Here is a 57671-nt window from a genome sequence, read left to right as displayed (position 1 = left end):
CTCGGCGTGGTGCTGGCGAGCGGGCTGGTACGCTTCGAGCTTTCCGCCGCGGTGGCGCTCGCGCTCACCTCCGCCGCGCTGTGGGCGGCCGCCCTGCTGATGCTGCGCTCGATGGCGAGCGAGGAGAGCAGCCTCGTGCAGGTGACGGTGGTCAATGGCGTGTTCGTGCTGGCGGCGGCGGCGCAGCTGCCTTTCGCCGGCTGGCAGCTCTCGGCGGCCGACGCCTTCGGCATTGCGCTGATCGGCATCGTCGGCGGCGCCGGCCAGTTCACCCTCTATGAGGCGGCGCGGCGCATCCCGGCGCATCTCATCGCGGTGCTGGAATACGCGGCGCTGATTCCCGGCTTCGCGCTCGGCTACCTGATGTTCGGCGACGTGCCGACCGCGCTCGTCACCCTCGGCGCGGTGCTGGTGGTGATTTCCGGCGTGCAGGCGGTGTTGCTGGAGAGCCGCCGCGCCACCACCACCGCAGGCACTGCCGCCGCGGGAGAGCTGTCCCCCGGCGAGCTGGCGGCACTGCCCGCGCTTCCCTTCGCCCCCTTCCTTCCCCCTTCGCAACAGGAGACACGCATGTCGAAGGAAACCCACGACCTCGTGGTGAACTACATCGCCAAATACCGCTTCCCCTTTCCGGGCCAGACCACCTGGCCGGAAGGCTATGTCACCACCACCAACGTGCCGGAGGCCCAGGCGGCGATCCCGACCCCGGCCGGCGACCACTATCCGGACATCGTCATCACCGACAGGACCGGCCGCGTGCGCGAGCTCGGCGAGGTGGAGATGAATATCGGTCCGCAGGCGCTGCCCTATCTCAAGGCCGGCTCGGAGCTGACCGACAACGACACGCCAACCCATGTGAAGCACTTCTTCGTCTATGTGCCGGCCGGGCAGGAGGAGGTGGCGCAGAAGCTGCTCGAGGACAACGCCATCTCCTATGCCGGCGTGCGCGGATTCACGGTGAACGCCGACGGCACGGTGAAGGTGGTGCCCTCGGTGACCAAGGGCGACCCGTACGACCACCAGATCACCGATCCGGCGGCGGCCTGACGCAAGACGGCCGGGTCGCAAAGCTGATTTGCTCTGTGGCCCGGCCGTTTTTTCGTCCGCGCTGGAGCCTTCCACAGCGATATCGGCGGGATCAGGGTTCGAGCAGGTCCCACGGGTTGGGGAACGTCGTCACCGGCACCTCGATCAGCGTCGGGCCGGTCTCGGCCATCGCCCATTCCAGCGCCGCGGCGAAGGCTTCCGGGCCGTCGGCGCGGCGCGCCTTGGCGCCGAAGCTCTCGGCATAGCGCACGAAGTCCGGGTTGGTGAGGCCGGTTGCGACGACCTTGCCGCCATAGAGCTCTTCCTGCATGCGCCGGACATTGCCATAGGCGCCATCGACGAACACCACGCCGATGGCAGCAATGCCATACTGCACGGCGGTGGCGAGCTCGTTGCCGGTGAACAGGAAGCCGCCATCGCCGCACAGCGCCACTACCGGCATGTCCGGGTTGGCGGATTTGGCGCCGAGCGCGGTGGCATAGGCGAAGCCGAGCGTGCCCTGATAGCCCGGCGTGAGCAGTCGGCGCGGCGCCGCGACGCCGAAGGCGGCGGTGGAGACGTAGCCGATCTGGGTGTAGTCGGCGACGATACGGGCCTCGGCCGGCAGCACCGCGCGCAACGCCCGCACATAGGCCATCTGCGGCGCCAGGCGGGTGGCGAAGGCCTGGGCGATCTCCGCCTTCAGCGCGGCGATCGCCTCGGCGCGGCCGCTCTTCGCCGGGCCGGCGGCGACCGCCTCGGCGAGGGCGGCGAGGGTGAGCGGGGCGTCGGCCTCGATGGCGATCTCCGGCGGGGCGCCGCGGGAAAACTGCGCCGGGTCGGTATCGACGCGGATGACGCGCAGCCCGGCGCGTTCGCCCCAATTGCGCCGCGCCTCGTGGAAGCGGGTGCCGACGGCGAGCACCACATCGGCCTCGCCCCACAGGCGCTGGCCTTCGGCAAAGCCGACGGCGAGCGGATGGGTGCTCGGCAGCACGCCGCGTCCCTGCAGGTGTGCGACGACCGGGGCTTCCAGATGCTCGGCGAGGCGGGCCAGCGCCGCCTCGCCGCCATAGGCGCCGGAGCCGACGACGATCAGCGGCGCCTTGGCCTGCGCGAGCAGGGCGGCGGCGCGGGTGACGGCATGGGGGATGGGCGCGCGCGGCGCCGCGGCGACGGCGGGGCGGGCCGGCGGCAGCTCGGCCGCCGCCTTCAGCACGTCGGCCGGCAGCTCGATGGCGACCGGGGCGATGCCGGCCTTCAGCTTGGCGAAGGCGGTCTGCATCAACTCCGGGATTTCCTCCGGCGTGCGGGCGATGCCGCTCCAGCGCGTCAGCCCCTTCACGATGGCGGTCTGGTCCGGCAGCTCGTGCAGCTCGCCGCCGCCCACCCCGATGGCGGTGGAAGCGATCTGGCCGATCAGCGCCAGCACCGGCGCGCGCACCGCATAGGCGGTGGACAGCGCCGCGCTGGTGTTGAGGAAGCCGGGACCGGGCACGCAGACATAGACGCCCGGCTCGCCGGTCGACTGCGCATGGCCGAGCGCCATATAGGCGACGCCCTGCTCGTGGCGGGCATTGACGATGGTCAGCCAGTTCTGCGCGCCGTAGAGCGCGTTGAACAGGTGATCCAGCTGGATGCCGGGAATGGCGTAGAGGGTCTCGACGCCATTGGCCTTCAGGGCGTCGACGACGGCCTCGCCGCCGGTCATGCGCGTGGCCACGGGATCGCCTCCGGCACTCACGAACGGTAGTCCGGCTGTTCGCGGTCGAGCTTGCGGCGGAAGGCCTGCCAGGGCAGCCAGCCCTTGTTGGCCTCGCCGCCGAACTGCTTGGCGGTGCGTGCCACCACCTGGGTCGGCGGGATCGACAAAGGCGCGCCGGTCGACTGCGCCGCCACCTGGATGCGGCAGGACTGCTCGAGATAATACATCCAGTAGAACGCCTCGGCGACGGTGGCACCGATGGTGAGCAGGCCGTGATTGCGCAGGATCAGTGCGTGGCCGGTGCCGAGATCGCGCACCAGCCGCTCACGCTCGCTGAGATTGTCGTCGGCGGCGATGCCCTCATAATCGTGGATGCCGACCTCGTCGTAGAACTCGATGCTCATCTGGTTGAGCGGCAGCAGCCCGCCCTGCTGCGCCGCCACCGTCATGCCGGCCAGCGTGTGGGTGTGCATGACGCAGGCGGCGTCGTGCCGCTCGCGATGCACCGCCGAATGGATGACGAAGCCGGCCGGGTTCACCGGCCAGGCGGTCGCCTGTGCCGGCTCGCCATCGGCGTCGACCACCACCAGCGAGGAGGCGGTGATCTCCTCGAACAGCAGGCCGTAGGGGTTGACCAGGAAGCGGTGGCCATCGCCCGGCAGCCGCACCGACAAATGGGTGAATACCGTATCCGACATGCCGAAATGGGCGATCAGCCGGTAGGCGGCGGCGAGGTCCTCGCGCAGCTCCTGTTCGGTGGGCTGGTGGTCCGGGGCGGGCGGGACGGGCGGTTGGGCGGGGATCGGCATGGGCGGCTCCGAGGCAGGCGAGGGCGGGCGGGGTCAGCTTATGGCGAAGGAGGCGAGCGGGTCGTCGCGCTCTGTGCGGATAAAGTTCTCCGGGCGGTTCGGATCAGCATGGCCGATGGCGATGCCGCAGATGAGCATGAGGTCGGGCGGCGCGTCCAGAAACGCCGTCACCGTCGCCGCGTACATCGCCCAATCCGCCTGCGGGCAGGCATCGAGCCCGGCCTCGCACAGAAGCAGCAGCACGGTTTGCAGGTAGATGCCGAGGTCGATCCATTGATACGGCGTCGAATTGCGCTCGACGAACAGCAGCACGCCCACAGGGGCGCCGAAGAACTGGAAGTTTTCGTCGATCCACGCCTTGCGGGCGACCGGGTCGTGGCGGTCGATGCCAAGCGCGCCATAGAGGATCTCGCCATTGCGCTGGCGGCGGGCGAGATAGGCGGGCTTCAGCGCCGGGGGGTAGAAGCCGTGCGCCATCGGCTCGCCGTCCGGCAGCTCGGCGATGCGGGCGCGCATCCGCGTCTTCAGCGCGGCGATCTCCTCGCCCTCCACGAGGCGCGCCACCCAGGGCTGGAGATTGCCGCCGGAAGGCGCCCGCGCCGCCCGGCGCAGAATATCCTCGACAAAAGCGCGCGGCACCGGCCGATCGAGAAAGGCGCGCGCGGAGACGCGGCTGTCGACCGCCTGTGAAACGCTCATCCGGACGCTCATCCCCGTCGGCGGTCGCGTCATTAGGGCACGCTCCATTCCCGCCCGCGCGGGGTGTCGACATATTCCGGCCAGCGATAGTCAATGGGCGCCTCGAAATCGGCCGGCAGCAGCGGTGCCACCCATTTGGTGCCGCCGACCCCGCCGCCGGTGCGCTGGCGGAACTCGGCCTGGATCGCCGCCAAGGCCGCCGGATCGGTCATCAGCTCGAGGATGGTGGTGGCGATGACCGCGGCGGCCTTGCTCCACATCGGGTCGATGCAGGCCGGCACCCCGCCCATGGCGTTGCGGGTCCATTCCGGGTAGCGGTAGCCGGGCTTTGGCGGTTGCAGGGTCGGGCGGGCCACATAGAGCCGCACCGTCGGCGCGTGCCAGGTGTAGTCGACATAGTCGTCGGCGGCGTAGTTCAGCTGCCAGGCCGGCAACTGGGCGCGGAACGCCTCCTCCGCCTCCCAGGGCGGGGTGAGCTTTTCCATGCCGGCGAGGAACGGCTCGTCCATCGGCTCCAGCCCGAGCCCGGTTTGCAGCTGACGGGCGAAGTCCTTCGCCTCCTCGCTCCACACCGGCGCGCCGAGCTTTTCGAAGTTGCCGAAGGTCAGCTTCGCCATCGCGGTGTTGGGCAGGCCGGCACGGGTTTTGGTGATCCATGCCTTGGTGACGGTGCAATGGGTCATCGCCGCGATGTGGTCGGCGTTGCGGTCCAGCACCGTGAAGGCCGCCTCGCACATGGCGAGGTTCGGCGCGCGCATGGAGTACTGGATCTGGCCGATGCCGGGGGCGATATTGTCGGCCGTGGCCTGCCCGGCGATGGGGATGAACTCGTTGAGCGTCCACGAGCCGGAATGCGGCAGCATGGATTCCTTCATCATCTTAGAGTTGGTGTACATCAGGCACACCGCGTCGATGGCGCCGGGCGCGCGGGCGATGGCGTGCACGTGGGCGACGTTGCCGCCGGCGGCCTCGTTCTGCCACGTCTCCGGATTCTCGCACTCGAAAGTGTAGATGCGGCTCCAATAGGGGGCGCTGGTGGTCTCCCAGAAGCAGCCATTGGTCAATGCGGGGAAGCTGTGTGGATGGAAGCTGAAGGCGGCGTCCAGCCCGTCATAGAAGCCATGTGCCGCATGCACCGGCTTGGCGCCGCACATCTTCTCCGCCGGTTCGCCGAAATAGACCAGCGTGCCGCCGATGCCGTGCTGCTCCATCGCCCGCTTGGCAGCAAGAAAGCCGGCAAAGGATCCCATGCCAAGCGCCGAATGCGGGTCGGTATGGCCGGCGGCGCGCGGGCTCTCGCCGGAGCGTGGGGCGCGATACGGCACCGGCGCCTGGGTTTGGCCGGGTACCGCGTCGTACTCGGCATAGCCGGCGATTACCGGGCCGGGGCCGTTCGACCAGCGGGCGCGGAAGGCGGTCGGCATGCCCGCAGTGCCGCGTTCCACCGTGAAGCCTTCCGCCTCCAGCCGGTCCATGTACCAGGCGGAGGAACGGTACTCCCGCCAGGACGGCTCGTGCAGGTTCCAGATGGTCATGTGGTCGGCGGAGAAATCCGCCTGCTTCTCGCCGAGATAGGCGAGGGCGGCCGCCTGCGCCGCGCTCCAGCCGCCTGCGGCCGTGAGGTGGTCCGCCATGCTCACATCTCGTCGCGGATCAGCGGGGCAGTGGAGCAGTGCAGGCCGCCACCGCCGGAGATCACCTTGTCATAGGGCACGGTGACGACGTCGACGCCGTGCAAAGCGAGCTTGTCCATGGTGTAGCCGGACACGCCCTCCGGCATCAGCATGCGGTAGGGGGCGACGGCGAGCGAGTTGATGATGGCGCCGTCATCCTCGTGATGGATCTCGATCAGCCGGATGCCGAGCGCGTTCAGCCGCTCGATGAACCAGTAGGGCAGCAGGGTGAAATTGGCGATAGCGAGGTCGGGGCCGATCATCACGAACAGGCCGTCAATGTGCAGCCGGTAGCCGGTGAGCGGCACCTTGATCAGCTCGACGCCCTGCGAGCGCATTACCTCCTCGATCTGCCGGGCGCCCTCGTCATTGGTGCGCGAGGAGACGCCGGTGGCGGCGACCTTGGAGTTCAGCCAGCAGAAGCTGCCGCCCTCGGCGACGCCGGTGCCGGAAATGGTGCGCAGGATCGGGCAGCCGATCTTGGCCAGGGTGCGGGTGGCCGGCAGCTCCTCGCCGCGGCGGATGCGCGGGCCGAGCCGCATCACCATGGCACCGCCGCCGATGCCGACCACGGCGTCGCGGGTGTAGCAGGTCTTCATACGGCCAGGCGCCGGCGCGTCGATGAACACCACCTCGACGCCCTCTGCCCTGAGCGCCGCGACATAGGCATCATGCTGCGCCTGCATCGCCGGGAGGTCCGGCGGCTCGTCGCCGCGCCAGTACCAGCCGGCCTGGGTGTCGCCGAAGGCGTTGCTGTCGAGCCGCCTGGCGGTGTCGACGACGTTCACCTCCTCGCCGGGCCGGTGCATCAGCACCACCCGCAGCTTGCCGACATCGTTGGTGCAGCCCCATTTGCGGCCCCACCAGCGGGTCAGCTGCTCCTCGTCCTCGAAAGCCGGCTCAGGCTCGGAAGGGAACTGCTTGATCAACTGGTTGTAACGCCATTCGTTCTCGGTGATCGCACCCATGGCGGGCTCCCGGCATCGTCATGCTGTCACGCACCTCAGCGGTGCTCGGGAAGCGAGCCTAGGAGCGGGGCGATCGCGTTGCAACATATATTTGGAGTGGACTCCAAATTTACCAGAGGGCCTTACACGGGGGTGGCGGCGGGCTCGCGGAGGATCTGGCTGAGGATGAAGCGGATGTTGCGCGCGCCCTGTCCCAGCATTTCCTCCACCGTGCCGCTCGACCGGGCGACGAAATTGCCGAACTGGAACGTTGTGATGCCGACGATCAGCTCCGACAGCACGACGGGATCGACGGTGGGATCGAGCCGGCCGCGCTGCTGATAGGTGCGGATCAGGCGGATATAGTGGCGCTTGATCAGCGTGTTGAGCCGGGCGCCGGTGCGGCTGGCGCGGCCGTCCGGCTCCAGATACTGCGCCGACATGATCACTCGCCAGCATTCGCGCGAGAGGTGGCGCATCGCCTGCTCGGCCAGCAGCCGCTCGAAGGCGAGGATGCCCTCCACCGGGTCGTCCGGCAGGTTGCGGATGAAGCTGCGCCGCTCCGGCAGCGCGGCGTGCACATGGCGCAGCGCCAGCTCCATCAGCAGGTTCGGCTTGGTGGCGAAGTAGTTGTAGACGGTCGCCGGCGCCACCGAGGCCTTTTCGGCGATGGTCTCGATCCGCGTGGCCTCGTAGCCCTTCTGGCTGAACAGCCGCTCGGCCGCGTCCAAAACTTGTTCAGCCCTGCGCCGCTTGTGCTTTTCTCTTAGGCTGCCGCCGGCCATTTCCCTCGACCTTTCCCCAAACGTCGCTCTTTTTAGCCGAGCCGCACCGCCGTGGCGATATATATTCTGCTCTAAAAATAGAGTTGACGATAAAATTCCTAGACCGAATTATACGACGGGCCGGCCGGGTGGCCATGGGCTTCGTGTGACCACGGGTCCCGTCATCGCTGCCGGCGGCCGTTCGGTCGCAGCCGGCGTTTGGCGGGCACAGGTCGATCTCCCCCCTGCCAGCGCGCCCGGCGCGCCGTGATCTCGAGTGTGGTGCATGCTTCAGCTGATCGACAATCCTCCTCCCTGGCCGAACGGCGCCCGCTGCGCGGTGTGCTTCTCGTTCGACTTCGATGCCGAGAGCCTGCTGCATCTCTACTACCCGCAAGATTCCACCCGCCGGATCAGCCTGTCCTCCTCGCTGCGCTATGGCGCACGGGTGGCGGTGCCGCGTATCGCCCGGATCTGGAAGCATTTCGGCATGAAGCAGACGGTGTTCGTGCCCGGCTGGTGCATCGAGACCTATCCGGCCGCCATCGAGGCGCTGCTGGAGGACGGCCACGAACTCGGCCATCACGGCTGGCTGCACGAGCGGCCGAACCAGCTGGCGGCGGCGGACGAACGCAAAGTCCTGGAGCTGGGCATCGCCGCCATCGAGAAGGTCACCGGCAAGCCGCCGGTCGGCTATCGCTGCCCCTCGGGCGCGTTCTCCGAGCACACGCTCGACCTGCTGATCGAGCACGGCTTCGCCTATGACGCCTCGCTGCCCGGCGACGATGTGCCCTATCTCCTGGAAGGCGCGCGCGGGCGCCTGATCGAGCTGCCCTCCGACCATCCGCTCGACGACTGGCCGCAATATGTCAACCTCAAGGAATTCAACATGGGGATGACGATCCAGTCGCCGGCGCGGGCGATGGAGGTGTTCCGCGCCGAGTTCGACGCCGCCTGGAACCATGGCGGCCTGTGGGCGGCGATCTGGCACCCCTTCGTCTCCGGCCGCCTGGCGCGCGCCGAGGCGATGGTCGAGCTGATCGAGCACATGCAGGCCAAGGGCGGGGTGTGGTTCGCCACCCTCGCCGAGATGGCCGCGCACATTAACGGAGTGATCGCGCGCGGCGAGTGGGCGCCGAGCGTCGAGCGCCTGCCCTTCTGGCCCGAGCCCGTGCCGCAGGCGGTACGGCCGAGCCGCTGAGTGCCGAACCCTTCCTTCCGAACAAGGCCAAAGGCCACCTTCCAGACAACAGGGGACTTCGATGCTTAACAGGACCATCCTTACAGTGCTCGCGACGCTCGGTCTGGTCGGCCAGGTCGCCGTCGCCTCGACCGCCTCGGCACAGGCGTTGCCGCCCGAGATCGCCAAAAGCAAGGTGGTGCGCGTCGCCCTCGAAGCCGCCTACCCGCCGCTCGAGGTGCGCAACACCGCCGGTGAGTTCGAGGGCTTCGACATCGATCTCGCTGCCGCCATGGCCAAGGTACTTGGCGTCAAGATCGAGTATCAGGACGGCGCTTTCGAGCAGATGACGCCCTCGCTGCAGTCTGGCCGCGTCGACATGATCATGAGCGGCTTCTACGACACGCCCAAGCGCCGCGCGATGTTCGACTTCATCGACTATCTCAAGGCCGGCGCGCAGTTCTACTCGCTCGCCGAGAACAAGGAGGTGCAGAAGCTGGAGGACCTGTGCGGCAAGACCGTCTCCAGCGTCCGCGGCACCTCCTATCCCGACACCATCAAGGCGTTCTCGGATAAGATCTGCGCCGGCAAGGAGCCGATCACGGTGATCCTGGATACCAATCTCGGCCAGCAGATCACCAATCTGAAGACCGGCCGCATCGTCGCCGGCGTGCAGGGCCTGGAGGCGGTGCCGACCATCGTGCAGACCGAGCCGGGTACCTTCATGGTCCTCGGCGAGCCGATCTCGCTGGCGCTGATGGGCATGGCCTTCAACAAGGGCGAGAACGACGTCGTGCTGCGCGACGCCTTCGTCTACGCGCTGAAGCAGGTGATCGCCGACGGCACCTATGACCAGCTGATCAAGAAGTGGAAGCTCGACATCTCCACCTACAAGGACGTCACCGTCAACGCCGGACCGCAGCCGTGAGCGCCACCCCCCTCGCCGATATCGCGCGCGGGGGGCCGACCATGGCGGAGGAGCTTGACATAGCGCGCCTCCGCCATGTCAGGCGCCCGCATTACGGACGGATCGCGGCCATCGTCGCGATCCTCTTCCTCGCCTTTCTGCTGGTCCGCGCCTTCGCCCACGGCAAGATCGACTGGGCGACGACGTGGGAGTTCCTGTTCTGGCCGACCATATTGTGGGGGCTGTTCAACACCGTGTGGATGTCCTTCGTCTGCATGGCGGTGGGCATCGCTATCGGGCTCGCCTGCGCGGTGGCGCATGCCTCCGCCAATCCGGTGCTGAAGGGCGCGGCGATCTTCTACGCCTGGTTCTTCCGCGGCGCGCCGGTGATCCTGCAATTGCTGATCTGGTTCAACCTGGCGCTGGTGTTCCCCATCATCGGCATTCCCGGCCTGATCGAGTTCAAGACCGTGGTGATCATCACCCCGGCGGTGGCGACCATATTGAGCCTCGGGCTCAATGAGGGGGCCTATGTGTCGGAGATCATCCGCTCCGGCATGCTCGGCGTCGACCGCGGGCAATATGAAGCCGCCAAGGCGATGGGCATGACCAATGGCACGGCGCTCAGGCGCATCATCCTGCCGCAGGCGATGCGCATCGTGGTGCCGCCGCTCGGCAACGAGTTCATCGGCCTGGTCAAGATGACCGCGCTGGCCTCGATCATCGGCTTCGGCGACATCGTGCGCAGCGCCCAGGATATCTATTACTCGAATGCCAAGGTGATCGAACTTCTGATGGTGCCGACCTTCTGGTTCCTGGTGGTGGTGACGGTGCTCACCCTCGGCCAGCGGGCGCTGGAGCGCCGCTTCGGGCGCGGCTTCGGCACCGGAGGCGCACGATGATCGATGTGAGCCTCACGCCCATCGTCTCGGCGGTGAAGGTGGGCAAGAAATTCGGCGGCCACCAGGCGCTGGCCGATGTCACCATGGACGTCATGCCGGGCGAGGTGGTGTGCATCATCGGCCCCTCCGGCTCGGGCAAGACCACCTTCCTACGCTGCATCAACCAGCTGGAGAGCTTCGACAGCGGCGGATTGTGGCTGGACGGCGAACTGCTCGGCTATCGCCGGGTCGGCGAGGCGCTGCACCCCTTGAGCGACAAGGAGATCGCCCGCCAGCGTCGCAAGACCGGCATGGTGTTCCAGCGCTTCAACCTGTTTCCGCACATGACGGCGCTGGAGAACGTTACCGAGGGCCCGGTGCAGGTGCTGAAGCGCCGGCGCGACGAGGTGCACGACGCCGCCATGCTGCTGCTCGACCGCGTCGGCCTCGCCCACAAGGCGGGGGCCTATCCCTCCGAGCTGTCGGGCGGCCAGCAGCAGCGCATCGCCATCGCCCGCGCGCTCGCCATGCAGCCGAAGCTGATGCTGTTCGACGAGCCGACCTCGGCGCTCGATCCCGAACTGGTCGGCGAGGTGCTGGCGGTGATGCGCGACCTCGCCGCCAGCGGCATGACCATGATCGTCGTCACCCATGAGCTCGGCTTCGCCCGCGACGTCGGCGACCGGGTGGTGTTCATGGACCAGGGGCGGGTGGTCGAGACCGGCACCGCCGACGCGCTGATGAGCGATCCCAAGGAAGCGCGCACCCGCAACTTCCTCAAGACCGCCTTCCCGCGCGGCTGACGCCGCCAACCGCTATGCTCCGGGGATTCGGAGCCGCCCGCCCGAGCCTGCCAGGGAGCCCTGCCGTGTCGAACCTGACGATCGATGCCGACCGCCTGTGGTCGAGCCTGATGGAAACCGCCCGCTTCGGCGGCACGCCGGATGGCGGCATCCGCCGCCTCACCCTCACCGAGGAGGACCGGCAGGTGCGCGACTGGCTGCGCGCGCAATGCGAGGCGCTCGGCTGCACCCTCACCGTGGACGCGCTCGGCAACATGTTCGCCACCCGGCCGGGGACCGATCCCGACGCGCTTCCCATCGCCATGGGCAGCCATCTCGACACCCAGCCGACCGGCGGCAAGTTCGACGGCGTGCTTGGGGTGCTGGCCGGGCTCGAAGTGCTGCGCACGCTGGACGCCGCCGGCTATGTCACCCGCCGGCCGCTGATGCTGGTGAACTGGACCAATGAGGAGGGCTCGCGCTTCTCGCCGGCGATGATCTGCTCCGGCGCCTATGCCGGTGCGTTTACCGTCGAGGACGTGCTGGCGCGGCCGGATGCGCAGGGCGTCCGCTTCGGCGCGGCGCTGGAAGGCATCGGCTATGCCGGCGCGGCGCCGGTCGGCTCGGTGAAGTTCGGCGAGATGTTCGAGCTGCATATCGAGCAGGGCCCGGTGCTTGAGCACGAGGAGACGACCATCGGCATCGTCACCGGCGTGCAGGGCATGCGCTGGTACGACCTGGTGGTGGAAGGCGTCGCCGCCCATGCCGGCACCACTCCGATGAAGCTGCGCCGCGACGCGCTCGCCACCGCCGCCGAGCTCATCCTCGCCTTCCGCCGTATCGCGCTCGCCCATGACGGCGTCGCCACCGTCGGCGAGATCGGCGTCGTCCACGCCTCGCGCAACGTGGTGCCGGGCGAGGTGCGCCTCACCCTCGACCTGCGCCACCCCGAGACCGCCGCCCTCGAGGCGATGGAGCGGGCGGTGGAGGCGGAGCTGGCGCGGCCGGAACTGGCGGGCACGCCGGTGCGGCTGACCCGGACATGGGACAGCCCGCCGGTGGTGTTCGACGCCGGCTGCGTGGCGGCGGTGGCGGCCGGCGCCGCGGCGGCGGGTTATTCCGCGCGGGAGATCGTCTCGGGGGCCGGGCACGATTCGGTCTATGCCGCCCGCGTGGTGCCAACCTCGATGATCTTCGTGCCGTGCAAGGACGGCCTCAGCCACAATCCGGCCGAGAGCGCCACGCCGGCCGATTGCGCGGCGGGCGCGCAGACGCTGCTCAACGCGGTGCTGGCGCGGGCCGACCGGGCGGAACCGGAATAGACCGCGCCGCCGGCCGCCGCTGCGGGTCTATTCCCGCGCCGTCAGGCCGGCGAGCACGCCGCGCAGCCGCTCGACCCCGTCGTCGATCTGCCGCGCGGTGAACGGGCTGAAGCCGAGAGTGATGTGGTCGTCGACATTCACCTCGGGGCTGCGGGAGAGCAGCGACAGCGGCATGATCTCCAGCCCCTCGCGCGCCGCCGCCTTGGCGAGCGCCAGGGCGCTCATGCCCGGAGCCAGCTCGGCGACGATCTCCATGCCGGTATCGGTCGGTCGGGCGGTCATATAGGCGCCGAGCCGGGACGCCACCGCCTCCAGCAGATAGTCCTGCCGCTGGGCGTAGAGCTTGCGCATCTTGCGGACATGGCTGGCGAAGTGGCCCTCCTTCATGAAACGGGCGACCAGCACCTGCTCGAGGATCGGCGAATAGCGGCCGACCACGGTGCGGGCGGAGACGAAAGCCTCCACCAGCGTCGCCGGCACGATGGCGAAGCCGAGCCGCAATGCCGGGAACAGCGTCTTGCTGAAGGTGCCGAGATAGATCACCCGTCCGGCGCGATCCATGCCGTAGAGCGAGGGCAGCGGCCGGCCGGCATAGCGGAACTCGCTGTCGTAATCGTCCTCGATGATCCAGCCATCCGAGCGCACCGCCCATTCGACCAGCCGATGCCGGCGTTCGAGCGACAGGGCCATGCCGAGCGGGAACTGCTTGGAGGGCGAGACATAGGTCATGCGCGCATCCGGCGCGCGGGCCAGCGCCGCGTCGATATCGAGCCCGTCGACATCGACCGGCACCGGCACCGGCACCCCGCCTGTGGCGATGGCGGAGGCGTAGATGCCGTCATAGCCGGGATCCTCGCACACCACCTTGTCGCCCGGCATCAGCAGCAGCCGGCAGGCGAGATCGACCGCTTGCTGCGCCCCGGCGAAGATGATGACGTTTTCCGCCGTGCAATCGATACCGCGGCCGAGAAACACGTGCTCGGCGATCGCCGCGCGCAGCGGCAGATAGCCCTGCGGGTCGCCCTCGCCCATCAAATGGTTGGCGGTGCTGGCGTCGAGCTTGCGGTAGAGATCGGCGGCGAGCTTTGCCCAGAGCTGCACCGGAAACGCGTCGAGTGCCGGAAAATTGGAGCGGAACGGCACCGGGCGGCGCATGTGGCGCAGGGTTTCCGGCGCATGGGCGAGGGAGACGCCGATCTCTGCCGCGAGCCCAGCGCCGAACTCGGCGCTGCGATCGAGGCTGCCGGCGGCCCGGATCGCCGGGTTGATGCGCGGCGGCGAGGGCTCGACGATTTCGGCCGGCGGCTGGCGCGAGACATAGGTGCCGGAGCCGGACAGGCCCTCCAGATAGCCCTCGGCCGCCAGCTGCTCGAAGGCGAGCATGATGGTGTTGCGCGACACGCCGAGCGCCTGGGCGAGATCGCGGGTCGAGGGCAGGCGCTGGCCGGGCTTGATCGCCCCGCCGGTGATCTCGGCGGCGAGGCCGTGATAGATCTGCCGGTAAAGCGGGGCGTCCGGCCGGCGTTCCAGGTTCAGGGCCAGCGCATCGAGCAACACGTCCGCAACTCCGCGATCACCGTTCACGCGGGGCGACGCAATCGCCGTGCCAGTCCTGTGGCCGCCCGTCCTGCCGCCCCCGGCTTCAGACCGCGCGCTCCCGCTCGGGCCGGTGGCCGAAGGCGGCCTTGCCGGTGAGCATCAGCACGAACATGATGCCGAGCCCGAGGACCACGACGAGGTTGACCGCGGTGGCCAGCGCATAGAGCTCCGGCTTGACGCCGTAGCGCAGCGCGCCCCAGGCGACCGAGGGCAGGGTCGGCGTCGCGCCGAGCAGGTAGAACGAAATCTCCAGATTGTTGAAGGCCATGATGAAGGTGACGATGAAGGCGCCGAGCAGGCCCGGCCAGATCAGCGGCAGCGTCACCTCGAAGAAGGTGCGCAGCGGCGAGGCGCCGAACACCATCGCCGCATCGTCGAGCCGCCAGTCATAGCGATAGAGCTGCGTCGCCATGATCAGCAGCGCATAGCTGAAGCAGTGCACCGCATTGGCGAGGATCGCCGAGACGAGATTGCCCTGCAGTTCGAGGAACAGCCCGTTGAAGATCAGCGAGGCGATGCCGACCAGCACCTCGGCGACGAACAAGGGCGCGACGAACAAGGTGAGGAACAGCCCGGTGCGCCGGCCGGCATGGCGCATCAGCCCGAGCGTCGCCGCTGCCGCCAAGAGGGTCGAGAGCGCCCCGGCGCCGATGCCGAGCACCAGGCTGTTGAGGAAGGCGCCCTGGTACAGCGAGTTGCCGAACAGCCGGCCGAAAGTGTCGAGCGTCCAGCGCGGCGGATAGGGGAAGTTGGCATTTTTGGAGAAAGCGGCGAGGCCGATATGCAGGATCGGCAGATAGAGGAAGAGATAGGACAGCGCCAGCGTTGCCAGCAGGGCGTATCGGGTGGTGGCTTTCGCCAGTCTGCCGCGCATCAGCCCCTCCCGAAGCCGGTGAAGCCGGTGCGGCGCAGATTGACCCGCATGCCGATGGCGAGCACGGCGAGGATCGAGGTGAGGAACAGCACCACCCCCATCGCCGCGCCGAGCGCCCAGGTGCCGGATTCGCCGAATTGCTGCGCCATCGCCATGCCGTAGAGCGTGCCGTTCGGCCCGCCGAGGAAGCGCGGCGCCAGCGTCGCCGACAGGCAGGGGATGAAGCACAGCGCGAAGCCGATCAGCGTGCCGAACAGGTTGAGCGGCCAGGTCACCTCGAAGAAGGCGCGCAGCGGGCTGGCGCCGAAGATCTTGGCGGCGTCGATCAGCCGGGCGTCGAAATTGAGCAGCGACAGGTAGATCACCGTCACCACGATCGGCAGGTAGAGATAGACGAGGCCGATGGCGCTGGCGACGTTGGTGTACATGATGAAGCGCAGCGGCGCGGCGCCGAGCGCCATCAGCACGCCGTTGATCAGCCCGAGCGGCCCGAGCAGGCCCTGCAGCGCGATGACGCGCAGCACCTCGCCGGTGAGGAAGGGCACGGCAAAGGCGAGGGTGAACAAAAGCCGGTAGCGCCCGCCATACAGGATGATGGCGTAGCTCACCGGCCAGGCGACCGCCACCGAGACGACCGAAACCACGGTCGCCATCACCAGCGAGCGGATGAGGAAGGTGACATACGCCCCGCCGGTGGCGAGGGTGACATAGTTGCCGACGTTCCAGTCCTGGACGATGTGGTAGTTCTCGGTACGCCAGAAGCTCAGCACCACCATCGAGGCGAGCGGCACCACGAACAGCGCCAGCAGGAACAGCGTCGGCACGCCGAGCAGCAGCGGGCCGGCGGCGCGTGAGGCGAAGTTGCGCCGGGTCATGCCGCCTGCTCCCCCTTTTCGTCGAACACGTCGATGTCGCCCGGCGCGAAGCTGGCCAGCACCGGCTCGCCGGCGAGGAAGCTGCGCTCGGAGCGCGGGCGGCTGGCATTGAGCTCACGCTCGCCGAAGGCGAGGATGTAGTCGGCATAGGCGCCGCGCAGGATCACGTCCTTCACCGTGCAGGCGATGCGGTTGGGCCCGCTTGCCGCGCCGGTGCCGGCCGCGTCCAGCCGCAGTTTCTCGTTCTTGATGAAGGCGAGCGCAGGGCTGCCGGGGGTAAGGCCGGGGGCGGGCAGCGCGAGGCGGGCGCCGCAGCGTGTGGCGAGGCGGTTCCCGCCGGCATCCGCCGTGCCCTCGAAGCGATTGGAGCGGCCGACGAACTGGGCGATGAAGGCGGTTTTCGGCCGGTCGTAGATCTCGGTGCGGGCCGCGAAATCCTCGATGCGGCCCCGGCGCACCACCGCGATGCGGTCGCTCATCGAGAGCGCCTCTTCCTGATTGTGCGTGACATAGATGAAGGGGATGCCGAGCGCGGTCTGGTGCCGGCGGATCTCCACCTCCATCTCCTGCCGCAATTCGCGGTCGAGATTGGCCAGCGGCTCGTCGAGGAGCAACGCCTTGGGCCGGCCGACCAGGCCGCGGCCGAGCGCGACGCGCTGCTGCTGGCCACCGGAGAGCTGGTTGGGGTAGCGCTTTTCCAGGCCGCCCAGCGACAGGATGCCGACCACCCATCGCACCCGCTCCTCGATCTCCGCCGCCGGCAGCTTGAGCATGCGCAGCGGGAAGGCGAGGTTTTCCCACACCGTGCGGTGGGGGAAGAGCAGGAATTCCTGGAACACCATGGCGACGCCGCGCTTGTGCGGCGGCAGCTCGGTGACGTCGACGCCGTCGATCAGCACGCGGCCCTGGCTGGGGCGTTCCAGCCCGGCGATGATGCGCAGAAGCGTGGTCTTGCCGGAACCGCTGGGACCGAGGAGCGAGACGAACTCGTTCCTGGCGATTCCCATCGTCACGCGGTCGATCGCCCAGACGCTGCCGTACTGGCGCGAGACCCCGTCGAGGGTAATGTACACTGTTGAAGGCTCCCGGATTCAGGTCGATGGATCGCCAGCGGCCGGTCGAACCGGCCGCCGGCCGGCTCAGGCGGCCTGCATCCGCGACCAGACCCGTTCCCATTTTTCGGTCGAGGAGGGCTGGTCGAACATGTACATGCTCGCGAGCTCGCCGGTGCGGTCCATAAGGTAGAGCTTCTGCTCCTCCGGCGTCGACAGGCTGCGGATGTCGATGGTGGTCGAGCAGCCGCTGGCCATAGCGATCTTCTTCATCGTCTCCTTGGATGTCATGGTGTCGATGAAGCTCTGGCAGACATCGAACTTCGCCCCGTCCGCCACACCCGACGACACCAGCCAGGTGTCGACCCAGCCGAGGCCGCCTTCCTTCGGCACCAGCGTGTGAGCGAAGGTGGTGTCGATCTCGCCCTTGGCCTGCTTGTTCAGCAGCTGGCGATAGACCTGCGCGAATTCCGGCGCCGCCACCACCGCGCCGCTCTCCAGCAGCTGCGCCAGCGTCGCATTGTCCTGGTAGCGGGTGAGCAGCAGCTTCTTCTGCTCGATCAGCAGCTTCTCGACGCCGTCGAGCTCCTCGTCGGTCAGCACGTAGGGATTGAACGATTTGCCGTCCGGGCGCGGCTTGTCCTTGGTGCCCATGCGGGTGGCCACCAGGATGCCGGTGAGGGCGATGTTCTCCTCGAAGCGGGCGCTGGTGGATAGCTTGCCACCAAAGGCCGGGTCGAACAGGCACTCGATGCTGGCCGCCTTCTCCGCCGGCATCTGCGCGGTGTTGTAGGTGATGCCGTAGCTGCCCCAGCAGAAGGGCACGCCGAACTGCACTCCGGTCGCGTCGTCGGTGAGCAGCTTGTACTGGTCCGGCTTGAACACCGGGAACAGCTCCTGCGTGCTGGGGATCTTGGCGTAGTCGACGGTGCGGATCAGCTTCTCGCGGAAATACAGGCTCGGCCAGAAACCGTCGGCCTGCACCAGGTCGAAATCCTTGGTGCCGCCGACGCGCAGCTTGTTGTAGGCCTCGGAATTGCCGTCGAAGAAGGTCGGGGCGAACGTGACCTTGTGCTTCTCCTCGAAGGCGGCGATCACCTCCGGCAGCAGATAGCCTTCCCACATCAGCGCCCGCAGCGACGATGCGGCGGCGGAAGCCGGGCGGATATAGGGCGCGGCGACTGCCATGGCGGTGCCGGCGGCCAGCGTCTTGAGCATCTGGCGGCGGTTGACGCCGCCGCCCGGCCCGCGGGGGGCCTGCGTCGCGGAAAGCCGGTTGCCGGCCGGATTGAATCCGTGCGGTTTCATCTACCTGTCCCCTTTGTCGTTGTGACGTTGGCCATCGGCCGGAACCGCCCGTCCTGTCGTCTGTCCCCCGAGACGGCCCCGGGCTGCATCGGCCCGGGGTCCGGCATGCCGTTCGTCGCCGCGCTCAGGCGGCGACGCTGAACGGGTTGTCGGCGTCGGCATAGTTGACCGGCGTCATGTGCCAGCCTTCCTTGTGCTTGCGCCAATAGGTGTCCTTGATCTTCGCGCTGATCGGGCCGGGCCGGTCATTGCCGTAGATGCGGTCATTGACGCGGGCGCAGGGCATCACGCCGCCGGCGGTGGTGGTGGTGAACACCTCGTCCGCCTCCATCAAGTCCTCGAAGGTGATCGGGCCGACGATCGGTTCCAGCCCGAGTTCGGGGCACAGATCGAGTACGGCGAGGCGGGTGATGCCGCGCAGAGCGCCGCGATCTGGCGTGATCACCTTGTCGTCCTTGACGATGAAGACGTTAAAGCCGGCGCCTTCGGTGAGGTAGCCGTCGCTGTCGAGCAGGATGGCGGTGTCGAAGCCCTTGTCCTTGGCCTCGAACATGCCGCGGGTGAAATCGCGCCACATGTAGTTCTTGAGCGTCGGGTCGAGCGAGTTCTGCGAGATGCGCGGCACCTGTGCCACCAGCAGATGCGCGCCGCGCGCCTGCACGTCCGGCTTGATCACGTCGACCCACGGCACCGCATAGGCGATGAAGGTGTTGTCGCAATCGGCCGGGTCGCGCGAGCCGTAGACGCGCGGCACGCCGCGGGTGGAGATCATGGCGACGAAGGCGTCCTTCAGGCCAGACAGCGCCACCACCTTGCCGAGGATGGCGCGCATCTCCTCGCGGGTGACGCCCGGATCGAGGCGGTAGCCTTCCAGCGAGCGGTGGAAGCGGTCGAGATGGTCCTCCAGCCGGAAGAAGCCGCCATCGGTGACGTGGACCACGTCATAGGTAACGTCGGAATGGGTGAAGCCCCAGTCGCCGACCGGGACCTTGGCCTCGGCAATCGGCACGTACTGGCCGTTTATATAGGCGGCGCCTTTCGAGAAGTCGGGGTTCGCCTCAGTCATCGCATGCACTCCAGGCAGTGATCGGTTGCTCCATTGCGACGCGAGGGTGGCCCAAAGGCGAAGGTGCCAAAAGTGCCGTTTGCCTGGAAAATGACAGTGCCAATTTGAAAGGCAGGCATGCGGCCACACAGCCGAAGCGGTGCTGCGGTGCAGGCGGGCGCTGATGGGTTGCTGGCGACCGGGGCGACCGGGTGTTTTTCGGCGCCGGATGAGGCGCCGCCACTCGCCGGGCGACGAATGGTCGGCCGCCGGCCGCAAGCCGGTGCTGCGCGCCAGCGCGCGACCGTGCCGGCCGGGTCGAGCCAGTCGCTGGCTCGCCCGGTTGCGGCTCAGTGCCCGCCGCTGAAGACCAGGGTCTGGATGGGCAGGATCAGCGCCTGGAGGCGCAGCAGCAGCGCGTGCACCAGCGCCACCGTGTCTACCATGTGTAGGTACAGCCATTGGACCGTGCCGACGCCTCCGGCGGCCAGGCGGTCATGATTGCTGGAATAGGCGTTGGCGATGCAGCTCGATCCTGGCGGCACGCCGTCGAGGCCGCCTTCATAGAGCGGCTCGAGGATAACGGTGATCGTGCCGGGCTGCACCGCCTGCTGGGCGTCGATCAGTTGCTCGCCGACGCGGACCTGGCCGGCGGCGATGAATTCCTGCACGCCGGTGACCACCATCGGAATGATCACCCATGGCTTCGAAATGCAGGTGGCTTCCGCCACCATGCCCGGCTTCATCACCTGCGCCTCGATCTGGCCGAAGCCGGCGATCAGCCGCTCGCGGCCGGCGTCGGCGGGAATGAGCAGGCCGGCGGAGCGGATCATCGGATTGACGAGATCGCCCACCCGCAGGGTGAACTGCTCGACGCGCCCGTCCACCCCGGCGCGGACCACCGTCTTGGCGAGCGTGGCCTCGGCTTGGGCGAGTTCAGCTTCGGCGCTCGCCTTCTGCGCCGGTAGCAGCGCGGTGAGGCGGGACTGCGCGGCCTCCTTGGCCGCCAGCGCCGCTGCGAGGCCGCCTTCGCGTCCGTCGACGACGTTCTGCAGCCGCTCGATCTCGCGCCGCGTCACCACGTCTGCATTGCGCGCGACCAGTTCCTGCTTGGTCGCGAGTTCGTCGCGCGCCTGCTGCAGCGATTCCGTGGCCTGGACGATCTGGCCTTCGGCGGCGGCGATGTCGGAGCCCGCCACCACCTTGGCGGCGTCGATCTCGTCGATGCGCCGGCGAGCGGTTTCGACCGCGGTTTCCTGCGCGCTGCTGTCGAGACGCAGGATCGGCTGGCCCTTGGTGACATCGTCGCTGACACCGACATAGACCTCCGCCACCCTGCCGATGGTTTCCGGCAGGATGGAGACGGTGCGGAAATAGGCCGTGACGTTGGTGGAGGAAGGGTGGTGGTAGAAGATGACGGTGATCAGCGACACCGTCAGCATCAGGCAGGTGGTGATGCCCCAGCGCAGCTCATACCAGACGGAATACAGCGTGATCTCGTGGCCGAACCGCTTGCCCTGGCCAAAGCGGCGGTAGAGATAGTCCGGCAGCACGGTAAGCATCGAACACAGCATCAGTTCGAGCATGTCAGGCTCCCGTCGTGGCGGTGGGGGCGGCCGAATGCGGCGGGGCCATCCGATCGGGCTCGGGCGGCGGCGGCAGGTCGGCGAGCTTCTCCGAGGCGCGAGCGATGCGGTTCAGTGGCGCCAGGAAATCCGGCAGGTCGATGAAGGCGAGCAGCAACGCCGCCACCCAGAACAGGTGCATATGGGTAAACAGTGCCAGCAGGCACAACACCGCCACGAGCTCGAATTGCATCTTCTGCCCCTTGTGCGCCAGGCGCTCGGGTAGCGAATGCAAGGTGAGGAAGACGATACCGGCCAGCAGCACCGCTGCGAGCAGCGTGACCGCGGCGATGATCATGAGCACGTCGGTACCGCCGGGTGCGGTGATGAAGAACGGAAGATGGTCGGGGGCGGACGAATGCGCATCGATCATGATCAGGCCCTTTCGCAGGGCCGCTGCCGGGCCCCTCTACCTGCCCGCGCCAGCCGGCCGCCGATCCTATCCGGTCCGGCAGCTTCCCGACATGGGCGTCCGCTCGCCGCGACGCGGCGTCCGGCTATTTCGGGCTCCAGCTCAGGAAGAAGCCGACATCGCCCGGCATGCCGTTCGGCCAGTCGACGATCATCGCCTTCAGCCCGTAGCCGGCGGGCTTCAGCCGGTCGCGCCAGAGTTCATAGGCCTGGCGCGGGCGCCCGGTGAGCGTATCGGGCCAGCCTTCCAGCGTGTTGTTGATGGCGCGGCCATGGTCGGAGCAGAGCAGGTTCGGGAAGCGCATCACCATGATCTCGGTGTCGCCGCGCTCGGCCGCGGCGCGCAGCTTCACCTTCAGGGAGCTGATGATTTCCTCGAGCTTCTGCGGCGTCAGCTCTATCGGCTCGGACAGCGTCTTGGCGAGTTGCTCGCGTGCCAGCGTAGCGCGGTCCATGGACTCCAGCGCCTCGCTGGCATGGGCCATAGCGATCTTGTCCATGTAGGTGCGCAGATCCGACGCCGACATGAAGGTTTCGTCGGCGAGCGTGGCGTGGTCGGTGGGGTTGGTCATGTTCTCCCTCCATGCGGATGCGTCGTTAAAGAGCCGGAAGCCGCTGGCGGGCTCTCTCGGCGCGCCGCGCCTCCGCAGCATCCGTGCCGTCTTGCCGTCTGCGTGTTGGCTATGCTTGCTGGCCGTTCGTCGCCGCAATTCTCGGGCGCGCGCGGAGTGTGGAAGGTTTTGACTGGCCGGATTGGATGAAATCTGTCGAAAAATAAATCGGCGACCGGTTCGGATGCGTTACCAGCCGTTACGAATGTGCGGCCCGGCGACCCGCAAGTGAGGCGATGCCGTTCAAGATACGAACGCCGTTCCTGGGCAAACTTCCCGTTTGGACGCATAGGAACACCGTTTCCGACGATACCCGATCCCATCCTGGGATCCCGGATCGCTGGTACAATCCTGCGTAAGTCTGCGCCATACTCGCAGCTGCCGCAAGGGCCTGTCGCGGGTATCCAGATGCATTGAGCCGCGCCGACACTCTGGCATGGCCGTTGCGTTTGACACCGATCAACCCAGCGGCCACTGTCATCGGGCATACTTGAAAGCAGGGCTACCATAGCGGGAATTTTTCCGGAGGGTGTCATGTCCAGTGCTCCGAACGTTTTTGCCGACGCTGGGGCCTATCTGGTCGATGCCGCCCAGCGGTGGACGCTGTTTTTCGACGCCATGCACCGCCGCGGGCTGCAATATGAGCAGCACATGGCCGAGCCGGCGCCGAACGTGCTGGACTACCAGGCCGAGCTCATCTGCGACGGACGCAGCCTGCCGCGGCCGGTCAACTATCTGCTGGCGCGGATCGTGCCGCCGGAAGGCGTCGCCACCGATGCGGCCAAACGTCCTTTCGTGATCGTCGATCCGCGCGCCGGGCATGGTCCGGGCATTGGCGGCTTCAAGGCCGACAGCGAGATCGGCGTGGCGATGGCCGCCGGTCATCCCTGCTATTTCGTCGGCTTCCTTCCCTCCCCGGTCCCTGGCCAGACTATCGAGGATATCGGTCGCGCCGAGGCGCGGTTCCTGGAAATCGTCGCCGCGCGCCACCCGCTGGCGGAGGGCCGGCCCTGCGTGATCGGCAACTGTCAGGCGGGCTGGGCGGTGGCGATGGTGGCGGCGGTACGGCCGGAACTGTTTGGGCCGCTCATTCTCGCCGGCGCGCCGCTGTCCTACTGGGCCGGCGTGAAGGGCGTGAACCCGATGCGCTATTCCGGCGGCCTGCTGGGCGGCAGCTGGCTCACCGCGCTGACCAGCGATCTCGGCGCCGGCATCTTCGACGGCGCCTGGCTGGTGCAGAACTTCGAGAACCAGAACCCGGCCAACACGCTGTGGACCAAGCAGTACAACCTGTATTCCAAGGTCGACACCGAGACGGAGCGCTATCTCGGCTTCGAGAAATGGTGGGGCGGCCACGTCACGCTGAACGGCGAGGAAATCCAGTTCATCGTCGACGAGCTGTTCGTCGGCAACAAGCTCGCCTGCGGCGAGATCCGCACCTCCGACGGCTTGCAGGTCGACCTGCGCAACATCCGGTCGCCGATCGTGGTGTTCTGCTCGCGCGGCGACAACATCACCCCGCCACAGCAGGCGCTGGACTGGATTCTCGACCTTTACGACAGCGTCGACGAGATCCGCTCCTACGGCCAGACCATCGTCTATGCGGTGCACGACACCGTCGGCCATCTCGGCATCTTTGTCTCCGGCAGCGTCGCCAAGAAGGAGCATGAGGAGTTCGCCTCCAATATCGACTTCATCGACGTGCTGCCGCCCGGTCTCTACGAGGCGACCTTCACGCCGAAGACCGGGACGGACAGCGACCCGGCGCTGATCACCGGCGAGTGGATCATGCGTTGCGAGGCGCGCGATCTCGACGACATCCGGGCGCTGGGCGGCAACGACCTCGCCGACGAGCGGAGCTTCGCCGCGGCGGCGCGGGTATCGGAGATCAACCTGTCGCTCTACCGGGCGCTGGTGCAGCCGGCGGTGCGGGCAATGGCCAATCCGGCCGCCGCCGAAGCGCTGCGCAAGCTGCATCCGCTGCGGCTGTCCTATGAAATGTTCGGCTCGCGCAACCCGATGCTGGCCTGGCTCGACACAGCGGCGGAAAAGGCGCGCGAGGACCGTCGGCCGGCGGCGGCAGACAATCCCTTCCTCAAGGCGCAGGAACAGGTTTCCCGCCAGATCGTCGAAAGCCTGGATGGCTGGCGCCAGGCGATGGAGCGCCAGGCCGAGCTGGTATTTCGCACCGTCTACGGTTCGCCGGTGCTGCAGGCGGCGGTCGGCGTCGATGCCACATCCGGCCAGCGCCCGCACAATGCGGCCAAGAGCCCGCTGCATGCCGAACTGCTGGCCAGGAAGATCGAGGAACTGCGCGCCGGCTTCGGCCGCGGCGGCCTGCTGGAAGCAGCAATACGGGGCCTGCTTTATGTCGGCAGCGCCCGTGGCGGCGCCGACGAGCGCAGCTTCCAGGCGATCAAGCGGCTGCGCCGCAGCGCCGAGAACGCCGGCAGGCTGACGCTCGGCACGTTCAAGGCGCTGGTGCGCGAGCAGTTCTTCATGCTGCTGATCGACCGTTCCGCCGCTGTGCAGGCACTGCCCGAGCTGCTGCGGACGCAGGACGGCGAGGCGAAGGCGGCAGCATTTGCGCTGATCGAGCAGATATTGGCGGCGAGCGGCGCGCTGCAAGGCGAGGCGGCCGAGCGTCTCGTCGAGGTGCGGCGGCTTTTCGGCGTCGATGCCGTGCCGGTACAAGATGAAACTGCGGATGAGGCGCCGGTCGAGGAAAGGCCGCGCGGAAAGCTGACCATCGCCGCGCGCCGCGGGGAGTGAGAGTGCATGGCGGATACGCGGACCCCGACCCTCGACCCGGCGGCACCTTCCAAATATGACCGGCTGATCGCCGCCGCCCGCGCCGAGACGGCGGCGACGACCGCGGTGGCGCATCCCTGCGACGAGACGTCGTTGCGCGGGGCGCTGGAGGCCGCCGAGGCCGGATTGATCGTACCGATCCTGGTCGGGCCGGAGGCGAGAATCCGCGCCGTCGCCCAGCAGCATGGGCTGGACCTCGCCGGCATCGAGATCGTCGACGCCCCGCACAGCCATGCGGCGGCGGCCAAGGCGGTCGAGCTGGTGCGCGAAGGCCGGGCCGAGCTGCTGATGAAGGGCAGCCTGCACACCGACGAACTGATGAGGGAAGTGGCCGCCTCGGCCACCGGGCTGCGCACCGAGCGGCGCATCAGCCATGTGTTCGTGATGGATGTGCCCGGCCATGCCGAGACGCTGTTCATCACCGATGCGGCGATCAACATCTTTCCCGACCTCGATGCCAAGCGCGACATCATCCAGAACGCCATCGACCTGTGGCGCGGGGTCGGGCTCGGCACGCCGAAGGTCGCCATCCTCTCGGCGGTGGAGACTGTGACCACCAAGATTCCCTCCACCATCGAGGCGGCGGCGCTGTGCAAGATGGCCGAGCGCGGGCAGATCACCGGCGGGCTGCTGGATGGCCCGCTGGCCTTCGACAATGCGGTGGACCCCGCGGCGGCGGCCATCAAGGGCATCGTCTCGCCGGTGGCCGGCCACGGCCAGATCCTGGTGGTGCCGGACCTCGAGGCCGGCAACATGCTGGCGAAGAACCTCACCTTCCTGTCGCATGCCGATGCGGCGGGCATCGTGCTCGGCGCGCGCGTGCCGATCATCCTCACCTCCCGCGCGGATTCGGTGCGCACGCGGCTGGCCTCCTGTGCCGTCGCCGCGCTCTATGCCGGCCGCCGCCGCCGCGCCGCGCCCGTCGTCGCCGAATAGCTTGCGGACTCTATCCCCCGTCCTCGCCTGCCATTGAAGGAAGCGCCGCGATGTCCATTCCCGCCGTGCAGGCGAAGCTGCTCGAAGGCAAGAAGGGCCTGATCGTCGGGATCGCCAATGACCGCTCGATCGCCTGGGGCTGCGCGCGGGCGTTCCGCGCCTTCGGCGCCGATCTGGCGATCACCTATCTCAACGACAAGGCCCGCGCCCATGTCGAGCCGCTGGCGACCGAGCTGGAGGCGCCGATCTTCCTGCCGTTGGACATGGCGGTGCCCGGCCAGGTCGAGGCGGCGTTCGAGAACATCGCGGCGACATGGGGCAAGCTCGATTTCGTCGTGCACTCCATCGCCTTCTCGCCGCGCGATACGCTGGCCGGCCGGGTGACCGACGCGCCGCGCGATGGCTTCCTGACCACGATGGAGATTTCCTGCTGGTCGTTCCTGCGCATGGCGCAGCTCGCCGAGCCGCTGATGAAGGACGGCGGCACGCTGTTCACCATGACCTATTACGGCTCGGAGCGGGTGGTGAAGAACTACAACATCATGGGCGTCGCCAAGGCGGCGCTGGAAAGCGCGGTGCGCTACATGGCCGCCGAGCTCGGGCCCAAGGGCATCAGGGTGCACGCGATCTCGCCCGGCCCGCTGGCGACCCGCGCGGCGTCGGGCATCCCGGAATTCGACGCGCTGCTGGCGAAGGCGAAGAGCAAGGCGCCGGCGCGCGAGCTGGTCTCGATCGACGATGTCGGCGCCGCCACCGCCTTTCTCGCCCATGATGCCGCCCGGCTGATCACCGGGCAGGTGCTGTATATCGACGGCGGCTACCACATCATCGATTAAGCGTCATCGATTGAGCGCCGCCCGGCGGCTCACGCGATCCAGTAGGCGACCGCCTTGCAGCGTGTGCCGGCGAAGGCCGGCAGCTTGCGCGCCTGGCGGCGGACGGCGCGTATCGCCGCCTGTTCACCGGCGGCCCAGAGATAGCCGGTGCCGTCCATGAGCGAGATGCGCGCGAACTGGCGGTCGAGCGCGCTTGCCGCCACGCCATTGCCGGTTCCGTGCACCCAGTTGATCGTCGCCCGCGGGTGCGTCGGCAGCGCCTGTTCATGCGCCCGATCCGCCACCTCGACAAAAACCTGGCTGGCGACATGGGCCGGCGTCTGCTCGAGCAGGCGCGACAGCGCCGGCAGGCCGGTGGCGTCCGCCATCAGCACCTGCCAGTTCATATCCTCCGGCGGTTCGTAGAGGCCGCGGGGATTGTTGACGACGATGCGGTCTCCGGGCTGTGCGGCGCAGGCCCATTCGCTCGCCATGCCGCCCTGGTGCACCACGAAGTCGATGTCGAGCTCGCGTGCCGCGGCGTCGAACCGGCGCACGGTATAGGTCGAGTACCGCACCCGCTCGCGCTCGGCGGGAAAGGTCCAGTGCCCCTCGTCGTCGATCTCCGGCAGCACCAGCTCGCCGGAAGCGGGATCGGGAAAGAACAGGCGGAGATACTCGTCGCCGACGCCGGTGGAGGGGAAGGCGTCGAGCTGCTCGCCGGTGAAGGTGAGGCGCACCATGCCGGGGGTCAGATAGCGTCTGCCGGCGACGCAGACCTCGTGGAATTTCCGATGGCTCATCGATCGATCCGGTGGTGGGCGGTATGGCATGCCCCGTCTCATTCGGCGATGAGCTAGGATCGAACGCAGAAATAGACAAGTCTATACTGCAACAAATTAATTATAATACTTCTAAACTGTGTTTGTTGAAGATGTTTGCTTTTATTGTTAAGCGTCGACTGGTGAGTTTTCTCAACGCGCGGGTTTCGGGCACATGTCGACGAGTCTCGACGACATCGAGGACCTCTATGCTTCCGAGCATCGGAGGCTCGAACGCGTGGCCGCCCGCAGGGTGGGCGCCGCGCATGCCGCCGATGTCGTGCAGGACGTGTTCATGGCGCTGTGGGCGCGCGGCGCGCAGGTCTGCTCGCGCAGCTACCTCACCGGCGCCACCCGCTATGCCGCCATCAGCCGCTACCGTGCCGAGCGCCGCCACGCCTTGCTGCTCGGCCGGATCACCGAAGAGCAATATGCCGCTCCCACCGCGACGCCGGACCGCATTGTCGGCGGACGCCAGGACCTTGCCCGGCTGAACGCGGCGATTTCCGCGCTGCCGGAGCGTACGCGGCAGGTATTCCTGTTGAATCGGGTGCACAACTGCACCTATGACGAGATCGCCGCCGCGCTCGGCACGTCCTACAGCACGGTCGAGCGGGAGATCGCCCGGGCGATTCTGGCCTGCCGTGCCAGCATCGACTGATGCGGACGGCCACTGGCCGTCGCCGGCGTAGAAGACACGCCCCGGAGCGCCACCGCCGATGATCAGCGACGAGGATGATGTGGTTGAAAAGCAGGCGGTCGCCTGGTTCACCCGCATGAATGGCCGCCCTTCCGATGAGGACCGGCAGCATTTCGGGCAATGGCTGGCGGCTTCCCCGGTGCATCAGCGGGCCTATGACAAGCTGCGCGCCATGTGGAGCGATCTCGATGCGCTGGCCGACATGCCGGCGGTGCGCGAGGATGCCGGGCTGGCCGGGCTGCGCGCCAAGATCGAGGATCGCCGCCGCCGGGTGCGCCGGGCCGCTTCCGGCGTGGCGCTCGGGCTCGCCGTCCTGCTCGCCGGCAGCTGGCTGTGGCTGGAGCGGCCGCACCTTCTGCAGGATTTCAGCGCCGATTATGTCGCCCCGCGCGGCGAGATGCGCAGCGTCTCGCTCTCCGACGGCTCGACGCTGCTGCTCGACGCCGACAGCGCCGTGGCGGTGGCGGTGGATGCCGGCGCGCGCCACGTCACCCTCCTGCGCGGCACGGTGTTCTTCACCGTGCGGCCGTCCGAGGTCCCGTTCGTCGTCACCGCCCGCAATGGCGCGGCGCGGGTGCTCGGCACCGCCTTCGAGGTTGGGCTGCGCGAGGACAGCGACGTCAGCGTCACCCTCGACAGCGGCAGCTTGCGGGTCGACCTGACCGACCGGGAGCAGCAGGTGGTGCTGCATCCGGGCGAGAGCGTCGACTACGGCACCGCCGGGCTCGGCGAGCCGCACCCGGTCGACCTCGAGGAGGCGGGGGCGTGGCGACAGGGCCGCTTCATCTTCACCAATGCCCGGCTTGGCGACGTGCTGGAGCGCATCGGCCGCTACCGCGACGGGCGGATCGTGATCCTGGGCTCGCAACTGGCCGAGACGCGGGTCAGCGGCAATATCGCGCTGCGCGACACCGACGCCGCGCTCGCCGCGGTGCGCGCCTCGGTCGGCTTCGGCCTGCACCGGATCGGCCGGCTGACCCTTATCGGTCCGTGACGGCGGCGCTGCCGGAAAAATTTCGCCTTCGGCTGAGGGTGCCGCGGTTCCCCGCGCGACATGTCAGTGAAAGCCAGCCGAGTCCGGGCAGAGCGGACTCCCCGGCAGACCGGCTTTCGATGACGCGGATGAAGGGGACGGGGAATGACGGCAGACAACAAGGCGGGCCGGCGAGCAGGGCTGATGGCGACCACTTTCCTGATGGTCGCCGCGGCCGGAATCACCGGAATCGAGCCGGCACGCGCGCAGGCGACGGTCCGGGCCGCCTATGTCTTCGACATTCCCGCCAAATCGATCCGCGCGGCGATGAACGACATCGTGCGCGTCACCGGCATCGACGTGGTGTTCCGCGAGACGCCGGCGGCCTCCCGCCTCGGCAATCCGGTGCGCGGCTCACTTACCGCCGGCCAGGCGGTGGCGATGCTGCTCGGCAATAGCGGCCTAGCCTACCGCTTCAGCAACCCGACGACGGTGGAGATATTCGACCCCACCGCCGCCGGTGCGCCGGGGAGTGCCGCCGACGGCGCCATCGCGCTCGATACCATTCAGGTCGAGGGCTCCGGCACGCTGCCGGCGCCCTATGCCGGCGGGCAGATCGCCACCGGCGGCACGGTCGGCGTGCTCGGCGTGCGCGACGTGATGGACACGCCGTTCACGGTGGCGAACTACACCTCGAAGCTGATCGACGACCAGAACGCCCAATCGATCGCCGATGTGGTGAAGAACGACCCGGCGATCCGCAATGTCGAGCCGACCAACACCGGCAACGCCAACTACTTCCTGATCCGCGGCATCCAGGTCGGCAATGGCGCGGTGGCGTTTGGCGGCCTGTTCGGGGTGGCGCCGAACAGCCAGTCGACGCTGGCCGGCATCGAGCGGGTGGAGGTGCTGAAGGGGCCGGGCGCCTTCCTCAACGGCCTGTCGCCGAGCGGCGTCGGCGGCGTCATCAACCTGGTGCCCAAGCGGGCCGGCGACGACCCGCTCACCGAACTGACCACCACCTACATCACCGACTCCCAGTTCGGCGCCCATCTCGATATCGGCCGCCGCTTCGGCGAGGACAAGGAATGGGGCGTGCGCGGCAACCTGCTCTATCGCGACGGCGACACGCCGGTCAGCGACCAGTCGCAGGAGCTTATGAACGCGACGCTGGGCATCGACTACAAGGGCGAGAAGCTGCGCCTCGCGCTCGACCTCGGCACGCAGATCCTCAACACCGACCGGATGAACAACACCGTCACCCCCGCCGTCGGCGCACAGATCCCGCGTCCGCCCTCGCCGGAGGATGGCTGGGTGTCGCCGTGGAACTACAGCGACTTCCGCGACAACTATGGGATGCTGTCGGCGGAATACGACATCACCGACAACATCATGGTTTATGCCAAGGCCGGCATCGACACCACGGACTGGGACCAGGCTGTCGAATCCGGCACCAACCTCCAGTACAATGGTGACTTCGTTGCCAAGGCCTATCGCTATCTGATCGACATCGAGCGCCAGTCGGGCGAAACTGGAGTGCGGGCGAGCTTCGACACCGGGCCGGTGGCGCATCAACTGGCGCTGTCGGCGAGCGCCTATTCTGCCGATCGCTGGTCGGCGCCCCAGCCGGCGGCCGGCACATTGCCGACCACCAACTCCAACATCTACCACCCGACCTTCTCGCAGGAGCCGGTCATCCCCACCATGGTGATGGGCCCGCAGAGCGAAACCTCATTCTCCAGCTACGCGATTTCCGACACGCTCTCCATGCTTGACGAGCGGCTGCAGGTGACGCTTGGCCTGCGCCAGCAATATGTCGACGTCGACAATTTCAACATCGCGACCGGCGCGCAGACCGGCAGCTATAGCAGCGACGCGCTGACCCCGATGGTGGCGGTGCTGGTGAAGCCGTGGGAGCGGGTGTCGCTCTATGCCAGCTATATCGAGGGCCTCACCGCCGGCCAGGTGGTGCCGGTTTCCTACGCCAATGGTGGCGAGGTGCTGCCGCCCTTCACCACCAAGCAGTACGAGGCCGGCATCAAGGTCGACTGGGGCACGCTGCTCACCACGCTGAGTGTCTTCCACACCACCCAGGCCTCCGGCATCGCTAACGCCGCCACCAACACCTTCACCTCCGACGGCGAGACGGTGTATCGCGGCATCGAGTTCGATGTCGCCGGCGAGATCGCGCCGTGGCTGCGCATATTGGGCGGCTTCGTGCTGCTCGACGCCGAGATGACCGAGACCGCCAACGGCGCCTTCAACGGCAATGACGCGGCCGGCGCGCCGCCGGTCACCGCGACGCTCGGCCTCGAATGGGATCCGAGCTTCATCGAGAACCTCACCCTGTTCGGCCGGATGAACGCGACGGGCTCCGCCTATGTCGATGCCGCCAACACTCAGAAGATCGGCAGTTGGACCACCTTCGACTTCGGCGCCCGCTACAAGATCGAGCGCGAGGGCCATACGCCGATCATCGTTCAGGCCAACCTGACCAACGCCTTCAACGAAGCCTATTGGACCACCTATCCCGGCTTCAACCTGCTCTATTCCGGCGAGGCGCGCACGCTGGCGATCTCGACCGTGTTCACGTTCTGAGGCGCCGCCGCGGATGAACGCCGGCATAACGAGGCGCGGCCTTCTGGGGGGCGGGCTCATGCTCGCCCTTTCGGCGTATGCGGCTCAAGGCGAGGGCGGGCGCCGGCAGGCCGCCACGCCGCTGGGCCTCCTCGACATCCCGGCGTCGCCGCGGCGCGTCGTCGCCATCGATTCCCGCATCAGCCTGGAATCGGCGTTGGCGCTGGAACTGCCGGTCGTCGGCTACAGCCATAGCGGGGCGCGCCCCTGGGTGCCGGTGCCGGCCGAGGTGCCGATGCTGGCGGCGCCGGCGGATCTCGAACAGATCCTCATGCTGGAGCCGGATCTGATCCTCTGCCCGGACACGGCGCCGCATTCCGACTGGTGGCCGCTGGCGCGGCTGACCGCCATCGCCCCGGTGCTGCCGAGCAATCATCACCTCACCTGGCAGGCAAATCTCGCCCGGCTCGCCGGCTGGCTTGCGCTGGCCCCGCTGGCGGAGCGGCGGCTTGCCGCGCATGCGGCGCTGATCGCGGCGATCCGTGGCCGCCATGGCGAGGCGATCGCGGCGACGCGCGTCGCCGCCCTGTATTTCGATCCGCTGAAGCGCCGCGCCATGGTGTGCAGCGCCGGCACCGCCTATGGCCAGCTGATGCCGGCGCAGGTTCTGGCGGAACTTGGCGGCCGGGAGGTCGGTGCCGACCGGCTGGGTCGTTATGGTGACGTCGCGCTGGAAGCCTTCGGCGACGTGTTCGGCGATGTCGATGCCGTGCTGCTGCTCGATTTCGGCGATGGCGGGCCGCAGGCGCTGGCCGGCGAGGCGCTGTGGCAGCGGCTGCCGGCCGTGCGGGACGGGCGGGTGCAGGTCGTCGCCGGCAATTGCACCTTCGGGTCCTTCTACACGGCGGGTTATCTCGCCGACGCTTGGCAGGCGCTCTATGCGCGGGCTGCGGCATGAGGCGCGGGCTTGCCGTCACGCTGTTCTCCGTCGCGCTGCTGCTGCTCGCCCTCGGCGCCGGCCTGCTCGCGGGGGTTAAGGCGCTGCCGCTGCCGGTGCTGCTCGACACGATGCTGGGGCGCGGGGGGGACGAAGCGCGGCTTATCCTTTTGGGGCTGCGCCTGCCGCGGGTGGTGCTTGGCGGTCTCGTCGGCACCGCCCTCGGCATTGCCGGCGGCATCATCCAGGCGGCGACGCGCAACCCGCTCGGCGATCCGGGCCTGCTGGGCATCAATGCCGGCGCCGGCCTTGCCATCGTTGTCGGCCTTGGCCTGTTCGGTGCCTCCGGCATGGGGGCGATGCTGGCGCTCGCCGCCTCGGGTGCCGCGGCGGCGGCGCTCGCCGTGCAGATCCTCGCCGGTGCGGTGCAGGGCGGCAGCGCGCCGCTGCGGCTGACCCTCGCTGGCGTCGCCATCGGCGCGCTGTGCTTCGGGCTGACGCAGGCGGTGGCGCTCGCCGATCCCGAGCGCTTCGATCTGGTGCGCAATTGGCGCGTCGGCTCGCTGGCCGGCGATGCGGGGAGGATCCTGCCGGCGGTCGGCCCGGCGCTGGTCGCCGGCTTCGTCGTGGCCGGATGGCTCGCGCCCCGGCTCAATATCGCCGCGCTCGGCGAGGAGCGGGCGGCTTCGCTCGGCCTGTCCATCGGCACCACGCGTCTGCTGGCGCTTGCCGCCACCGTGCTGCTGGCCGGCGCCGCGACGGCGGCGGCCGGGCCGATCGCCTTTGTCGGCCTTGCGGCGCCGCACGCGGCGCGGCATCTGGTCGGTGCCGACGAACGCCTGCGGCTGTTGAATGCCGGCCTCATCGGCGCCGCCCTCGTCGTGGTTGCGGATGCGCTCGGCCGGGTCGCGGCGGCGCCGGCGGAGATTCCGGTCGGCGTCGTCACCGCTCTGGTGGGGGCGCCGTTCCTGGTCCTGCTCGTGCGGGCCCGGCAGGGGGCAACGCGATGACCGTCCCCGAGGTGGCGCGGTCGCCGCGATGGTTCGTGCTCCGCCTGCCGGCCGAGCGGGTGTCGCTTCGAATCACCCCGAGGGCGGCGCTGTGTTGCCTCGGGCTTGCCGCCGCCTGCCTCGTCCTTGCCGTGATGGCGCTGACGGTGGGGACGGTGCCGGTGACGCCGGCGGACGCGGCACGGGCGCTGCAGGGGCAGGCGAGCGCCGATATCCAGCTGGTGGTGGTCCAGTGGCGGGCGCCGCGCATCGCCGGGGCGCTGCTGGTCGGGGCGGCGCTGGGCATGGCCGGGGCGCTATTCCAGACGCTGCTGCGCAACCCGCTCGGTAGCCCGGATGTTGTCGGCTTCGATGCCGGTGCCTTCGGCGGCGCGCTGCTGGCCATGATCGCCGGCGCCGGTGCCGCGCTCGTCGCCTGTGCCGGATTTGCCGGCGGCCTCGTCGCCGGCGCCCTGGTCTATGGGCTGTCCGGCCCGGCGCATGGCGGCCGGACGCGGCTGATCCTCACCGGCATCGCGGTCGGCGCCTTCTTCACCGCGCTCAACGACTGGGTCGTAATGTCGGCGCGACTCGACACCGCGCTGGCCGCGGCGAGCTGGCGGCTCGGCTCGCTTGCCGGCATCAGCGGCGAGCGGCTGGCCGTGGCGGCTCTGCTGCTGGGATTGCTGCTGCCGCTCGGCCTGTCCTGCGGCCGCGACATGCGCGCCATCGAGCTCGGCGACGACATGGCGGCTTGCCTGGGGGTGCCGATGGCCACGGCGCGGCTGAAGCTGGCGCTGACCGGGTTGGGGCTCACCGCCGTCGCCACTTTTCTCGCCGGGCCGATCGGCTTCGTCGCGCTGATCGCGCCGCAGGCGGCGCGGCGGCTCGCCGGCGGCGCCTCGCTGCCGCTGCTGGCCTCGGCGCTGTTCGGGGCGTTGTTCCTGCTCGGCAGCGACGTGGCGGGGCGCCTTGCCTTTGCGCCGCGCCAGATTCCGGCCGGCGCGCTCACCGCCGGAATCGGCGGGCTCTACTTCGTCGCCTTGCTGTGGAGCCAGCGCGCCGGCGGGAGGCCCGGCTGATGCAGATGCCTGCCCCGGCAATGGAAGTGCGCGCCCTCACGGCGGGCCATGGCGTTCGCCCGGTGCTCGATGGCGTCGACGTGCGGTTTCCCCGCGGCGGCTTCTCGATCATTATCGGCCCCAACGCGTCCGGCAAATCCACCCTGCTGCGCTGCCTCGCCGGGCTGGTCCGGCCGATAGCCGGCGAGGTGCGGATCGACGGGGAGGACCTGGCCGGCCTTGACCGGCGCGCACTCGCCCGGCGGCTCGGGCTGCTGCCGCAACAGACCGAGATTCCCGACGGTATCACCACCGCCGAGCTGGTGGGCCGCGGCCGGCACCCGCATCAGAGCCTGTTGCGCCGATGGTCGCGCGGCGACGAGGCTGCCGTCGCCGCGGCAATGGCGGCAACCCGCACCACCGGGCTGGCGGAGCGGCCGGTGCAGGAACTGTCCGGCGGCCAGCGGCAGCGTGTGTCGATCGCCATGGCCCTGGCGCAGGAGACCGACATATTGCTGCTCGACGAGCCGACGACCTATCTCGACATCGCGCATCAGATCGAGGTGCTCGATCTGTGCGTCGAACTCAATCGCCGCGGCAAGACGCTGATCGCCGCGCTGCACGACCTCAACCTCGCCTGCCGCTATGCCACCCATCTGGTCGCCATGCGGCAGGGCGGGATCGAAGACATGGGGGCGCCGGCGGCGATCGTCACCGAGAGCCTGGTCGAGCGGGTGTTCGGCATTGGCTGCCTGGTGCTGCCCGATCCGACCACGGGACGGCCGATGGTGATCCCGCGCGGAGCCGCCCGCCCGTGATCCGCCGCGGTCAGCTGCGGCGGTCGCGGCGCCAGGCGGCAGGTGTGGCGCCGAGATGCTGCCGGAACATCCGGGTGAAGTGCGCCTGATCGTAGAAGCCGGTGGCGGCGGCCACTTCGGTGAGCGACATGTCGGTGCCGAGCAGCAGGCCCTGCGCCCGCTTCAGCCGCATATCGGTCTGCCACTGATGCGGCGGGATGCCGGTGGTGGCCTTGAAGGCGTGGCTGAAATAGCTGGGCGACAGCCCGACCAGCTCCGCCAGTTCCTCCAGCCGTATCCCCTTCAGACAGTTGGCCTCGATATAATCGGTGACGCGGCGGAGCTGCCAGGGCGCCAGCGCGGGGCGCTTGCGGCCGAGCCGTTGCGTCGAGCGCAGGAAATCGATGAAGAGCGCGGTGGTCAGGCTGTCGCCATACAGCTGATGGAACGCCTGGGGCTCCTGGCATTCGGCGGCGATCAGATTGGCGAAGGTCATCAGCCTTTCGTCGGTGAACATCAGCCGGGGCGCCTCGAAGGGCTGTGGATCAAAATGCTCGACCAGGCGGCGACGCAGCGCCTCCATGTCGAAATGCAGGTCGAGATGGCGCACATAGGTGGTGCGGGAAACCCGCGACCATAGCGGCACACCGGCCGGGATGAAGCTGATCTGGCGCGGGGCGTGGCGCCGCGGCATCGTCCGCCGGTCCGGCGCGAGCAGCATTTCGAACTCGCCGCCGGACTGGTCCAGCAGCACGAAGAGGCGAGGGTGTTCCGAGACATATTCGGCGCGCGCTCCTTCGGCACCCTCCGCCTCCCATAATTCCACCAGCACCCCGTCCCATGAACGGCGATGACCTTCCCCGAGCACGGAAATGCCTTCGTGGCGCGTGGTCATGTTGGGGACGAACGATGCCGTCATGCCTCTCCCCGGTGGTTTAAATCTCCTGGATGTTCCGCCGGGCGGGTCAAGGGCAAATGGAGTGCCAATGCCGCTCCCTATCGGATCGATCAACCAAGAATGTACAAGATTTGACAAAAGCGAACAATCATCCAATGGAAAGGGTTGCTACCAGACGTTTCATGCCGAGATCGAAGATAATCAAATAATTTTCCTTTGAATATTTCCGATCTGGGCACGGGTTGGGCAAATAGTCTGGAATGATTGCAATGTATGGACGTTCCTTCAAGCTGCTGCTTCTGACCAGTGCCATGGCGGTGGTGCTGCCCTCGTGGAACGCGGCGGTCGCTCAGGAGGCGCAGTCTTCCGGCGGCAGCCCGGCGATCGAGCTCGATACGGTGTCGGTCCAGTCCGACCGGCAGACCGGCACCGGCCCGGTCAACGGCTATGTCGCGACCCAGACCACAACCGGCATGAAAACCGACGTTCCGATCACCGAAATTCCGCAATCGGTCTCGGTGATCGGGCGCGACGAGATCGACGACCGCAAGGCGCTGAAGGTCGACGAGGCGCTGCGCTACACCGCCGGCGTGCACTCCTCGCCCTATGGCGGGCCGGATCCGGATACCGACTGGTTCTATATTCGCGGCTTCAATGCCACGCAGACCGGCATCTTCCTCGATAGTCTCTCGCTCTACAGCTACGGCTTCGGCGGCTTCCAGGTCGATCCGTTCATGCTGGAGCGCATCGAGGTGCTGAAGGGGCCAGCTTCCGTGCTCTATGGCGGGTCGAGCCCCGGCGGCCTCGTCAATCTGGTCAGCAAGCGGCCGCGCGAGGAGCGCTTCGGCTATGCCGAGGTGGGTATCAACAATTTCGGCAACGCCTATTTCGCCTTCGATATCAACGAGGTCTATGGCGCCGCCGATCCGCTTGCCCGCAATCCCAATGATCCCGGCCTGGTGACCAAGGCGCCGGCCGCCGCCACCGACCCGGTCTGGATGTACCGCATCACCGGCCGCATCGCCGGCGGCGACACCTATACCGATTATTCCAACGACCTGCGCGGGGTGATCATGCCCCAGGTCACCTATCGGCCGTCGCAGCAGACCGAGGTGACCGTCTACGCGCAGATCGCCGCGCTCGACCAGGTCAATGTCGGCGGCGGCTTCCTGCCCTATTACGGCACGGTGGCCAATGCCCCGTTCGGCAAGATCTCCCGCGACGCCTATTTCGGCGAGCCGGATCTCGATAATAGCCGCTATACCCAGCTAATGGTCGGCTATGAGCTGAAGCACGAATTCGAGAACGACTGGATCTTCAATTCCAGCGCCCGCTACGGCTATCTCAACAAGCGCGAGATCGGCCCTTATCCCTATGGCTATTACGACCCGACGACCGGCTATGGCGGCAATCCCCTGCCGCTGACCTCGAACAACCTGCTCAATCGCATCGGCTTCGAGGGCCATAGCGAGGTCAACAGCTTCGCCACCGACAATCATTTCCGCCGCGAATTCACCACCGGCGCGGTGGCGCACGATTTCATCGTCGGCGTCGACTACACGCTCTACCACCTCGACAATGTCCAGGCCTCGGGCGGCGCGACGCCGATCAGCGCCACCGATCCGGTCTATGGCGTGCCGCAGGGGGCGACCGCAGTCTATATGGACCAGACGCTGACACAGCAGCAGCTCGGCGGCTACCTGCAGGACCAGCTGCGCTTCGGCGATGGCTGGATCGTCACGCTGAACGGCCGCTACGACTATGTGAACACCGAATCGGAGAGCCCGGCGACGCTGGCCTTCTCGCCGAACTACGAGACCAATGACAGTGCCCTCACCGGGCGTGCCGGCCTCGGCTACGAGTTCGCCAATGGCGTCACCCCCTATGTGGCGGTCTCCAGCTTCTTCAATCCGGTGGTGGGCGTCGACGTGACCAATACCGGCTTCAAGCCGGAGGAGGGGTACCAGTACGAGGCCGGCATTAAGTATCAGCCGACCTTCGTCGACGCGCTGATCACCGCCTCGGTGTTCCAGATCACCCGGCAGAACGTCACGGTGCCGGATGTCGACAACATCTTCTTCGACACCCAGCTCGGCGAAGTCCGGTCGACCGGCTTCGAGCTCGAAGCCAAGGCCAATGTCACCAAGAATTTCCGCCTGATCGGCACGTTCACCGTGCTGGACATGGAAATCACCAACGACACCAATGCCGCCATCATCGGCAACGAGCCCATGCTGGTGCCGGACGTGATGGCCTCCGCCTGGGCCGACTACAAGTTCGACCAGGGACCCCTGACCGGGGTGAGCGTCGGCGGCGGCGTGCGCTATATCGGCTCCTCCTGGATCGACGACGAGAACACGTTGCAGGTGCCCTCGGTGACACTGTTCGACGCCGCCATCCGCTATGAGCGCGACAGTTGGGGTGTCGCCCTCAACCTCAACAACATCTTCGACGAGGTCTACGTCTCCGGTTGCCAGGGGCTTTCCAGCTGCGGCTATGGCGACAGCCGGACCCTTACTCTGTCCGCGCATTACAAATGGTGAGAGCCGATCCGATGCCCGCCGCCTCTGCTATCGCATCGCTGTGCACTTGCCGCAGCGGCGTTCGGGCCGGTTTTGCCCGATGAAGGCTGACGGCGGCATCGGCCGTCGCGCTCTGCTCGCCGCGGCGGCGGTCTTGCCCTTCGGCGCAGCGGCGGGGGCGAAAGCCGCCATGCGCGCGGCGACGCTGGACTGGGCGGTGCTGGAGACGTTGCTGGCGCTCGGGCATCCGCCGGTCGCCGCCACCGAGCTGGTGCAGTTCCGCGAGGTCGCGGTCGAGCCGCCGATGCCGGACAGCGTTGCCGATCTCGGCCTGCGCGGCCTGCCGAACCTTGAAACGCTACTTTTTGCCCGGCCCGACATAATCTTCAACTCGAATTTCTACGTCGCGCTGGAGCCGCGCCTGGCCGCCATCGCGCCGGTGGAGAGCTTCACGCTCTACCGGCCCGGCCATTCTCCCTATGACCCCGTCATCGCCATGACGCGCCGTGTCGCCGAGCGCCTTGGCATCGGCGACGCGGCGGATGCGCTGGTCGGGCGGACCGATGCGGGCTTCGCGCAGGCGCGCCGCCGCCTCGAGGGACTGGGGCGGCCGGTGCTGCCGATCAATCTCGGCGATGCCCGCCATTTTCGCGTCTTCGGCTTCGACAGCATGATCGGCGAGACGTTGCAGCGCATCGGTCTCCAGAATGCCTGGGCCGAAGCCACCAGCTATTCGGCGGCGGCGCCGCTGGGGCTGGAAACGCTGGCGCGGCACGGCGAGGCGTGGATCGCCGTCATCGGCCCGGTTCCGCCCGACGCCACGCCAGTCCTGCGGCGCAGTGCGTTCTGGCAGGCGCTGCCAGCGGTCAAGGCCGGTCGGGTGGTCTGGCTGGATCCGATCGACCCGTTCGGAGCGCTGCCCTCGGCCCGCCGCTTCGCCCGCCTGTTGACCGAGGCGCTCGTTGAGGCTCGCGGCCGTGGCTGATCGGCTTTTACGCCGTCGATGGATCGGGTGCGCGCTGGTGGTGGCGTTGGCGCTGCTCGCCACGCTGGCGTCGCGGCCCGTCGTGCCGGGTCTCGACGAGGTGATGCTGTGGCAGGTGGAGCTTCCGCGCGCGACGGTGGCGTTGCTGGCGGGCGCGGCGCTCGGCCTGTCGGGGGCGCTGCTGCAGCGGGTGCTGCGCAATCCCATCGCCGATGCCTCGACGCTCGGCATCGCCTCGGGCGCCCAGCTGGCGCTCACCGTGGCGCTGGCCTATGCCCCGGCGCTGCTTGGCGCCGGCCGCGAGGTGGTGGCGCTCACCGGCGGCACGGCCGCCGCCGCCGTGGTGCTTGCGCTCGGATGGCGGCGCGGCCTCGATCCGGTGACGGTGGTTCTGTCGGGTATGATGATCTCGCTGCTGGCGGGAGCGCTGAGCGCGACGCTGGTGCTGGCCCGGGGCGACTATGTGCTGTCGCTGTTCATCTGGGGTGCCGGCGCGCTCGACCAACAGGACTGGAGCAGCGCCCGCACCCTCGGCATCCGGCTGCTGCTCGGGCTGGCGGCGAGCGCCGTCATCGTGCGGCCGCTCATCCTGCTCGGGCTCGACGATGCCGGGTCGCGCAGCCTCGGCCTGCGGCTGCTCGCCACCCGGCTGGCGGCGACGGCGATCGCGGTGTGGCTGGCCGCCACGGTGACGGCGGAGGTCGGCATCATTGCCTTTGTCGGCCTTGCCGCGCCGGCCTTCGCCGGGTTCATGGGCGCCCGCACCACACGGCAGATCCTCTTTGCCGCCCCGCTTGCCGGGGCGCTGATCCTGTCCTTCACCGACAGTGTCGTGCAGCTCGGCGGATGGCAGGGGCGCGATCTGGCACCGACCGGCGCGGCGACCGCGTTGCTGGGCGGCCCGTTGCTGCTCCTGCTGCTGTCGCGGGTGCCGGCAGGAGGGCCGCATCGGCACCCGGCGGCGGCGTTGGCGCCGCGCCGGCTACGCCGTCCTTGGCTGGGGCTCGGTCTGCTCGGCCTCGGGACGCTGCTCGCCATGGCCGCAACCCTCTGCATCGGCCGCTCAGCCGAAGGCTGGCACGTCGCCACCGGGGGGCCGTTCATGGAATTGCTGCCGCTGCGCTGGCCGCGGCTGGTGGCGGCCGGCAGCGCCGGCATGATGCTGGCGACGGCGGGCCTGATCCTGCAGCGGATGACCGGCAACCCGATGGCGAGCCCCGAAGTGCTCGGGGTCAGTGCCGGCAGCGGCGTCGGCCTGGCGGTTCTGCTGCTGGCCGGCGGGGCGTCGGGACCGTGGCTGCTCGCCGGCATGGTGGCGGGCGCGCTGGCGGTGCTCGGGCTCATGCTGGCCATCACCGCCCGGTCGGGCCTTGGCCCGGAGCGGCTGCTGCTGGCGGGCGTCGCCTGCGGGGCCCTGTGCATGGCGATCCTGTCGGTGGTGCTCTCCAGCGGCGGCATGGCCGCCTATAGTCTGCTGGTCTGGATGTCGGGCTCGACCAACCGCGTCGGGGCCTTCGAGGCGCTGACCGCGCTGGGCGGCACGCTCGTTCTCGTCGTGCCGGCGTGGCTGCTGACCCGCTGGCTCTCGGTGCTGCCGCTCGGGCCGGATGCCAGCCGTAGCGTCGGCATTCCGGTGCGCCGGGCGCGTCTGGCGCTGGCGCTGCTCGCGGCGGCGCTCACCGCCATGGCATCGTTTGCCGTCGGCCCGTTGAGCCTGATCGGGCTGATGGCGCCGCATCTCGCTCGCCTGGCGGGGTTTGCCCGCGCCCGCGAGCAACTGGCGGCGGCGCTGCTGATCGGCGCGCTGTTGCTGATCGTCGCCGACTGGCTGGCGCGGCTGGTGGTTTTTCCCTACCAGATGCCGACCGGCCTGTTCGCCGCGCTGATCGGCGTGCCCTATCTCATCTGGCTGCTGAACCGGACCGGGGAGCGACGTTCCCGCTAGGCCGTCCGTTCCGGTTTTACGCCGTTCGCGACGCCCGGCGGTGCCGGAGAAGCTCAGACCTTGCCGAGATCCTCGTAGCTCGCATGCAGCGCCCAGTCGCCGGGGCTGAAGCGGTCGCGGGCGAAATTGTGCTGGTGCCAGTACGGATAGATATAGGGCGGGCGGCTGACGAGGTTCAGCCGCTCCCGTTCCTCGACGGTCAATTCGAGATCGACGGCGGCGATATTGTCGCGGAAGTGGGCTTCCTCGGTGCCGCCGACCACCAGCGAGGCGATGCCGGGGCGCGACAGGGTCCAGGCGATCGATACCTGCGCCGCCGTCACCCCGCGCGCGGCGGCGATATCGCCCAGCACGTCGACGATGGACCACAGGCGCTCGCTGTCGCGGATCGGCGGCTCGGTCCAGCCGGCGGCCTGGCGCGAATCGGCGGGGAACTTGTCGCGGCCGAAGCGCCCGGACAGCAGGCCGGCGGCGAGCGGGCTCCACACCATCACCCCGACACCCTGGTCGACGGCGATCGGCAGCAGCTCGTACTCCGCTTCGCGAGCTTCCAATGTGTAGTGGATCTGCTGGGTGACGAAGCGCGGCAGGCCTTTCGCCTCGGCGATGCCGAGCGCCTTCATCACGTGCCAGCCGGAATAGTTGGAGCAGCCGATATAGCGGATCTTGCCGGCGCGCATCAAAGCGTCCAGCGCCGAGAGCATTTCGTCGAGCGGCGTCAGCCCGTCCCATTCGTGCAGGAAATAGATATCGATGTGGTCGGTGCGCAGGCGCTTCAGGCTGCGCTCGCACTCGCGGATGAGGTGGTAGCGCGACGCGCCCTCGTCATTCGGCCCGTCGCCGATGCGCATGCGCGCCTTGGACGACAGCAGCACCCGGTCGCGGCGGCCTTCCAGCACTTCGCCGACGATCTCCTCCGAGCGGCCGAGCGAATACATGTTGGCGGTGTCGAGCACGTTGATGCCGCCATCGAGGCAGACATCTACCAGCCGCCGTGCCTCGGCGACGCCGTGGCTGGCGACCTTGGCGAAATCGCCGACCCCGCCGAAGGAGAAGGTGCCCATGCTGAGCGCCGAGACCTTGAGGCCGGAGCGGCCGAGCGTGCGGTACTTCATGAAGGCGTCTCCCAGGGCATGACGGCTTGCTCAGGCGGTTTCGGCAATGCCGCGCCGACGGACCGCCTGCGGCGCCGGACCCGGCTCGCCCGGCCCGCGATCGCTGGCGCGGGTGACGAGGCGGGCGCCGACGAGGATCTTGACCGGCGGCTGCGGTTCGGCGGCATGAATGAGGTCGTCGAGGACGGTGACGGCGAGATTGCCGATCTTGCGCTTCGAGACGTCGATGGTGGTCAGCGCCGGCTCCATGGTGGAGCTGAGCGGCAGATTGTCGAAGCCGATCACCCCGACATCCTCCGGGATGCGGATGCCGAAATCGCGCAGTGCCTTGATGAAGCCATAGGCGATCACGTCATTGGTGCAGAAATAGCCGTCCGCCAGCGCGATGCCTTCGCCCAAGGCCTTCAGCGTGTCGGCATGGGCGCCGTCATAGGTCGATTCCACCGAGATGATATGCGCGGGATCGATGGGCAGGCCGAGCCGGGCCATGTTGCGATGGAACGCTTCCCGCCGCAGGCGGAAATTGGTGGTGTCGACGTGGCTCGCCACGAAGCCGATGCGCTCGAAGCCCTGCTGGCGCAGCCGCGCCAGCACCTGATGCACCGCATCCTCGTTGTTCATGTTGACGAAATTGGCTTCCACCACGTCGTAGAAGGTATCGATGAACACGATGGGCCGGCCGACGCCCTGCAACACCCGGATGTCGGTTTCCGATATCTCGGTGCCGAGCGCGATGACGCCGCTCACCGGCGCCACCGCCAACGTATCAGCGACGGAAATGATGCTCTGGCCCTCGTGGCTCACCACTTCCAGCGTGTAGCCGCGCCGCGTCGCCTCGGCCGACATGCCGTCGATGTAGTCCGAGACGAACACGCTGTGGTCGCGGTTCACCGTATGGCCGTGCTTGGCGATCTTGAGGAAGCGGACGGTGCCGGCCGCCTCGACCCGCGGCCGGGCTAGGCGCGGCACGTAGTTGAGCCGCGCGGCGGCCTCGAGGACGCGGGCGCGGGTGACGCCGGAAATCTCGCCCTTGCCGTTCAGCACGAGCGAGACCGTCGCCGGCGATACGCCCGCCGCGCCGGCAATGTCCCGGATGGTGAAGGACTTCTTCTCTTTCATGGCCCGACGCGTGTCCTCACGGAGCCCATGATGCGCCGGAAGGCGCTTTTTGTTTAGTAAACATTTGGGCTCTCTTTTGAGGGTTAAGCCAAAAGATTCGGGCTGGCAACTGCCCTGCAAGAGCAATGCAACGCCGACAGGCGACGGTGGCGGAATTGCCCGGAATTTGCGCGAAATCTGATGTTAAATCGAGCGGGCGCCCGATCCGGCGGGCGTGCGTTTTGCGGCGGCGTACAAGTCGGCTGGCTGTCCATATGGGTGAGAAGCGCTGTCCTATAAGGGTTTGGTATAATGAATGCCGGGTGCCCGCATGTTATCGCCATGCCGGTTGGAGCTGGCGCGATTTTGATCGCCGCCCTCCGCAAGGCGGCGCAGCCGTCACCGGCGAAAGTCGGCCATGCAGCACCGGAAGGCGGCTTGCACCTCGCCAGAGGCTTTGCTAGGGATTTAGTGAAGCTGACAATAATTTAGTAAAAACGCGAACGACTTCGGGAGGAGACCATGCGGACCACCGGCGGACAGCTGGTCATGCTCGTCGTCATCAACGTGGCGCTGCTGGTCTTTGGCGCCGCGATTTCCGGCGGCGCCTTCCTGTCGCCGTTCAATCTGCAGTCCATGGCCGGGCAATTGCCGGAGATCGGCTTCCTCGCCATCGGCGTGATGCTGGCCATGTGCGCCGGCAATGGCGGCATCGACCTCTCCGGCATCGCGCTCGCCAATCTGTCGGGCGTCGTCTCGGCGGTGGTGATCGGCTCGTTCCTGTCGAGCGTCGATCAGCAGGCCGCCTATTCGCTGGCTTTTATCGCCGGCGCGTTGGTGGTGGGCGTGCTGGGCGGCGTCTTCAATGGCCTGTTGATCAGCCGGCTCAACATCACCCCAATCCTGTGCACCCTCGGCACGCAGATGCTGTTCACCGGTCTCGCGGTAGTGGTGTCGGAGGGGCGGGCGGTGGCGGTCGGCAGCCCGGACCTCCTGTCCGAAATCGGCAACGGCCTGTTCCTCGGCGTGCCGATCAGCTTCGTGATCTTCATCGCCGTCGCCGGCCTCGTCGCGGCACTGCTGAAATTCACCCCTTTCGGCCTGTGGCTGATGCTGATGGGTACCAACCCGAAGGCCGCCATGTATGCCGGCTTTCCCCGCACCAAGGTGCTGATCGCCACCTACGCCACCAGCGGCCTGCTTTCCGGCCTCGCTGGGGTGATCATCGCCGCGCGCAACGTCAACGTGAAGTGGGACTACGGCACGTCCTACCTCCTGATCGCCATCCTGATCGCGGTGATGGCCGGCGTGCGCCCCGAGGGCGGCTATGGCCGGGTGGTCTGCGTGGTGCTGGCGGCGATCGCGCTACAGCTCATGTCCAGCATGCTGAATTTCGGCGGGCTGTCGAACTTCGTGCGCGACTTCGCCTGGGGCGCGCTGCTTCTGACCTTCCTGGCGGTCGGCCGCTACAACGTGGTCGGCCTCCTGACCCCGAACAAGAGCAAAAAGCTCGTGTGATGCGAACCCCTCACGCATCGATCCGGCCATGAGGGTGGCAACAACAGTGGAGGAAACTGTGGGCGCTATTTCGAAGAAGATCCTGCTCGGTTCGGCAATGGCCGTGGCCATCGTCGCCGGTTCCGCCGGTGCGCTGATGGCGCAGAACAAGCCGGTGATCGCCACCGTGGTGAAGATCAGCGGCATCCCGTGGTTCGACCGCATGGAGACTGGCGTCAAACAGTTCCAGAAGGACAACCCGGACGTCGTCGCCACCCAGTACGGTCCCGCCACCGCCGATGCTGCGCAGCAGCTGCAGATCGTCACCGATCTCATCGCCAAGGGCGTCAACGGTCTCGCCGTGGTGCCGATGGACCCGTCGGTGCTCGAGGGCACGCTGAAGCGCGCCATGGATCGCGGGATCATCGTGGTGACCCACGAGGCCGACAACCAGAAGAACACCCATGCCGACGTCGAGGCCTTCGACAATGCCGATTACGGTAAGGCGCTGAACGAGCGTCTGGCCCAGTGCATGGGCGGCAAGGGCAAGTGGACCACCTTCGTCGGCTCGCTGGGCAGCCGTACCCATATGCAGTGGGTCGGCGCGGGCGAGGCGAACGCCAAGACGCATCCCGAGATGGTGCTGGTCGACGCGAACAACGAGTCGTTCGACGACGCTAACGGCACCTACGAGAAGGCCAAGGAAATCCTGCGCAAGCACCCGGATATCAAGGGCTTCCAGACCTCGGCGGGCAATGACGTGCTCGGCGTCGGCCGCGCCATCGACGAGGCCGGCCTTGCCGGCAAGGTGTGCCTGGTCGGCACCGGCCTGCCGAACCCTTCGGCCGACCTGCTCGACGCCGGCGCCATCACCGCCATCGGCTTCTGGGATCCGCAGAAGGCCGGCATGGCGATGAATGCGGTCGCCAAGAAGCTGATCGCAAAGGAGAAGGTCGAGGACGGCGCCAATCTCGGCGTGCCCGGCTACGAGAAGGTGAAGGTCACCAAGGGGCCGGGCGAAGGCGTGCTCATCATCGGCAACGGCATGGTGATCGCCGACAAGAAGAACTACAAAGAGTTCCTCTTCTGATCGGTGGTTCGACCCGGATGCCCGGAGGCGCTTCGCACGCCTCCGGGACGTTCCGAACGCGCAGTCTCGCGGCACGCGCCGCCAATCGATGAAGGGGATCGCCCGTGTCCCACGTCTCAGCAGCCCCTCGGCCGGCCGCCTCCGCGAGAGCGGAGACATTCCTCGAATTGCGCGGCATCCATAAGCGCTTCGGCGGCGTGCACGCCCTGCGCGGCGTCGGTTTCACCATCGAGCCGGGCGAGGCCTATCACCTGCTCGGCGAGAATGGCTGCGGCAAGAGCACCGTTATCAAGGTCATGTCCGGCGCGCTGGTGCCCGACGAGGGCGAGATCGTGCTGGAGGGCAAGAGCTTCCATTCCCTCACGGCGATCCAGTCGCTGAGCGCCGGCATCGAGACCGTCTACCAGGACCTGTCGCTGCTGCCGAACCTCACGGTGGCGGAGAACGTCGCGCTCAACGAACAGCTGGTCGCCAGTGGCGGCCGGCTGGCGCGGCTGTTCGACCGTACCCGCCTGCGCGAGACCGCCGCGGCAGCGCTCGCCACTGTCGGCCTGCCGAGCGACCGCGGCTTCCTCGGTACCATCGTTTCCGACCTGCCACTGGCGCAGCGCCAGCTGGTCGCCATTGCCCGCGCCATCGCCACCAAGGCGAAGATGGTGATCATGGACGAGCCGACCACCTCGCTCACCCGCCGCGAGGTCGACAACCTCATCGCCGTGGTCGAGCGGCTGCGCTCCGAAGGCGTGGCGGTGCTGTTCGTCACCCACAAGCTCGACGAGTGCTACCGTATCGGCGGCCATGCCATCGTGTTCCGTGACGGGCAGTGCGTCGAGCAGGGGCCACTCGCCAACTACACCAAGCACCGGCTCGCGGAGCTGATGACCGGCCGCCGGATCGATGCCGAGCGCTACCGCACCGGCGCACCGATGGATGGAGAGCTGTTTGCGGCGCAGGGGCTCTCGCTGCCGCCGAATGTGCGCGATGTGAGCTTCGTCGTCCGCAAGGGCGAGATACTCGGTATCACCGGCCTCGCCGATTCCGGCCGCAACGAGCTCGCCATGGCGATCGCCGGGGTCATGCCGGCGACGGGTGGCAGCCTCCGCATCGACGGCAAGGTGGAAAAGGTCCGCCATCCCTCGGAAGCCATCAAGCTCGGCATCGGCTATGTGCCGGAGGACCGGCTCGCCGAGGGGCTGTTCCTCGACAAGTCGATCCTCGAGAACGAGATCGCCCTGGTGGTGCGCGACCTCGCCAACCGCCTCGGCATTGTCGACAAGGCGAAGGGCCGGGCGCTGGCCGACAAGCTGTCGCAGGAGATGCGACTGAACACCCGCAATCTCGACCTGCCGGTCGGCGCGCTCTCCGGCGGCAACCAGCAGCGCGTGCTGATCGGCCGCTGGCTGTCGATCCTGCCGAAGCTCATGGTGCTGCACGGCCCGACGGTCGGCGTCGACGTCGGCTCCAAGGACACGATCTACCGTGTCATCCAGCAACTCGCCGAGGCCGGCATGGGCCTGGTCATCGTCAGCGACGACCTGCCGGAGCTGCTGCAGAACTGCGACCGCATCCTGGTGATGAACGGCGGGCGCGTGGTCGCCGAATATGACGCCCGCGAGACCGACGAGGACCAGCTCTACAAAGCGATGCTGTCGTCCAAGACGTCGGCGGCGACATCGGCGGCGATCTCGGGCGTGGCCAATTCGGAGACCGTCCAATGAGCGCCACGCATCTGCACGAGAGCGCCGCCGCTCCCCCGGCGAAGCCGAACCCGCTGCTGCAACTGGTGCGTCGGCGGCCAGAGACGATCACGCTGGCGCTGCTGGTGGCGATCTGCGTGGCGGTGTCGATCATCAACCCGGCCTTCTTGCAGCCCTCCTCGCTGGTCGATATCGGCCGCGCCAGCGTGGTGATGGGGCTGTTCGCGCTCGGCGTGTTCATCATCCTGGCGGCAGGCGGCATCGACGTGTCGTTCACCGCCATCGCCGCCTTCACCATGTATTCGATGACGCTGCTGGTGAAGAACTACTGGCCCGATGCGCCGATCGCGCTGGTGCTGGTGGCGGCGACGGCCGGCGGGGCGCTGCTCGGTGTCGTCAACGGCCTGCTGGTGCACTATCTGCGGGTGCCGTCGCTGATCGTGACCATCGGCACGCAATACCTGTTCCGCGGCATCCTGCTCGCCTTCATCGGCACGGTGTGGATCGTGTCGCTGCCGCCGACGCTCGGCGCCTTCGGCCGGCTGCCGCTGGTGCAGTTCGATTCCGGCGGGCGCACCATCACGCTGCCGTTCTATTTCCTGGTGCTGCCGGCGGCGGCACTGGTCACCTGGTGGATGCTGAACCGTACGCTGATGGGACGCGCGATCTTCGCCGTCGGCGGCAATGCCAATGTGGCGGAGCGGCTCGGCTACAGCCTGCGCACGATCCACATCTTCATGTTCGCCTATGCCGGCGCGCTGGCCGGCCTCGCCGGCATCATCCACACCGCTGCCAACCGGCAGGCCAACCCGTTCGACCTCGTCGGCACCGAGATCAACGTCATCGCCGCGGTGGTGCTGGGCGGGGCGCGCATCACCGGCGGCACCGGCACCGTGCTCGGCACGCTGCTCGGCGTGCTGCTGGTGGTGGTGGTGAACAGCGTGCTGGTAATGGTCGGCATTCCCTCCACCTGGCAGCGCGTGGTCGTCGGCGGCTTCATCCTGCTCGCCGCCGCCTTCTTCGTGTTCTGCCAGAAGAAGAACTGACTCCAAAGAGACGCCAAGCTTCGAGCTCAAGAGGACCGAGATGAAGAAGTTTCTCAACGATCCGGCGAATTTCGTCGACGAGATGCTCGAGGGCATCTACCGGGCTCACAGCCAAGTGACCTATGTGAACGACGACAAGCGCTGTCTCGTCGTCGCCAAGCCCAAGGCCGGCAAGGTCGGCATCGCCACCGGCGGCGGCTCGGGCCACCTGCCGCTGTTCCTCGGCTATGTCGGCGACAACATGCTGGATGGCTGCGCCGTCGGCGGGGTGTTCCAGTCGCCCAGCGCCGACCAGATGCACGAGGTGACCAAGTACATCGATCAGGGCGCCGGCGTGCTCTATATCTACGGCAACTACACCGGCGACATCATCAATTTCGACATGGCCGCCGAGCTTGCCGACATTGACGGCATCACCGTGAAGCAGGTGATCGGCAATGACGACATCGCCTCCTCGGTGGTTGGCGAGGAGCACAAAAGGCGCGGCGTCGCCGGCATCTTCTTCGTCTACAAGGCGGCGGGCGCGGCGGCGGCCAATGGTCTCTCGCTCGATGAGGTGACCCGCCTCGCCGACAAGGCGCGGGCGAATGTGCGCACCATCGGCGTCGCGCTGTCGAGCTGCGTGGTGCCGGAAATCGGCCATGCCACCTTCTCGGTCGGCGAGGACGAGATGGAAATCGGCATGGGCATCCATGGCGAGCCCGGCATCGGCCGCACCAAGCTCGCCCCGGCCGATGACGTCGTCGACCAGATGATGGCCCGCGTGTTCGCCGAACTGCCGGCCGGCGAGGGCGACGAGTTCGCCGTGCTGGTCAACGGCCTCGGCGGCACGCCGAAGGAAGAGCTGTACATCCTGTTCCGCCGCGTCTCGCAGCTGTTCGAGGCGAAGGGCTCCAAGGTGAAGTATGTCTGGATCGGTGAGTTCGCCACCGCCATGGAAATGGCCGGCGCCTCGATCTCGGTGCTGAAGCTCGATGCCGAGCTCGACCCGCTGATCGCCGCGGCGGTCAATACGCCGTTCTTCGCCCACTACAAGGCGTGAGGAGGGGACGATGGACGCGATCCGCGCCGACGACTTGATCGGCCTTTTCCAGAGCTGGCGCGACATGTTCGCTGCCCAGCGCGAATTCCTGATCGCGCTCGACGGCAAGGTCGGCGACAGCGATCTCGGCATCACCATGTCGAAATCCTTCGCCGCCGCCTATGACACGGTGGCGGCCGAGGGCGCCGCGGCGGGGCTTACCAAGCTGCTGCGCTCGGCCGGCGCCATCATGGCGAAGACCGCGCCCTCCACCATGGGCACGCTCACCGCCACCGGCTTCCTGCGCGGCGCCAAGGCGCTGGAGGGCAAGGACGTCATTGGCACCGCCGAGATGGCGGCGTTCTGGCGTGCCTACGCCACCGGCATTGCCGAGCGCGGCAAGGCGAAGCTGGGCGACAAGACCATTCTCGACGTCCTCGACCCGGTGGCTGGCGTGCTGGAGGCGCAGGCGGCTTCCGGCGCGGCGCTCGCCCCGGCGATGAAGGCCGCGGCGGTGGCGGCCGATGCGGCGCTGGAGGCCACCAAGACCATGGTTGCCCAGCACGGCAAGGCGGCGGCCTTTCAGGAGAAGACCGTCGGGCTCCAGGACGCCGGCGCCACCGTCGGGGTGCTGCTGGTGACGACGATGAGCGAGTTCGTCGCCGGCTGATCGGCACGGCGTGCAACACGGCGCGATGCGGGGGCGGCGACGCCCCTCCCGCGGTCCGCCCGGCGGTGCCAAGCCGTCGGGCGTCAAGCCGTCAACTGCCGGCGGCAGTCGTCGCGAGCAACAGGTGAGCGCGTGCGCTCAAGGCGTGGCGCGGCTGAGGCGGCGCAATTGGTCATGCACGCGGCGATTGCCGGCCCATATCGGGCCGGGCTGGCCGAGATCGCCCTCAAACGTCACCACGCCGCCGGCTTCCCGCACCAGTATCATGCCGGCCCAGCAGTCCCAGCAGTGCAGCGTGGGGTCATAATAGCCGGCGATCCGGTTGGCCGCGACATAGGCCAGCATTAGCGCGCCCGAGCCGACGCGGAACAGGACCCCGCCTTCGCGATAGAGCGCTTCGACGAAGGCGCCAGCCTCGCTGGGGTCCGCCTTTTGCGTCGCGCCGAAGCCGATGGTGGTCGAGGCGACGCTCCAGTCCGGATTCATGGTCAGCAGGCAGCCGTTGAGGCGAGCGCCTCCGCCTTCCGCTGCCGAGTAGCACTCGCGCAGCATGGGAGCGTAGACGACGCCCACCACCGGCGCGTCGCCACGGGCGATGCCGATCGACACGGTCCAGTTCGGCTGGCCGACCAGGAACGGCATGGTGCCGTCGATCGGGTCGATCACCCAGACGAAACCGGAGCTTCCCTCGGTCGCCGCCTCTTCCTCGCCGACGATGCCGTCCTGCGGAAAGCGCCTGCGGATCGCCCGGCGCAGCCAGGCCTCGACCGTGCGATCCGCCTCGCTGACGAGGTCCTGAGAGGCGGATTTCAGCTCCGGATTCAGCGTGTCGCGGGCGAGAAAGAAGGTGCGGGCGTTGTTGCCGGCGGTTCGGGCGAGTCTCTCGGCGGCAGCCAGCCGGCTTGCGAGCGGATCGGCTTCATCACCCTGTCCCGATTCCATTCCGAGCCTCCATGCCCTGACTGCGCCTCGTACCGGAAGATACTGCGTCACGATGCTATTGCATATTTGAGATTACAAATGTATCGATTTCACGTCGAAAGACGGACGCACACCACATCGCCGGCCAAGGCCGTTTCGAGGGCTCGGTGCCGGGAGAGGGGTGCGTCGCGCGGGTATGCGGATAATGGCGGTGCCCGACAAGGGGCCACGCTTGTTCGCCAATAATCAGAGGCGGCCCCAGCCGTCCCTATGTCGGCCTCGCCCTGCACCCGGCGCTGCGCCATCTCAGGAGGAAAACATGAAGCGTGCATTGAGAATCTGCGCCAGCGTCGTTGCTCTTGCCGCGGCGACGGCGGCCATGCCGGTCGCCGCCATGGCCGACTGGCTCGAAGACGCCGCCAAGCCGCTGAAGGGCACCGAGATCAACGGCATCTTCCTCGATCGCCCCGGCTATCGGGCCATCATCAAGCTGCTGCCCGAATTCGAGAAAAAGACCGGTATCAAGGTCAATTACGAGATCGTCCCCTACGAGAACGCGCGCGAGAAGGAAGTGCTGAACTTCACTTCGCGCGGCGACCTCACCATGGCGCTGGTCGATCTCGTCTGGATCGGCGAGTTCGCCGAGAACGACTGGCTGGTTCCGATCGACGAACTGGCCAAGGACAAGTCGATCACCGATCCCGACCTCAACCTCAAGGGCTTCTTCCCGCTGCTGCTCGACGCGTTTGGCTCCTGGGGCGGCGTGACCTACGGCCTGCCGTTCGACAATTATTCCGGCCTGCTGTTCTACAATTCGTGCAAGCTGAAGGAGGCCGGCTTCGACAAGCCGCCGGCGACCTGGGCCGAGCTGAAGGACGTCTACGCGCCCAAGCTCACCGACGCCTCCAAGAACCAGTACGCCTACGCCCTGCAGTCGCGCCGCGGCGAGACGCAGTCGGCCGACAGCTTCATGCGCTTCCTGTGGCCGTTTGGCGGCTCGCTGCTGAACAAGGAATTCAAGTCCAACCTCAACAGCAAAGACAGCCAGACCGGCCTCGCCTTCCGTCAGGACCTGATGAAGTACATGCCGCCGGGCGACGTCTCCTTTGACCATGCCGAGGCGGTGAACGCGCTGGCGCAGGGCCAAGTGGCGATGATCACCGAATGGTCGGCCTTCTATTCGACCCTCGCCGACCCGGCGACCTCCAAGCTCGGCGACTGCCTCGCGGTGGCTCCCGAGCCCGCCGGTCCGGCCGGCCGCCTGCCGGCGCTCGGCGGCTTCTCGCTCGCCGTTGCCTCGCAGGCCTCGCCCGAGCAGCAGAAGGCCACCTGGCTGTTCATCCAGTGGGCGACCTCGGAAGCCATCGCCAAGGCCTATGTCGATGCCGGCGGCGTGTCGGGCCGCATGGCCGTCTACCAGGACCCGGAAGTGAAGGCGAAGTACAAGTTCGTCGAGCCTCTGGTCGCCTCCTGGCAGGCCGGCGTGCCGGAATATCGTCCGCGCTTCCCGGCCTGGCCGGCGATCTCCGAGATCGTCGCCGAGTGGGGTTCGAAGATGATGCTGGGTGAAGTCACCGTCGAAGGCGGCGCCAAGGAGATCGGCACCCGCATGGAGCAGGTCCTCGGCAAGGAAGGCTATTACGACGGGACGAAGAAGCTTCTCCAGTGAACTGAAGCCGGCGATGCCCGCGGTTCTCCCCCCGGGCATCGCCGACCTCGACGGGCGGACGCCCTCTCCCGCGAAGCGGCGTCCGCCCCCTTCTCTCTGAAACCGTGCCGGGATCCGACGACATGACCACTCTGCATGGCCGGGCGCTGGACGAATTGCGCGGCTGCCTCGACGCGGTACGCGGCGAGGAGTTCGATGCCGCCGTCGCCGAGATCGCCGCCGCCGGGCGCATCGCGCTCTACGGCGTCGGCCGCGAAGGGTTGCAGATCAAGGGGCTCGCCATGCGCCTGTTCCACCTCGGCCTCAAGGCGGCGGTGGTCGGCGACATGACGACGCCGCCGGTCGGCAAGGGCGACCTGCTCGTCGTCTCTGCCGGTCCGGGGAATTTCTCCACCGTTTCCGCCCTGATCGGCGTGGCGCATGGCGCAGGCGCTCGGGTGCTGGTGGTCACCGCCGAGCCGGCGGGTGCCGCGGCAGGGCAGGCGGACCTCGTGCTCGCCGTGCCGGCCCAGACCATGGCGAGCGACCAACGCGCGGCCGCTGTCTCGGTGCTGCCGATGGGCTCGCTCTATGAGGGCGCGCTCTACATCCTGTTCGAACTCCTGATCCTCAGCCTGCGCGAGCGGCTGGGCGTGTCGCCCGCGCAGATGCGCGCCAACCATACGAATCTGGAGTGACCGGGCGCGCCGCCGCGCGGCCATTCCCGCTCCAGACCGTTTCATCAGGACGACGCCATGAGTGAAGCCATGCGCACAGCCCCCACCAAGCCCAACCGAGGTTACGGCCGCTGGACGCCGTTGTGGTTCCTGGCGCCCGCCGTGCTCACGCTGTTCCTGATCGGCATCTATCCGACCCTGTTCGCGCTGGTGACCTCGTTCCGGCGCTACAACATCACCCGGCCGCGCGAAGGCTTTCCCTTCGTCGGCTTTGAGAACTATATCGGGGTGCTGACCGACAGCACCTTCTGGTCGTCGCTGTTCCTCACAGCGAAGTTCTACGTCACCGTGCTGCCGATCCAGGTCGTGCTCGGGCTGATCATCGCACTGCTGCTGCACAAGCCGGGCATGGGCTTTCTGAAGTCGCTCGCCCGGGTGACGCTGGTGGTGCCGCTCGCCACCACCTATGCGGTGGTCGGGCTTATCGGCCGACTGATCTTCAACCGCGATTTCGGCGTCGCCAACCAGTTCCTCGGCTTCGCCGGCTTCGGCCCCGTCGACTGGCTCTCGACGCCGGGCGGCGCCTTCGCCGCCATCGTCATCATGGATGTCTGGCAGTGGACGCCGTTCTGCGCGCTGCTCTTCCTCGCCGGCCTGTCCATGGTGCCGGGCGAGATCGAGGAGGCGGCGCGGCTGGAGACCTCCTCCAAGCTCGCGCTTCTGCGCCATGTCCAGCTGCCCTATCTGCTGCCGGGCCTCACCGCGATCATGATCCTGCGCTCGGCCGACGTGCTGAAGCTGTTCGACATGGTGTTCGTGATGACACGCGGCGGGCCGGGCTCGGCGACCGACCTGATCTCGATCTACATCCAGCGCGTCGGCTTCCGCATCTTCGATCTGGGAACCGCCTCGGCGCAGGCGATCCTGCTGCTCATCATCACCATCATCATCAGCCGGCTGTATATCCGGCTGCTCTATCGGGAGGTCTGAGCGATGCGCGGAAAGCTCCTTCACGCGATCGGCCTCGCCGCCATCGTCGTCTTCACGCTGTTCCCGTTCCTCTGGATGGTGATGGCCAGCTTCAAGACGCAGGCGGACATCCTCGCCTCGCCGCCGGTGTGGTTCTTCACCCCGACGCTGCAGAACTATGTCGACATCTTCGCCGACACCAAGGTCTCCGGCTCGATCCTCAACTCGCTGATCGTGGCGACGCTGAGCACGCTGCTGTCGGTGACCCTTGCCACCCCGGCGGCCTTCGCGCTGGCGCGCTATGATTTTCGCGGCAAGTCGGATCTGTGGTTCTGGTTCATCTCCAACCGGATGACGAGCCCGATCGTGCTGGCGCTGCCGGTCTATCTGCTCGCCATGTACATGAACCTGCTCGACACGCACCTTGTGCTGATCCTGATCTACCTGACCTTCAACATCCCGATCGTGGTGTGGATCGTCACCGACCAGTTCAAGTCGATCCCGCCGGAGCTGGAGCAGGCGGCGCGGCTCGACGGCGCCGACCAGTTCACCATCTTCCGCAAGATCTACCTGCCGCTCGGCGCACCGGGCATCGCGGTGTCGGCGATCTTCTCCTTCATCTTCTCCTGGAACGAGCTGCTCTACGCGCTGGTGCTGACCCGCCGCAACGTGCAGACCGCGCCGGTGGTCGCGACCTCCTTCATGTCCGGCTACGAATTGCCCTGGGGCAAGATCATGGCCACCGGCACCGTCATCGTGCTGCCGGTGACGATCTTCGCCCTCATCGTCTCCCGCCACATGGTGCGCGGCCTGACCATGGGAGCGACCAAGTGACGGGCGAGCGTCAGCCCATTCCCTTCGGCATCAACCTGTCCTTCTGCGTCAAGCGCTGGGTGACGCCGCAATTGTGGGCGCCGCTGGTGCGCGAGCGTTTCGACCTCGATCTGGTGCAGTTCTCCTTCGACCTCGTCGATCCGATGTGGCCGGACTTCATCCTTGACCGCCACGCCGCCGCCCTGCGGCGGGAAGCGCAGGCGAGTGGGATTGCCGTCCACAGCGCCTTCATCGGCCTCGCCCATTACACCTTCAACCAGCTGCTGCATCCCGACCCGGCGGTGCGCGACTATGCCGAAGAATGGCTCGGTCGCGCCTATCGTTTCGCGGCGCTGGCCGGCATCCCTCGCGTCGGCGGTCCGCTCGGCGCCATTCCCTCGCGCCTCGATGGAAGCGAGGCGGACGCGCTCGATGCCGCCGACTATGACTGCCTGATCGCCCGCATGCATCGGCTTGGCGCCCGCGCCGCCGCGGAGGGCTTGAGCGAACTTTATGTCGAGCCGACGCCGATGCGGCGCGAATGGCCGTGGACGGTGGCGCAGGCGCGGCAGATGATGACCGACGTGGCGGACAGCCCGGTGCCGTGGCGCCTCTGCCCCGATTGGGGCCATGGTACCTTCGAGCCGCTCTACGGGCCGGATCACGGCGCGATGGAGCCGTGGTTCCGCGACCTTAGCGACGTGATCACCGCCGTACATATTCAGCAGACCGACTTCCTCCTCGACCGCCACTGGGACTTCACCGTGCCCGGCAAGGTGGATCCTGTGGAGGCCGCGGCGCTGCTGCGCCGGACCGGCATTGCGCCAGCACCGGTGTTCCTGGAGGTGTTCTATCCCTTCGAACACGACAGCGGGTCTATCCTGAACGCGCTTGAGGCCACCTCGGCGCGGATCAGGCAGGCCTTTGCCTGAGGGGGAACATGATGAACGGCGGTGGACGCGAGCGTGGCAAGCTGACGGGAGTGCAGGAGATTGAGGCGGCGCAGATCCGCGCCCGCGTCGCCTGGCTGTATTTCATCGGCGGACTGACGCAGCAGGACATTGCCGACCAGCTCGGGCTCACCCGCCTGCGCATCAACAAGATTCTCGGCCAGGTGCGCTCCGACGGTTCGGTCTTCATCGATATCCGCCTGCCGATGGCGGAATGCGTGGAGGCCGAGCAGCGCCTCAAGCAGCGGTACGGTCTTGCGGAAGCGACGGTGGTGCCGAGCCTGCCGGACGAGGCCGAGCAGCAGCGGGTGATCGGCGAGGCCGCCGGGGCGGTGCTCGACGGCCTCCTCGACGACGGCATGGGCCTTGGCGTCGGCTGGGGCAAGACGCTCGCTGCCGGCCTCAAGCGCGTGACGGCGCGCCCGCTGCCGCAGAGCTGGGTGACATCGGTCATGGGCGGGCTGACCCGCGGCTCCGGCGCCAGCACTTTCGAGGTGGCGACCGGCTATGCCCGTTCGATCTCGGCGGAGTGCTACTATCTCGCCGCGCCGCTGTATTTCCCGACCCCGGAGAGCCGCACCATGCTGCTCTCGCATC

At 67.8% G+C, this 57671-nt stretch carries 51 protein-coding genes (2 of these 51 cut by a window edge); 31 read left to right on the top strand and 20 right to left on the bottom strand.

Annotated features, from left to right (window positions below; all coding sequences use genetic code 11):
• Positions 1-1047, top strand: partial view of a DMT family transporter gene (locus KHC24_RS22190; protein WP_213365916.1) — the 3' portion only. 447 nt of this gene lie to the left of the window's left edge; 1047 of the gene's 1494 nt are visible here — the last part of the coding sequence; its start codon lies beyond the left edge, outside the window; it ends in the stop codon at positions 1045-1047.
• 91 nt (positions 1048-1138) lie between these two features.
• Here the strand turns inward: KHC24_RS22190 and KHC24_RS22185 are convergent, their stop codons facing one another.
• From KHC24_RS22185 to KHC24_RS22160, 6 genes are all read right to left on the bottom strand, one after another.
• Entirely contained in the window at positions 1139-2749 is a 1611-nt protein-coding gene (locus KHC24_RS22185) for a thiamine pyrophosphate-dependent enzyme (RefSeq protein ID WP_213365913.1), read from the bottom strand.
• 17 nt (positions 2750-2766) lie between these two features.
• Positions 2767-3540: a class II aldolase/adducin family protein gene (locus KHC24_RS22180; protein ID WP_213365910.1), complete on the bottom strand. Its 774-nt coding sequence runs from the start codon at positions 3538-3540 to the stop codon at positions 2767-2769.
• Between the two features lie 33 nt (positions 3541-3573).
• Positions 3574-4239: a nitroreductase gene (locus tag KHC24_RS22175; RefSeq protein ID WP_213365907.1), complete on the bottom strand. Its 666-nt coding sequence runs from the start codon at positions 4237-4239 to the stop codon at positions 3574-3576.
• A gap of 32 nt (positions 4240-4271) precedes the next feature.
• Positions 4272-5873 (bottom strand): zinc-binding metallopeptidase family protein, encoded by a 1602-nt coding sequence (locus tag KHC24_RS22170; protein ID WP_213365904.1) that lies wholly within the window; start codon positions 5871-5873, stop codon positions 4272-4274.
• Positions 5874-5875: 2 nt separating this feature from the next.
• Positions 5876-6880 (bottom strand): dimethylarginine dimethylaminohydrolase family protein, encoded by a 1005-nt coding sequence (locus KHC24_RS22165; protein ID WP_213365902.1) that lies wholly within the window; start codon positions 6878-6880, stop codon positions 5876-5878.
• Positions 6881-7002: 122 nt separating this feature from the next.
• On the bottom strand, positions 7003-7590 hold the full coding sequence (locus tag KHC24_RS22160; protein ID WP_246547443.1) for a TetR/AcrR family transcriptional regulator: 588 nt from the start codon (positions 7588-7590) through the stop codon (positions 7003-7005).
• 319 nt (positions 7591-7909) lie between these two features.
• On the opposite strand from KHC24_RS22160, the gene KHC24_RS22155 reads away from it, so the two are divergent.
• The 5 genes from KHC24_RS22155 to KHC24_RS22135 all read left to right on the top strand — a co-directional run bounded on the left by KHC24_RS22155 (position 7910) and on the right by KHC24_RS22135 (position 12695).
• Entirely contained in the window at positions 7910-8824 is a 915-nt protein-coding gene (locus KHC24_RS22155) for a polysaccharide deacetylase family protein (protein WP_213365896.1), read from the top strand.
• A gap of 61 nt (positions 8825-8885) precedes the next feature.
• A complete protein-coding gene (locus KHC24_RS22150; protein WP_213365894.1) occupies positions 8886-9731 on the top strand; it encodes an ABC transporter substrate-binding protein in 846 nt (281 codons plus the stop codon).
• Between the two features lie 41 nt (positions 9732-9772).
• A complete protein-coding gene (locus KHC24_RS22145; RefSeq protein ID WP_213365998.1) occupies positions 9773-10612 on the top strand; it encodes an amino acid ABC transporter permease in 840 nt (279 codons plus the stop codon).
• Positions 10609-11394, top strand: coding sequence for an amino acid ABC transporter ATP-binding protein (locus KHC24_RS22140; RefSeq protein ID WP_213365891.1), 786 nt, complete (start codon positions 10609-10611; stop codon positions 11392-11394). The genes KHC24_RS22145 and KHC24_RS22140 overlap by 4 nt, the downstream gene beginning before the upstream one ends.
• Positions 11395-11459: 65 nt before the next feature.
• On the top strand, positions 11460-12695 hold the full coding sequence (locus KHC24_RS22135) for a Zn-dependent hydrolase (protein ID WP_271180532.1): 1236 nt from the start codon (positions 11460-11462) through the stop codon (positions 12693-12695).
• Positions 12696-12722: 27 nt separating this feature from the next.
• Here KHC24_RS22135 and pdxR read toward each other — a convergent pair whose 3' ends face one another.
• The 9 genes from pdxR to KHC24_RS22090 form a co-directional block, all read right to left on the bottom strand.
• Positions 12723-14252 carry a MocR-like pyridoxine biosynthesis transcription factor PdxR gene (gene pdxR / locus KHC24_RS22130; RefSeq protein WP_213365886.1) on the bottom strand — a complete coding sequence of 510 codons (1530 nt, stop codon included), beginning with the start codon at positions 14250-14252 and terminating at the stop codon, positions 12723-12725.
• A gap of 85 nt (positions 14253-14337) precedes the next feature.
• Positions 14338-15168, bottom strand: a complete 831-nt coding sequence (locus KHC24_RS22125; RefSeq protein WP_213365883.1) for an ABC transporter permease — start codon at positions 15166-15168, stop codon at positions 14338-14340.
• On the bottom strand, positions 15168-16043 hold the full coding sequence (locus KHC24_RS22120; protein WP_213365880.1) for an ABC transporter permease: 876 nt from the start codon (positions 16041-16043) through the stop codon (positions 15168-15170). Before KHC24_RS22120 ends, KHC24_RS22125 begins: the two co-directional genes overlap by 1 nt.
• Complete coding sequence (locus tag KHC24_RS22115) at positions 16040-17116, bottom strand: ABC transporter ATP-binding protein (protein ID WP_213365877.1); 1077 nt, start codon at positions 17114-17116, stop codon at positions 16040-16042. Before KHC24_RS22115 ends, KHC24_RS22120 begins: the two co-directional genes overlap by 4 nt.
• Positions 17117-17182: 66 nt before the next feature.
• On the bottom strand, positions 17183-18403 hold the full coding sequence (locus KHC24_RS22110; RefSeq protein ID WP_213365874.1) for an ABC transporter substrate-binding protein: 1221 nt from the start codon (positions 18401-18403) through the stop codon (positions 17183-17185).
• Between the two features lie 124 nt (positions 18404-18527).
• Positions 18528-19469 (bottom strand): aminotransferase class IV, encoded by a 942-nt coding sequence (locus tag KHC24_RS22105; protein ID WP_213365871.1) that lies wholly within the window; start codon positions 19467-19469, stop codon positions 18528-18530.
• Between the two features lie 329 nt (positions 19470-19798).
• A complete protein-coding gene (locus KHC24_RS22100) occupies positions 19799-21034 on the bottom strand; it encodes an HlyD family secretion protein (RefSeq protein WP_213365868.1) in 1236 nt (411 codons plus the stop codon).
• 1 nt (position 21035) lies between these two features.
• Positions 21036-21446 (bottom strand): hypothetical protein, encoded by a 411-nt coding sequence (locus tag KHC24_RS22095; RefSeq protein WP_213365865.1) that lies wholly within the window; start codon positions 21444-21446, stop codon positions 21036-21038.
• Between the two features lie 124 nt (positions 21447-21570).
• Positions 21571-22056, bottom strand: coding sequence for a hypothetical protein (locus tag KHC24_RS22090; RefSeq protein ID WP_213365862.1), 486 nt, complete (start codon positions 22054-22056; stop codon positions 21571-21573).
• A gap of 573 nt (positions 22057-22629) precedes the next feature.
• Here KHC24_RS22090 and KHC24_RS22085 point away from each other — a divergent pair.
• Genes KHC24_RS22085 through fabI form a run of 3 tightly spaced genes read left to right on the top strand, consistent with a single transcriptional unit; the run spans position 22630 to position 26678 of the window.
• Entirely contained in the window at positions 22630-24867 is a 2238-nt protein-coding gene (locus tag KHC24_RS22085; RefSeq protein ID WP_213365860.1) for a DUF3141 domain-containing protein, read from the top strand.
• Between the two features lie 6 nt (positions 24868-24873).
• On the top strand, positions 24874-25842 hold the full coding sequence (locus KHC24_RS22080; protein WP_213365858.1) for a phosphate acetyltransferase: 969 nt from the start codon (positions 24874-24876) through the stop codon (positions 25840-25842).
• Between the two features lie 50 nt (positions 25843-25892).
• Positions 25893-26678, top strand: a complete 786-nt coding sequence (gene fabI, locus KHC24_RS22075; RefSeq protein WP_213365855.1) for an enoyl-ACP reductase FabI — start codon at positions 25893-25895, stop codon at positions 26676-26678.
• A gap of 29 nt (positions 26679-26707) precedes the next feature.
• On the opposite strand, the gene KHC24_RS22070 is transcribed toward fabI, so the two are convergent.
• A complete protein-coding gene (locus KHC24_RS22070; RefSeq protein WP_213365852.1) occupies positions 26708-27460 on the bottom strand; it encodes a siderophore-interacting protein in 753 nt (250 codons plus the stop codon).
• 193 nt (positions 27461-27653) lie between these two features.
• On the opposite strand from KHC24_RS22070, the gene KHC24_RS22065 reads away from it, so the two are divergent.
• The 7 genes from KHC24_RS22065 (at position 27654) to KHC24_RS22035 (ending at position 35533) form a co-directional block, all read left to right on the top strand.
• Positions 27654-28139, top strand: a complete 486-nt coding sequence (locus KHC24_RS22065) for an RNA polymerase sigma factor (RefSeq protein ID WP_213365850.1) — start codon at positions 27654-27656, stop codon at positions 28137-28139.
• Positions 28140-28197: 58 nt separating this feature from the next.
• Complete coding sequence (locus tag KHC24_RS22060; RefSeq protein ID WP_213365848.1) at positions 28198-29172, top strand: FecR family protein; 975 nt, start codon at positions 28198-28200, stop codon at positions 29170-29172.
• Positions 29173-29355: 183 nt separating this feature from the next.
• Positions 29356-31749: a TonB-dependent receptor gene (locus KHC24_RS22055; protein WP_213365846.1), complete on the top strand. Its 2394-nt coding sequence runs from the start codon at positions 29356-29358 to the stop codon at positions 31747-31749.
• Between the two features lie 58 nt (positions 31750-31807).
• The gene (locus KHC24_RS22050) at positions 31808-32686 is read left to right on the top strand and encodes an ABC transporter substrate-binding protein (protein WP_213365843.1); all 879 of its coding nucleotides are present in this window, start codon (positions 31808-31810) and stop codon (positions 32684-32686) included.
• Positions 32683-33675 (top strand): FecCD family ABC transporter permease, encoded by a 993-nt coding sequence (locus KHC24_RS22045; protein ID WP_213365841.1) that lies wholly within the window; start codon positions 32683-32685, stop codon positions 33673-33675. The genes KHC24_RS22050 and KHC24_RS22045 overlap by 4 nt, the downstream gene beginning before the upstream one ends.
• Positions 33672-34736 carry a FecCD family ABC transporter permease gene (locus tag KHC24_RS22040; RefSeq protein ID WP_213365839.1) on the top strand — a complete coding sequence of 355 codons (1065 nt, stop codon included), beginning with the start codon at positions 33672-33674 and terminating at the stop codon, positions 34734-34736. Before KHC24_RS22045 ends, KHC24_RS22040 begins: the two co-directional genes overlap by 4 nt.
• 5 nt (positions 34737-34741) lie before the next feature.
• On the top strand, positions 34742-35533 hold the full coding sequence (locus KHC24_RS22035) for an ABC transporter ATP-binding protein (RefSeq protein ID WP_213365996.1): 792 nt from the start codon (positions 34742-34744) through the stop codon (positions 35531-35533).
• Positions 35534-35543: 10 nt separating this feature from the next.
• Here KHC24_RS22035 and KHC24_RS22030 read toward each other — a convergent pair whose 3' ends face one another.
• Entirely contained in the window at positions 35544-36431 is an 888-nt protein-coding gene (locus KHC24_RS22030) for a helix-turn-helix domain-containing protein (RefSeq protein WP_246547441.1), read from the bottom strand.
• 248 nt (positions 36432-36679) lie between these two features.
• Here KHC24_RS22030 and KHC24_RS22025 point away from each other — a divergent pair, with 248 nt between their 5' ends.
• The 3 genes from KHC24_RS22025 to fhuB all read left to right on the top strand — a co-directional run bounded on the left by KHC24_RS22025 (position 36680) and on the right by fhuB (position 41862).
• Entirely contained in the window at positions 36680-38953 is a 2274-nt protein-coding gene (locus KHC24_RS22025) for a TonB-dependent siderophore receptor (protein WP_213365836.1), read from the top strand.
• Positions 38954-39032: 79 nt separating this feature from the next.
• Positions 39033-39917 (top strand): iron-siderophore ABC transporter substrate-binding protein, encoded by an 885-nt coding sequence (locus KHC24_RS22020; protein WP_213365832.1) that lies wholly within the window; start codon positions 39033-39035, stop codon positions 39915-39917.
• A complete protein-coding gene (fhuB, locus tag KHC24_RS22015) occupies positions 39910-41862 on the top strand; it encodes a Fe(3+)-hydroxamate ABC transporter permease FhuB (RefSeq protein ID WP_213365829.1) in 1953 nt (650 codons plus the stop codon). The genes KHC24_RS22020 and fhuB overlap by 8 nt, the downstream gene beginning before the upstream one ends.
• Before the next feature lie 53 nt (positions 41863-41915).
• Here fhuB and KHC24_RS22010 read toward each other — a convergent pair whose 3' ends face one another.
• Positions 41916-42977 carry an aldo/keto reductase gene (locus KHC24_RS22010; RefSeq protein ID WP_213365826.1) on the bottom strand — a complete coding sequence of 354 codons (1062 nt, stop codon included), beginning with the start codon at positions 42975-42977 and terminating at the stop codon, positions 41916-41918.
• Positions 42978-43007: 30 nt separating this feature from the next.
• Entirely contained in the window at positions 43008-44096 is a 1089-nt protein-coding gene (locus KHC24_RS22005; RefSeq protein ID WP_213365824.1) for a LacI family DNA-binding transcriptional regulator, read from the bottom strand.
• Positions 44097-44597: 501 nt separating this feature from the next.
• Between KHC24_RS22005 and KHC24_RS22000 the strand changes: the two genes are divergently transcribed.
• The 6 genes from KHC24_RS22000 to KHC24_RS21975 all read left to right on the top strand — a co-directional run bounded on the left by KHC24_RS22000 (position 44598) and on the right by KHC24_RS21975 (position 51096).
• Positions 44598-45593: an ABC transporter permease gene (locus KHC24_RS22000; RefSeq protein WP_213365821.1), complete on the top strand. Its 996-nt coding sequence runs from the start codon at positions 44598-44600 to the stop codon at positions 45591-45593.
• 58 nt (positions 45594-45651) lie between these two features.
• Positions 45652-46662 (top strand): substrate-binding domain-containing protein, encoded by a 1011-nt coding sequence (locus KHC24_RS21995; RefSeq protein ID WP_213365818.1) that lies wholly within the window; start codon positions 45652-45654, stop codon positions 46660-46662.
• Between the two features lie 167 nt (positions 46663-46829).
• Positions 46830-48380 carry a sugar ABC transporter ATP-binding protein gene (locus KHC24_RS21990; RefSeq protein WP_246547439.1) on the top strand — a complete coding sequence of 517 codons (1551 nt, stop codon included), beginning with the start codon at positions 46830-46832 and terminating at the stop codon, positions 48378-48380.
• A complete protein-coding gene (locus KHC24_RS21985) occupies positions 48377-49405 on the top strand; it encodes an ABC transporter permease (RefSeq protein ID WP_213365812.1) in 1029 nt (342 codons plus the stop codon). The genes KHC24_RS21990 and KHC24_RS21985 overlap by 4 nt, the downstream gene beginning before the upstream one ends.
• A 40-nt stretch (positions 49406-49445) precedes the next feature.
• The gene (locus KHC24_RS21980; protein WP_213365810.1) at positions 49446-50447 is read left to right on the top strand and encodes a dihydroxyacetone kinase subunit DhaK; all 1002 of its coding nucleotides are present in this window, start codon (positions 49446-49448) and stop codon (positions 50445-50447) included.
• 10 nt (positions 50448-50457) lie between these two features.
• Positions 50458-51096, top strand: coding sequence for a dihydroxyacetone kinase family protein (locus tag KHC24_RS21975; RefSeq protein ID WP_213365807.1), 639 nt, complete (start codon positions 50458-50460; stop codon positions 51094-51096).
• A 138-nt stretch (positions 51097-51234) separates the two neighbouring features.
• Here KHC24_RS21975 and KHC24_RS21970 read toward each other — a convergent pair whose 3' ends face one another.
• Positions 51235-52038 (bottom strand): inositol monophosphatase family protein, encoded by an 804-nt coding sequence (locus KHC24_RS21970; RefSeq protein ID WP_213365804.1) that lies wholly within the window; start codon positions 52036-52038, stop codon positions 51235-51237.
• A 298-nt stretch (positions 52039-52336) separates the two neighbouring features.
• Here KHC24_RS21970 and KHC24_RS21965 point away from each other — a divergent pair, with 298 nt between their 5' ends.
• From KHC24_RS21965 to KHC24_RS21940, 6 genes are all read left to right on the top strand, one after another.
• Complete coding sequence (locus tag KHC24_RS21965) at positions 52337-53686, top strand: ABC transporter substrate-binding protein (RefSeq protein WP_213365802.1); 1350 nt, start codon at positions 52337-52339, stop codon at positions 53684-53686.
• Between the two features lie 122 nt (positions 53687-53808).
• Positions 53809-54363: an SIS domain-containing protein gene (locus KHC24_RS21960; RefSeq protein ID WP_213365799.1), complete on the top strand. Its 555-nt coding sequence runs from the start codon at positions 53809-53811 to the stop codon at positions 54361-54363.
• 69 nt (positions 54364-54432) lie between these two features.
• A complete protein-coding gene (locus KHC24_RS21955) occupies positions 54433-55332 on the top strand; it encodes a carbohydrate ABC transporter permease (RefSeq protein WP_246547437.1) in 900 nt (299 codons plus the stop codon).
• 3 nt (positions 55333-55335) lie between these two features.
• Positions 55336-56145 carry a carbohydrate ABC transporter permease gene (locus tag KHC24_RS21950; protein ID WP_213365793.1) on the top strand — a complete coding sequence of 270 codons (810 nt, stop codon included), beginning with the start codon at positions 55336-55338 and terminating at the stop codon, positions 56143-56145.
• Complete coding sequence (locus KHC24_RS21945) at positions 56142-57056, top strand: sugar phosphate isomerase/epimerase family protein (RefSeq protein ID WP_271180531.1); 915 nt, start codon at positions 56142-56144, stop codon at positions 57054-57056. The genes KHC24_RS21950 and KHC24_RS21945 overlap by 4 nt, the downstream gene beginning before the upstream one ends.
• Before the next feature lie 8 nt (positions 57057-57064).
• Positions 57065-57671, top strand: partial view of a sugar-binding transcriptional regulator gene (locus KHC24_RS21940; protein ID WP_246547435.1) — the 5' portion only. It continues 371 nt past the right edge of the window; 607 of the gene's 978 nt are visible here — the first part of the coding sequence; it begins with the start codon at positions 57065-57067; its stop codon lies off the right edge, out of view.

It is taken from the genome of Ancylobacter defluvii, from assembly GCF_018390605.1.
In the GTDB taxonomy this organism is placed as follows: domain Bacteria; phylum Pseudomonadota; class Alphaproteobacteria; order Rhizobiales; family Xanthobacteraceae; genus Ancylobacter; species Ancylobacter defluvii.
This window is presented reverse-complemented; position numbering and strand designations above follow the sequence as displayed.

Excerpts from the sequence above, each read along its gene's own strand:
- KHC24_RS22180 (WP_213365910.1), bottom strand. The coding sequence starts at position 3,540 with ATGCCGATCCCCGCCCAACCGCCCGTCCCGCCCGCCCCGGACCACCAG.
- KHC24_RS22175 (WP_213365907.1), bottom strand. The coding sequence starts at position 4,239 with ATGAGCGTTTCACAGGCGGTCGACAGCCGCGTCTCCGCGCGCGCCTTT.
- KHC24_RS22170 (WP_213365904.1), bottom strand. The coding sequence starts at position 5,873 with ATGGCGGACCACCTCACGGCCGCAGGCGGCTGGAGCGCGGCGCAGGCG.
- KHC24_RS22165 (WP_213365902.1), bottom strand. The coding sequence starts at position 6,880 with ATGGGTGCGATCACCGAGAACGAATGGCGTTACAACCAGTTGATCAAG.
- KHC24_RS22155 (WP_213365896.1), top strand. The coding sequence starts at position 7,910 with ATGCTTCAGCTGATCGACAATCCTCCTCCCTGGCCGAACGGCGCCCGC.
- KHC24_RS22150 (WP_213365894.1), top strand. The coding sequence starts at position 8,886 with ATGCTTAACAGGACCATCCTTACAGTGCTCGCGACGCTCGGTCTGGTC.
- KHC24_RS22145 (WP_213365998.1), top strand. The coding sequence starts at position 9,773 with ATGGCGGAGGAGCTTGACATAGCGCGCCTCCGCCATGTCAGGCGCCCG.
- KHC24_RS22140 (WP_213365891.1), top strand. The coding sequence starts at position 10,609 with ATGATCGATGTGAGCCTCACGCCCATCGTCTCGGCGGTGAAGGTGGGC.
- KHC24_RS22125 (WP_213365883.1), bottom strand. The coding sequence starts at position 15,168 with ATGCGCGGCAGACTGGCGAAAGCCACCACCCGATACGCCCTGCTGGCA.
- KHC24_RS22120 (WP_213365880.1), bottom strand. The coding sequence starts at position 16,043 with ATGACCCGGCGCAACTTCGCCTCACGCGCCGCCGGCCCGCTGCTGCTC.
- KHC24_RS22110 (WP_213365874.1), bottom strand. The coding sequence starts at position 18,403 with ATGAAACCGCACGGATTCAATCCGGCCGGCAACCGGCTTTCCGCGACG.
- KHC24_RS22105 (WP_213365871.1), bottom strand. The coding sequence starts at position 19,469 with ATGACTGAGGCGAACCCCGACTTCTCGAAAGGCGCCGCCTATATAAAC.
- KHC24_RS22100 (WP_213365868.1), bottom strand. The coding sequence starts at position 21,034 with ATGCTCGAACTGATGCTGTGTTCGATGCTTACCGTGCTGCCGGACTAT.
- KHC24_RS22095 (WP_213365865.1), bottom strand. The coding sequence starts at position 21,446 with ATGATCGATGCGCATTCGTCCGCCCCCGACCATCTTCCGTTCTTCATC.
- KHC24_RS22090 (WP_213365862.1), bottom strand. The coding sequence starts at position 22,056 with ATGACCAACCCCACCGACCACGCCACGCTCGCCGACGAAACCTTCATG.
- KHC24_RS22085 (WP_213365860.1), top strand. The coding sequence starts at position 22,630 with ATGTCCAGTGCTCCGAACGTTTTTGCCGACGCTGGGGCCTATCTGGTC.
- KHC24_RS22080 (WP_213365858.1), top strand. The coding sequence starts at position 24,874 with ATGGCGGATACGCGGACCCCGACCCTCGACCCGGCGGCACCTTCCAAA.
- fabI (WP_213365855.1), top strand. The coding sequence starts at position 25,893 with ATGTCCATTCCCGCCGTGCAGGCGAAGCTGCTCGAAGGCAAGAAGGGC.
- KHC24_RS22070 (WP_213365852.1), bottom strand. The coding sequence starts at position 27,460 with ATGAGCCATCGGAAATTCCACGAGGTCTGCGTCGCCGGCAGACGCTAT.
- KHC24_RS22065 (WP_213365850.1), top strand. The coding sequence starts at position 27,654 with ATGTCGACGAGTCTCGACGACATCGAGGACCTCTATGCTTCCGAGCAT.
- KHC24_RS22060 (WP_213365848.1), top strand. The coding sequence starts at position 28,198 with ATGATCAGCGACGAGGATGATGTGGTTGAAAAGCAGGCGGTCGCCTGG.
- KHC24_RS22055 (WP_213365846.1), top strand. The coding sequence starts at position 29,356 with ATGGCGACCACTTTCCTGATGGTCGCCGCGGCCGGAATCACCGGAATC.
- KHC24_RS22050 (WP_213365843.1), top strand. The coding sequence starts at position 31,808 with ATGCTCGCCCTTTCGGCGTATGCGGCTCAAGGCGAGGGCGGGCGCCGG.
- KHC24_RS22045 (WP_213365841.1), top strand. The coding sequence starts at position 32,683 with ATGAGGCGCGGGCTTGCCGTCACGCTGTTCTCCGTCGCGCTGCTGCTG.
- KHC24_RS22040 (WP_213365839.1), top strand. The coding sequence starts at position 33,672 with ATGACCGTCCCCGAGGTGGCGCGGTCGCCGCGATGGTTCGTGCTCCGC.
- KHC24_RS22035 (WP_213365996.1), top strand. The coding sequence starts at position 34,742 with ATGCCTGCCCCGGCAATGGAAGTGCGCGCCCTCACGGCGGGCCATGGC.
- KHC24_RS22030 (WP_246547441.1), bottom strand. The coding sequence starts at position 36,431 with ATGACGGCATCGTTCGTCCCCAACATGACCACGCGCCACGAAGGCATT.
- KHC24_RS22025 (WP_213365836.1), top strand. The coding sequence starts at position 36,680 with ATGTATGGACGTTCCTTCAAGCTGCTGCTTCTGACCAGTGCCATGGCG.
- KHC24_RS22020 (WP_213365832.1), top strand. The coding sequence starts at position 39,033 with ATGAAGGCTGACGGCGGCATCGGCCGTCGCGCTCTGCTCGCCGCGGCG.
- KHC24_RS22010 (WP_213365826.1), bottom strand. The coding sequence starts at position 42,977 with ATGAAGTACCGCACGCTCGGCCGCTCCGGCCTCAAGGTCTCGGCGCTC.
- KHC24_RS22005 (WP_213365824.1), bottom strand. The coding sequence starts at position 44,096 with ATGAAAGAGAAGAAGTCCTTCACCATCCGGGACATTGCCGGCGCGGCG.
- KHC24_RS22000 (WP_213365821.1), top strand. The coding sequence starts at position 44,598 with ATGCGGACCACCGGCGGACAGCTGGTCATGCTCGTCGTCATCAACGTG.
- KHC24_RS21985 (WP_213365812.1), top strand. The coding sequence starts at position 48,377 with ATGAGCGCCACGCATCTGCACGAGAGCGCCGCCGCTCCCCCGGCGAAG.
- KHC24_RS21980 (WP_213365810.1), top strand. The coding sequence starts at position 49,446 with ATGAAGAAGTTTCTCAACGATCCGGCGAATTTCGTCGACGAGATGCTC.
- KHC24_RS21975 (WP_213365807.1), top strand. The coding sequence starts at position 50,458 with ATGGACGCGATCCGCGCCGACGACTTGATCGGCCTTTTCCAGAGCTGG.
- KHC24_RS21970 (WP_213365804.1), bottom strand. The coding sequence starts at position 52,038 with ATGGAATCGGGACAGGGTGATGAAGCCGATCCGCTCGCAAGCCGGCTG.
- KHC24_RS21965 (WP_213365802.1), top strand. The coding sequence starts at position 52,337 with ATGAAGCGTGCATTGAGAATCTGCGCCAGCGTCGTTGCTCTTGCCGCG.
- KHC24_RS21960 (WP_213365799.1), top strand. The coding sequence starts at position 53,809 with ATGACCACTCTGCATGGCCGGGCGCTGGACGAATTGCGCGGCTGCCTC.
- KHC24_RS21955 (WP_246547437.1), top strand. The coding sequence starts at position 54,433 with ATGCGCACAGCCCCCACCAAGCCCAACCGAGGTTACGGCCGCTGGACG.
- KHC24_RS21950 (WP_213365793.1), top strand. The coding sequence starts at position 55,336 with ATGCGCGGAAAGCTCCTTCACGCGATCGGCCTCGCCGCCATCGTCGTC.